Here is a 57671-nt window from a genome sequence, read left to right as displayed (position 1 = left end):
CCTGCGGCCGCGATCGGTGTCTCTGGAGGCCACGCTGCCGAGCGCCTCGACAATGCCTGCTGCTTCACCGATCGTCGCGGGCTCGGGAGTCCCGGGCAGTTCGGTGAGGAAGTGCGTCACAATGCGATCTGCGAGCAGAGTATCGATTTCGCTTGCCTCGGAAAGGCATTCGAGCGCCAGCACGCGATGTTTGAGGTCGTTCGATTCGAACAGCCGCTGGACCACGATGGTGCTGTTGTTGCCGTCTCCGCACCAGAAGCGGACGGTATCGCGCCAGAAGGCCGGATCGGACCAGTAGCCGGCGAGCAGGCGAGCGGCCCCCACCGGACCCTCGAGTGCTCGTGCCGTGAAGTACTCCTGAAAGCTCCTGTGCGGGAACCAGAATCGTTCCCCGGTGTCGGAGCCGACCAGCATCTGACTTCGATCGGTGAGATCGCGCACCAGCTCCCGCCCGTGCTCGGGGCGCAGGTCCAGTGCTGCGAGGGTGGTGGTGAGGACCTCCCGGAGCCTTTCCTGAGACAGAATGAGCCGGTCGCCCTGGTCGGCCGGAGTCTCGGTCATGAACACGGCGATTCGTTTCAATACCGCGAGTTTGTCGCGTGGCTGGTACGGAGAGGCGCGTTCGCCGCGATCCAGCAGTAGGTCGCGCATGACCATATGGTCGGTGACCCGTGCGTAGAAGTCGGCTCGGGAGGACGGCAACGAACGCCCCTTGTGCACCAGGCTTCCGGTGTACAGGTCGGCGAGCAGGCTCAGCAGCAGGGGGGTGCGGGCCAGTTGGAGCAGCTGCGGATTCTGCCGGATCTGCTCGAATATGCGGTCGGCTGTGCCTAATTCGGCAATATCGGCCGTGGTCAGCCCGCCAGCGGCGGAACGTTCCAGTACCAGCCAGCGGCCGAGGAATCGAAGGATCGAGGAGTCGTCGAAACCGGCGATCTTGATGACCTCGAAGGCGCTCAGGCTGCCGTTGTACGCCGAGCCACGGCCCGTGACCACGACGGAGTTCGCCTTGTCGCCGCTGGCATGGTCTCGCCGGAAGGATTCGATCGCCGCGACCACACCGGCCTGTTCGTCGGCACTCACCTCGTCGAGGCCGTCGAACAGCAGTCGCATAGAGCCTTCATTCAGGCGCTGAGCGACGAATTCCACTGCGCGACTGTCGTTCTTGTCGTTCGGTAGTCGGAAGTGCGCCGCGATCAGTCCGGGCAGATCCACCGATCCGTCACAGCGGTGCAACTCCACCAGTACCGGAATCTTCTGCCGCTGCTCGGCTTTGCGCGGTTGCGCTGCCCAATGCAGGAGAAAGTGCTTCGACAGTAGGGACTTTCCGGCGCCGGCCTCGCCGAGCAGCAGCACGGCCTTCTCCTGGAGCACCTGCCGCCGCAGGTCGTGCCGCCGCCCACCCCTCTCGTACTGGAGGTGCACGTAGACCGACTCGACAGCGATCTGCCGCTGCAGAGTCAGGACATGTCGTCCGTACTCATCGGGAATCTTGGCCCGGTAGTGGGTGATTCGCCGGTCTTCGCTGAAGCGGATCGCGATTCGCTCATAGCCCCGGCGGAGCAGCGTGGTGAGCGACCCGTACAGGCCCTCGCCGAGCTTGTCGCCGAATTTTTTCAGCGCGATAGCGAGTATCCCCACAATGATCGCCCCACCGGCGACCCCACCGAACACCGCGGTGAGACCCTCGGTGATCGAATCCTGCTCGGCCACGAACAGATGCTAGGCCGCATTCCAGGAGTCTGCCGGGTAATCGCCTGGCTATAGGGGAGATTGGGGGATCGGTCCGCGCTGCTCGTCCGGCCGGGGGGTCAGCGGCCGGCCCCGACGAGTTCGGGAACCGGGGGCGGCGACGGCGGCTCGTCGTCCAAGACCGGTTCACCCAGCCCGATGCGCTGCTGGATTCGCTTCATCCAGGCCGGCGCCCACCAGACCCGGTCGCCGAGGAGCTTCATGGTGGCGGGGACCAGGAGCATGCGGAGCAGGGTGGCGTCGATGAAGAGGGCGGCGATCATGCCGTAGGCGATGTACTGCATGAGTACCAGATCCGAGAAGGCGAAGGCGCCGGTGACCACCAGGAGGATGAGGGCCGCCGCGGTGATGATGCCGCCGGTCTGCGCGGTGCCGGTGCGGATCGCTTCGTCAGTGGTCGCGCCCTTTGTGCGTGCCTCGACCATGCGGGATACCAGGAACACCTCATAGTCGGTTGACAGGCCGTAGACGATGGCGATGATCAACACCAGCATGTTCGCCTGGCCGGGTTGCGGGGTGAAGTTCAGCAGGCCTGCCCCATGTCCGTCGACGAATATCCAGGTGAGAATGCCCAGGGTGGAACCGAGTCCGAGGCCGCTCATCAATGCGGCCTTGATCGGCAGCACGACCGAGCCGAAGGTGAGGAACATCAGCAGGCCGGTGAGCAGGAGAACCAACGCGATCATCCACGGGATCCGGGCCAGCAGGGCGTCGATGCTGTCTTTCTGCAGTGCGGGCACACCGCCGACGAGCACGGTCATATCGTCGGGCAGGTTCAGCTTTCGCAGATACTCGATGGTCGCGCCGGCATCGTTGATATCCGCCACCGGTGCCGTGGTCCGATAGATGTCGGGATTCGACCGCGAGCGCTCCGGAATATCGAACTTCCCGACCAGTCCGGGCGCTTGGTTGGCCTGATTCCAGACCGGTCCGACATCAGCCGAACTGCCTGTGACAAAAACGATTTCGAGCGGATCGGACTTGCGGAGCGGGAAGTACTTGTCGATCTGTTCCTGCGCCATTCGGGTCGGGTTATCCGGGGGCAGATACTTCTCGCTGAATCCGCCGAAGACGAGGTTCTGGATCGGCACGATCAACAGCGCAAGTCCGAGCAGCAGCGGGATAACCACCTTCCGTGGATGTTTCATCACCCAACCGGTGGTGCGACCCCAGAATCCGCTCTCCATCGGCGCGGCCGACTTGGTCCGCCGAAAGCGATCCAGTCCCAGCATATCCACCCGCGGGCCGAGAATCGCCAGCATGGCCGGCAGGACGGTGAGAGCGGCGAGCGCCGCGATGGTCACGGTCGCGATCGCGCCATACGCAATGGATTTCAAGAAGCCCTGCGGGAACAGCAGCAGGCCACCGAGACTCGCGACGATCATGGTCGCGGAGAACACCACGGTGCGCCCGGCCGTCATGACGGTGCGCCGTACCGCTGTGCGAGTGTCGTACCCCGCTGCCAGTTCTTCGCGGAACCGGCTGACGATAAACAGGCCGTAGTCGATCGCCAGCCCGAGCCCGATCATCGAAACCACCGGGGAGACGAAGGAATTCACCTCGGTGAAGTTCGTGACGAACCGCACGACGCCGGACGCGCCGAAGATGGTGAGCAGACCGATGATCAGCGGTAGCGCTGCGGCGACCACACCGCCGAAGATGAAGAACAGCAGTAGCCCCACCAGTGGGATCGCCATCAACTCCATGCGGTGGATATCGTCGGCGACCGTGTCACTGAGGGTGCCTGCCACCGGCTGCAACCCGCCGACCTGAACATCCACGCCCGGAATGGCGAAGTCGCCCTTGACCGCTCGATAGCTGTTGAGCAGATCGGTGTCGTTCTCACCACGCAGGGCGATCGCGGCGATCGCGCGGGTGTGGTCCTTGGACACGAAGGCAGAGGAGGTAGCGCCGGTCTCGGTCGGCCAGTAGGTGCCGTTGACGCCCGGGATCTGATCGGGATGGTCGCGCGGCAGGCTGTTGAGATGATCGACGACCGTGCTGCTGAAGTCTGGATCGTCGACGGTCTTGCCCTCGGGCGCGGTGTAGAGCACGACCACATCGACATTGTGATTGCGGCCGAAGGCGGAATCGGCCAGACTTCCCGCCTTCGACGATTCCGCGGAGGGATCGAACATCCCGCCGGAGCTCAGGTGGTCGTCCAGGCCGAGTCCATAACCACCCAGTGACAGCAGCGCCGCCACCATCACTCCGATGACCCCGAACCGCCATCGGCAGGCCAGATCACCCCATCGCGCGAACAGGTTCATATGTCACGGTAACAAGCAAGATCGCGATCGGCATTATCGTGTTTCGGGCTTCGATTGTGGCACAGTCGTTTACGTGCTGTTATGCGGAATACGAGTCTATTTGCAACCCCTGAGTCTGCGGATCGGTGCACCAGCGGTTCGCCGTACTTGCCGGTGCGGGCAGTGACGCTGCGCGTCGAACCAGTATGCGGATTACTCAGTAGTCTCTGTGGCTGTGAATGATTCGGGGCGGGCACAGGCCTTCAGTGATGGTGTGTTCGCGGTGGCGATCACGCTGTTGATCCTGGAGATCAAGGTTCCGCTGAACGCGGGTGATCAGCTGTGGCAGGAGCTGGGGCATCAGTGGCCCTCGTACGCGGCGTATGTGGTGACATTCCTGAATATCGGCATCATGTGGGTGAACCACCACACCGTGTTCGCCTTCGTCGAGCGGGTGGACCGCACGCTGCTGTTTCTGAACCTGTTGCTGCTCATGGGCGTTGTCGCGCTGCCCTGGCCTGCGGCGCTGGTCGCGGACTACCTGACCGAGGGCCACGAGGGCGGGTCGGTGAGCGCGTGGACCGGGAGCCATGCCGCGCGGATCACGGTCGCCATATACGGCAGTTTCATGGTCTACCACGGCATTTTGTTCCAAGCGGTGTGGTTGCACCTGACCCGCACCGGCAACCTCTTCTACCCGCGGGTCGACGTCGCGGCCGCCCGCGCCACCCGCTGGCGCTTCGGTCTGGGCATCGCCATCTACCCGACCACCGTCGGCTTGGCCTTCGTCTCCGCACCGCTGACCCTGGCACTGCACGGGGTATTGGCGGTCTACTACGCGCTCAATCAGATTCCGGTGCCGGTAGTCGACGAACCGCGAGCATCATCCGTCTGAACGAATCCCTAACGGGCGTAACAGGTTCCTCTGCCGCTCAACGCGCAAGTCCGATGAGGCGACTCCAATCGAGTTTGACCGCGATCGGCAGGTCGATCTCAGCCACACCGTCGGTGTGCTCGAGCGTTCGGTGCGGGCGATACTGGTTCAGAAGGTGGTCGAGTACGAAGGTTTCGATGACGGCTACCTCGTTGTCGGCAAGGTGCACGATCCAATACCAAGGGATCCCTGCCAACGCGTACTCCGCCATTTTGTCGGCGGTGTCGACTCGTTCGGTGCCGGGGGAGACGACTTCGACCACAAGTTTGACCATCGATGCGGGCAGCGGGCGGAGATCCGGCGGAGCGCACGCGAACAGTGCGGCATCCGGACGCCGGATCGTCGCGCGCGGCAGTTCCCAGAGCAACACATCGAAGTCGGTGTCGACATCGAGGCAGCCGTCGTTGTACCGGCTCATGTGCGCGTCGGCTGCCGTTTCGATGAAGTCGGCAATGCGGCGGGCCGCTTTTTGATGTGGGCGGAAGGGAGATTCGGCGCGAACCGCCTCACCGTTGACGACCTCGACAAGTCGGCAGAAGTCTTCTGGAAGGGTCTTCCAGATCTCCACGGTGATCGGGGCAGGCTGCAGGTTCTCCTTGCGAGCCCAATCCAGCAGTTCGGACACCATCCACTCCTCGTCCAGGCGACGGTACCGATCGATCCTATCGGGCGAGCCGAGCTGGGACGTCAAGCTCCGCCCGAGTCCGGCAGCAGGTCGTTCGCTGAGCGGGCATAGGTAGTCTCCGGGTCGACGGTGATGACATCGCACACCCGGGCCAGAAAATCGGGGACCTCGCCGCCGAAGTGCGCGAGGCTGGGGGTCACCACGGCGTCTACGCCCAGGCGGCTCACCACCGTGCGCAGGCGCAGGTCGGGGCGGTCGGTGTGGGGGCCGAAGACGACGGTTTTGCGCAGGTCGTAGCCGAGGCGGGCGGCGACGCTGCGGATCTGCGCCTCATCCCACACCTGCCTGGCCTTCGAGATGTCGTGCCGCAGATAGCCGATCGCCGATGGTGCGCTCATCATTGCCCTTGCTGTCGGTGGTTTCCGGATTACACGGTATGGATCACCGCGCCCCGGCGGCAGCGGATTGCTCGAGGTTGCTCGAATCTCCTGCTGGAAAGGTCCTGGCACCAGCGATAATGAGATGTGTTCGTAGTTGCCTCGAGCAAGGACACGGCATCATGGAGATACGGCTTCTGGGCGGACCCACCGGCGGCAACGGATCACCCAGATTGTGGGCAACCGACCGCGACAGCATCATTGTGCAGGGGTGGCGTACCGGCCATACCCCGGGCACTGTCGAGATACCCCATCAACTGCTCGGCTTTCTGGAACTCGAAACCTGTCTGGGTGCAGCGCTGCACAACACCGGAAACGGGACCTTCACCCTCTGCGGTGACGTGGTCGACGACCCCCATGTGCTGTCCGCCATGCAGATTCCCGACCACGAGACGGCCGTGGAAGTTCGTGCGTTGAAAGCGAGTTACCCGCATGCTCTATCGCTCCGAATTCGATGACCTGTACCGGTCGCATCGTCGCGCGTTCCACCTGGAGGTGCAGGACACCTACGGTGTGGCCGCCGAGAACGAGCAACTGGAACATTTCGTGGCGGGGGAGCCGACCAGTTATCCGGCCGACTGGCGGGAATGGGATGCGCTTGTGCGCGAGGTGACCGAGGAGGGCACCCTGATCCAGCGATTACGCATCGTGACCGAACCGCATACCGACTACACCCGCTTCCTGCTGCATCACACCGAGCGCAATGTCGAAGCCGGAGAACAGGTCCGGTACCTGCCCCGGCACCGCGTCGATCCGGCCGACTACACCGCCGACGACTGGTGGCTCTTCGACGACGGCCCGCTGGCCTTCTCGATCTTCTCGCCCGAGGGCGAATGGGCCGGCGGTGCGGTCACCGAGGATCCGGTGCTGCTCGCCCGCTGCGCCCAGGTCCGGGATCAGTTGTGGCCGTTGGCTGTTCCGTTCGACGTCTACCTCCGTGACCAGGGTTGACGAGGGGCGGCAGGCGCTCGGGGTTCGGTTGCGGGAACTCCGGGTGTCGGCCCGTATCTCCGGACGGGACCTGGCCGCGCGCGCGGGCTGGGGGCCGACGAAGATATCGAAGATAGAGCACGGCCGGCAGCTGCCGTCCGAGGAGGATCTCGCCGTGTGGTGCCGGATCACCAGGAACGAACTCGCCCTGCCGGATCTCATTGCGACCGTGCGCAATGTGAATGCCGCCCATCTGGAATGGCGGCGCATCGCGGCCACCGGTCATGCGCGCAGGCAGCGGCAGAGTATCGAGCGGGAAGCGGCCACCGGCCTGGTGCGCGGCTACGACTGTCTGCTGCTGCCCGGACTGCTGCAGACCCGCGATTACGCGGAAGCCGTGCTGCGGCGGTGTATTCGGTTCCTCGGCAGCCCCGACGATCTCGAACACGCGGTGGCCGCGCGGATGGAACGGCAGCGCGTGCTGCGCGAAGGTAAGCACCGCTTCCACTTCCTCATCGGCGAGGCCGCGCTGTACACGTCCGTGGGCGACGGCGCGGTCCGCAGGGCGCAGCTCGAGCATCTGCAGACCATGCTGTCCGCCGAGCGCGTGGTCGTCGGCGTTGTCCCCAGCACCGCTGAATTCATCTATGAGACAACAAATTTCACCTTCTTCGATACGCACCTGGTGCAGGTGGAGACGATCTCGGCCGAGCTGACCATCCGGCAGCCGCGCGAACTCGTGCTGTACGAGAGAGTGTTCCGGGCCCTGGCCGAGCAGGCCGCCTACGGCGACGCCGCCCAGACGCTGATCAAGAAGGCTTTATCGGAGGACGACCTGTGATGACCGATCCCGTCCGGCGGGAGATTCGGATGGTGGTAAGGCGCGGGATGATTCGAGGCCGGCGCAGGTCCCGCGCGAACCATTCTCCCAGGGTGATGCCGGCCGCGAGGGCGCATCCGACGGCGAGCGCGCTGAAGAGCTGATTGATGCCGATCAGCTGTTCGTCATTGAGCAGCGCGTAGAGACCGCGATAGACACGCAGACCCGGGAGCAGGGGAGTGATGCCCGCCAGGGCGACCACCAGCGGCGGCGTCAGCGCGCGGCGGGCGAGCAGACCACCGGCGAGGCCGACCACAATGGCCGCCACACCGGAGGAGACGATCGGGCCGAAACCGGCATTCTGCGCCACGAGATAGACGGCAATGGCCGCCGCACCACTGAACGCGGCCGTGGTCAGCGCCCGCCGCTCGGCATAGCAGGCCAGTGCGAAGGCCAGTGCGGTGACAGCGCCCGCCGCCACCCTGATCGGAAGATTGGTGAGGTCCCGGCCCGGGGCCATATCGACCGTCGGGGTGGTGAGGTTCAGCAGTTCGGACACCCGCAGCGTCAGCACGATGCCCGCGATGATGCCGCCGGTCATCATGACGACCTCGAGCATGCGCGCAGCCGCGGTGATGGGTGCACCGGTAATGGCGTCCTCGACCGCGCCGAACAGCTGTAAACCGGCCAGCAGCACGGAGATTCCGGCCGCGATGATGAGTGCCGGATCCCGATGCAGATGGCTGGCGAAGGTGGACACGAGCACCGCCGGCATCGCCGCGATCATGCCGCCGACCACATGCTGGAAGAAGAACGGCAGACCGCGCCGGTTGAGCCGGCGATTGGTGCGGTCGATGAGAGCGGTGGTGGCGAAACTCAGCGCGGCGATCATCAGGCCGCCATTGAGCAGTAGCGCCACCGCCGCGGCCATCAGCGACCAGCCGAACGTCGAGATCCAGCGGTGATAAGGATGCGGTGCCGAGGTGATCTCCTCGAGCGCCGCCAGGGCCTCCTCCGGCGGCATCAGTTCCCGCCGGATTCGCCGGGTCAGGCGGTCGACCGCGGCCAGTCGAGTGAAATCGAGCGACCGATATTTGACCACCCGCATCGTGCTGGCCGGCGGCATGAAGGTGCCACGGTCGACAGAAATGCGGATCGAGTTGTAGGTGACATCGATATCGCATTTGGACAGGCCGTAGGTGGAGGCAATGGCTTCGATCTGCGCGGTGGTGTCCATCACGGCCGTACCGGCGGAAAGCACCACTTCGCCTACCCGCTCGACCAGGTCCAAAACCTGGGTCACGGCGGCATCGTCGGTGAGGTCGATCGGCTGCAGCGGTGCGGGTGCCTCGGTGACAACATCGGCGACGGCATTGCGGTCGGCGACCGCTTTGCCGACAACACTGGTCAGCAGCCTGCGCGACCGCCCGACAATGCCCTCGGCGGCACCGCCGGTCTCGATTGCCAGATCATTGCTCACAGGAGAAAAGTACACGGGTGCGATAGATCACCGGGTTGAGCAGGGCGATAGCAGTAGTGTTTTGAAGCATGGCGAACGATGGCGATCCGATAGCGGAACATCTACGCGCGGCTCTCGACGGACCCTGGCGGGACGTGCGCGAACAGGCCCGGGTGCATCTCGACGATGCCCGGCTCTACGGCGATCCCTACCTCGATTACAAGGCCGCGAGAACGCGGGTACTGGAGCAAATGCATCTGGTGTCCTCCTTCGGATGGGCCGAACGCGGTTTCCGCGAGGTCGAAGGCGGAACCGGCGACCCGGGCGGGGCCGTCACCGCACTGGAAATGCTTGCCTACACCGATCTGTCGCTGTGGGTGAAGTGCGGTGTGCAGTGGGGCCTGTTCGGCGGTGCGGTCGAAAACCTCGGTACCGAGAGGCACCGCCGGTACATCGAAGCGCTGCTCCCGCTGGAGCTGCTCGGCTGCTTCGCGATGACCGAAACCGGTCACGGAAGCGATGTGGCCAACTTGGAGACCACAGCCACCTACGACCCTGCCACAGAAGAGTTCATCGTGCACAGCCCTACGCCTTCCGCGCGTAAGGATTACATCGGCGGTGCAGCCGAACATGCCCGCATGGCAGCGGTTTTCGCGCAGCTGGTGACCGGTGGCGAATCGCAGGGCGTGCACTGCTTCCTGGTGCCGATCCGGGATGCGGAGGGTAAGGATCTGCCCGGCGTCACCACCGCCGACGACGGGCTCAAGGGCGGCCTGCCGGGTGTCGACAATGGCCGAATCATGTTCGACCAGGTGCGAATTCCGCGCGAGAACCTGCTCAATCGCTATGCCGACGTGGAACCCGACGGCACCTACAAATCCGAGATCGCCAACCCGAGCCGGCGGTTCTTCACCACGCTCGGCACGCTGGTTCGCGGCCGGGTCAGTGTCGGCGGTGCGGCGGCCGCGGCGGCCCGGGTGGCCCTGAGCATTGCCGTCCGCTACGCCGAGCAGCGGCGCCAATTCGCTGATCCCGATACGGGTGTCGAGACCGTGCTGATGGATTACCGCAGCCATCAGCGCCGCCTGCTGCCGCTGGTGGCCCGCGCCTACGCACTGCAATTCGCGCAGAACGATCTGGTGCAGCGCATGCATCTGGTGCAGACCGGACAGGCGACCGAGGAGTCCGCACAGCGCGCCCTGGAGAAGCGCGCCGCCGGTTTCAAGGTCGCGCAGACCCGGCACGCCACCCAGGCCATTCAGGAATGTCGCGAAGCCTGCGGCGGCGCAGGGTATCTCACCGAGAACCGCCTGGTCACGCTGAAGGCCGACAGTGATGTCTTCACCACGTTCGAGGGCGACAATCTGGTGCTGACCCAGCTGGTCGCCAAGGACCTGCTGACCGCCTACTCCGATGAGGTGCGCGATCTCGACGCCATGGGCTGGGTTCGCTTCGCCGCCACCATGGCCCGCGACGCGGTGCGCGAAGCCTCGGGCGTGCGGCAGCTGATCCAGCGGCTGCGTGATCGCGGTGACGACGGCGTCGACGATCAGGACCTGTCGCGCCGGTCGGTCCAGCTGCAGCTCTTCGCCGACCGCGAGGACTATCTGGTCCGCACGGCCGGGCATCGGCTGCAGGCCCGCGCCAAGGACACCGGGCCCTTCGAGGCGTTCAACAATGCCCAGGACCACATTCTCGCCGCGGGCACGGCGCATATCGATCGCCTCGTCCTGGAGGCCTTCATCGAAGGCATTGCCGGAATCGAGGACGAGGCGGCTCGTGAACTGGCCGGCTCCGTCTGCGATCTGTACGTGTACAAGACCGTCGAGGAGAACCAGGCCTGGTTCATCATGCACCGCTTCATGTCCGTGGAACGGGCGAAAATGGTGCGGCGCGGCGTGAACGAACTCGTGGACCGGCTGCGGCCGCACGCGCTCACGCTCATCGAGGGCCTGGGCGTGCCGGAGAAGATGCTGCACGCGGCCATGTTGAACGGCGCCGGAGACGCACCTTCCCCGTCGTGATCGCGACTGCCGCATCGGATTGAACCCCGGTGCGGCAGTTCCTCGTTATCGAGGTGTCGGGCAATGCGACGAGGCATCGGCCGATCGGTGACGGGAGACGCGATGATCACGACGCTGATCGGACCGGCCGTGCGCGCGCCGAAGCTCGTCCTGGTTCTGGTGGGCGTGGCATTCCTGGTCTGCGGTGCGCTGGGTTCGCAGGCCGCCGCGCGGCTGTCCAATGGCGGATTCGTGGCCACCGACTCCGAATCCGCGCGCGTCGCGGACATTCTCGGGCGCGACTACTCCATGTCCGGCATGCAACTCGTGCTGACTGTGGAATCCGACGGCGGGGTGCGGAGCGCGGCCTCCGCCGCCCGCGGCCGCGACATCGCCGAACAGCTGCGGGGCGATGGCCGCGTCTCGAAAGTTGTTTCGCCGTGGACCGATCCGCAGCTGAGCGGTCTGCTTGTCAGCCGCGACAAGAGGATCGGGCTCATTGTCGCCAGCGTGCGCGGCGACGAGAACACCGCGCCTGCGGCCGCGCATGATCTGGCCGGCGCTTTTGCCGGCAGCCGGGACGGAGTCACCATCCATGCCGGTGGCCCGGCCATGGTGCTGGCCGAGACCGGGCAGCAGACGGAAAAGGACCTCGCCATCGCCGAGGCCATCGCGCTGCCGCTGACCGCGCTGCTGCTCATCTGGTTCCTGAGAAGTGCGGTGGCGGCGGCGATTCCGTTCATCACCGGGATCGCCGCCATCGCGGGCACCAGCGCGGTGCTGTACCTGCTGACCTTCGTGGTGGAGCTGTCGGTCTTCGCGCTGAACATCACGACCGCCATCGGATTGGCGCTGGCCATCGACTATTCGCTGCTGATCATCGGCCGCTATCGGGAAGAGATAGCGGGCGGGCGAGATCGTGACGCGGCGCTGGTGCTCGCCATGCAGCGCGGCGGGCGGGCGGTGGCCTTCTCCGGGACCACGGTCGGCATCGCGCTGATCGGAATGTCGTTCTTCCCCATGGCTTTTCTGCGCTCCCTCGCCTATGCGGGTCTGGCGGTGGTCGCGCTCTCGATCATGCTGACGCTCACCATGGTCCCCGCGCTGCTGACGCTGTTCGGCGAGCGGATCAATCGGAAACCGCTGCGGGAGGCCCAGCCGGTACAGGAAGGCTTGCTCTACCGGGCGGCGCGCACGGTGCAGCGGCGGCCCGTACTGTGCGCGCTGCCGGTGCTGGCGCTGCTGGTGCTGTTCGGATCGCCGATCTTCGGGCTGAAACTCGGCCTGCCCGATGATCGGGTGCTGCCCGCCTCGGCGGAATCGCGTCAGGTGGGTGATCTGCTGCGGGATCGGTTCGCCGACAATGCCACGGGCACAGTGCACATCGTGGTGAGCCCTGCCGACGGCGGCACCGATCTGGGCGCGTATTCGGCCGCCCTGTCGGCAGTCCCGGATGTGCAGGATGTCACCGGCCCGGCGGGCTCCTTCACAGGCGGCCAACCGGCCGGTCCCGCTGATCCGACCGCCAGACACGGCGACGGCGCGCATCTGACGGTCTCCTCGACGGTCGATCCGTATTCCGAACAGGGGCAGCGGCAACTCGGCGCGCTGCATGCCGTGACGGCACCGGCGGGCACGCACGTACTGTTCGGCGGGCTCGCCCAGCAGACCGCGGACTCCACCGCGGGCATCAAGGAGGGGTTTCCGAAGGCCGTCGTCTGGATCGCGGTGACCACCTTCATCCTGCTGCTCCTGCTCACCGGCAGTGTGGTGCTGCCTTTGAAGGCTCTGGTGCTCAATGTGCTGTCGCTGTCGGCGACCTTCGGCGCGCTGGTGTGGATCTTCCAGGACGGGCACCTGGGCGGCCTGGGCACACTGGCCACCGGATACACCATCGCCACGCTGCCGGTACTGCTGTTCTGCGTGGCGTTCGGGCTCTCGATGGATTACGAGGTCTTCCTGCTCGCGCGCTTCACCGAGGAGTGGAAGCGCTCCGGCCGGACCCGTGCCGACAATGACGATGCCGTCGCGCTGGGCATTGCCCGGTCGGGCCGCATCGTCACCGCGGCGGCGCTGCTCATGGCGGTGATCTTCGTGGGCATCGCCAGCAGCGAGGTGACCATGAACCGCATGCTCGGCGTCGGCCTGGCGCTGGCGGTGCTCATGGACGCCACCCTGGTGCGAATGGTGTTGGTACCGGCCTTCATGCGGCTGTTGGGCACCGCGAACTGGTGGGCCCCCGCCCGGTCCCGGCCGCTGCTGGAGCGGGCCGCACTGCGGGAGTGAACGCGGCGCTCGCGGTGACCGCCCTGCGCCCGCGGCTATCGTGGCCGGGTGATCCGATCGCCCGCGCCCGCCCCGAACCGGCCCGATACCCTGATGCGCCAGGCCGCGCTGCCCGCGCTCATCCTGGTGGCCATTGTCGTGACTGTGGTTGTGCCGCAGTTCTTTCCGGCCGACGGCGGTCCGACCGGGCTGGACAGCGCTCTGGAAGGGAATATCCACTCCGCGCTGGACGGGCATCGGTGGCTCTACAGCGTGCTGGTCGCGCCCAGCAACAACAGCATCATCATTCCGGTGCAGCTGCTCGCGGCCGCGTGGTTCGCCTACCGGCGGCAGTGGTGGTCCGCCGGGTTCATGATCCTCGGGCCGGAGTTCGCGATCCTGGTGAATTCGTTTGCGCTCAAACCGTTCTGGGACCGGCAGCTGCATCATTACCTGGCGTATCCGAGTGGGCACACCGTGCAGTTGATCGCCGTCGTCACGGCGATGGTGCTGGTCACCGAGTCGGTGCGGCCACGGGTGACCATCGTGGTGGTGACGGTGGTGCTGCTGCCGGGAGTACTGGTCGGCATGGTGGGGCTGGGATATCACCATCCCACCGATGTCCTCGGGGGTACGGCGGCCGCCGTCGCCCTGGTGACGGCGGCCTATCTACCGTTCCGCTATGTGGCGCTCACCCGTACGCGACAACCGCGGCAATGATGAACCACAGCACCCACAGCGCCACCACGATCATGCCCAGCGACAGCATGACGCGCATGAACCCGCGCCCGAAATCGATCTGACCGGTCCGGCGCGGATAGAGCTTCCACGGGCTGTACCAGGGCGAGGGCACCCGCAGCCGGTTGCCTGCCGACGCGGCCTCCAGCTCCAGGCGCGCCTGCTCCTCGGCATAGGCCTCGGCCTGCGCCTGCTGCGGCCCGCCGTGCCAGAGCGTGATGTCCACCGGGCCCAGGAAGCCCTCGTTCAGCAGGTCCTGCGGCGCCGGCAGATACGGCAGAATGCCCAGCCCCCGAAAGGCCCACGCCACATCATTGGCCGACCACTGCGGGCGGCCGCGTGAGGACAGGCCGATGAAGTAGTCGTGCAGCCGGCGCGGGTCATCGCCGACCAGCACCTCGAAACTGGGATCGCTCCAGAGCTGCTGCACCCGCAGATTCGAATCCGGCGGCGGCACCACCAGCACCGCGCCGTGCACCACCCGCTGCCCGAGACCGCGCTCGGCCAGCCAGTTCTGCAGTGCGAAGGTGTGATCGCGGGATTTGTCCAGCGGGGTGCGCTTATCGGTGCCGTCGAAGGTGATGATCTTCTCGGCCACCCGCCACGGGCCGTTGAGCGGCACCTCCAGCTCGCCCTGCAGATTCTCCGCCAGTGACTCGGCCTCGATCACCACGCAGCTGGTCGGCGTCCAGACGACCGCGTCGAAGGGGTAGAGCCGATCACCGTGGAAGAGGCTGCAATTGACGGTGGCGACGCCCTTGGGGTCGCCGCGGCCCTTCCAGGTGCGGAGCCAGTCGATCAGCAGCTTCTCGGCATGCGTACCAGCGGGGTTCTGTACTCGAACGAGCATCGGCGCTGCACCTCTCTCGTCGAATCGATACCGGCTGTGCTGCTAAGAAATGGTACGGATGTAGCGCGCCCATCGCCCAGATTTGCTGCCTGTCGTGTGTCGGTCGATCGGGCCGACACCAACTTACCGTCGAGCGCCGTGGCGCGCTCGACGGGTAGCGGGAAATCCGCAGTGGCTCACTGCGATTCCCGTCAGTTGGCCTCCACGGGGAAGATCGGCAGGCGCAGGGCGCCCGAGGCGAAGTCCGGGACCGTGGGCTGCTGCGGCCGCACGGGGCTGATGCGGCGGTAGGGGTTGCCCAGGCGCGGCCGGGGGTCGGGCTCATTTCTGTTGGGCCAGAAGGCCATTGCGCGCTCGGCCTGTGCGGTGATGGTCAGGGACGGGTTCACGCCGAGATTCGCGGTGACCGCCGAACCGTCGGCGATGTGCAGCCCGGGATGGCCGAACACGCGCTGATACGGATCGACCACACCCGATTCCGGGCCCTCGCCGATCACGCAGCCGCCGATGTAGTGGGCCGTCGCCGGAATATTGAACACGTCCATGATGAGGCTCTGCACATCGCCGTCGACCTTCTCCCCGAAGCGGCGGCCGACATCGTGCGCCATCGGAATCCAGGTCGGATTCGGCTTGCCGGTGCCCTGTTTGGTCTTGAGCTGCCCCCAGCGCCGATAGGAGGTCAGCGAATTGTCCAGAGACTGCATGACCAGCAGGATCACCGATTTGTCCGAGGCCCGCCGGGCATTGAGACTGCGCGCGAACACCAGCGGATGCAGCACCATCGCCAGCAGGAAGCGCAGGAACCGGAACGCGCCGCCGTCCACGATCGGCACCGACAGCGGGAACAATCCGTTCTGCCCGGCGCCGTAGTGGCACACCTCGATGTGCGTGTTCGGCTCCGGATGAATCGAGGAGGTGATGGCGATGCCCTGCGCGAAATCGTCGCGCTCGCGGCTCACCACATTCAGGATGGCCTCGGAATTGGAGCGGGTCAGCTCGCCCAGACGCGGTGACAGATGCGGCAGTACTGCCTCGTCGCGCATCTTGTGCAGCAGCTTCTGGGTGCCCAGCGCCGCGGCGGCGAAGACCACCTGTTCGGCGGTAAAGGTCTTGCGGTCCTTGCGAACCCAGCGATCCGAGCGCACCGTGTCCAGGGCGTAACCGCCGCCGGTCATGGGTCGCACCTTGGTCACGGTGGTCAGCGCGAACACCGTGGCGCCGGCCTGCTCGGCCAGGTACAGGTAGTTCTTCGGAGTGGTGTTCTTGGCATTGTGCGGGCATCCGGTGAAGCAGCGCGCACAGTGGATACAGCCGTTGCGGGCCGGTCCGGCGCCGCCGAAGTACGGGTCCGCCACCTCGTCGCCGGGGGCTTCCTCATTGAAGAACACACCCACATTGGTGGCATGGAAGGTGTCGGCGACGCCCAGGTCCTCGGCGACCGAGCGAATCACATCGTCGGCGGGCGTCATGCGCGGGTTGGGTGTGACACCGAGCATGCGCTGCGCCTGGTCGTAGTAGGGCGCGAGCTCGGATTTCCAGTCGGTGATGTGCGACCACTGCTTATCGGTGTAGAAGTCCGGCAGCGGCTCGTACAGGGTGTTGCCGTAGATCAGGGAGCCGCCGCCCACGCCCGAGGCGGAGAAGACGGCGCACTTGCCGAGCACGCTGATGCGCTGGGTGCCGGTCAGGCCCAGCCGCGGGGCCCAGATCGCCTTGCGCACATTCCAATTGGTATTCGGGATGTCCTCGGCATTCCAGCGCCGGCCGGACTCCAGCACGGCCACCCGGTAACCCTTTTCGGTCAGTCGCAGTGCGCTGACGCTTCCCCCGAAGCCGGAGCCGATCACCACGACGTCGTAGTCGAAGTCTGGCATGGTGTTTCCTCTCGCACGCCGGGATGGCAGATGAGAAGCTTCCCCACTCATTCTGTCATCCACCTGTATGGCGGAGACGATATCGTTTCCGCTCCGGACCGGCCAGCGGCGTGCCCGTATGGAGACTCGCCGGTGATTACGGTAAGACCGGGTTGTGACAACCGAGCGGAACGCCGAACCGGTGTACAGCGACCGCATCCTCACCGTGCCCAATGTGCTGAGCGTCATCCGGCTCATCGGCGTCCCGGTCTTCCTCTGGCTGCTGCTGGTCCCGAAGGCCGACGGCTGGGCCTTCGCGCTGCTGATCGCCAGCGCCTTTACCGACTTCCTGGACGGCAAGCTGGCCCGGCTGCTGGACCAGTCCTCCAAACTGGGCGCCATCCTGGATCCGCTGGTCGACCGGCTCTTTCTGCTGGCGACCCTGGCGGGCTTCCTGATTCGCGGCATCCTGCCGTGGTGGGTGGTGATCGTTCTTGTTGCGCGCGACGGCATCCTGACGCTGACGCTGGGCATCTACAAGCGCCGCGGGCTGCCGCCGCCCGAGGTCATCTACCTCGGCAAGGCCGCCACCTTCGCGCTCATGTCCGCTTTCCCGTGGACGCTCGCCGGTCAGATGGATTGGCCCGCAGCAGGTTTCAGCAAGGCCTTCGGCGGGGCATTCCTGATCTGGGGTGTGGCGACCTACGTCTGGACCGGCATTCTCTACGTGGGCAAGGCCGTTGCGGTCGCCCGAGCCATACCGGCCCCGTCGACGACAGATCACTAGCCATTAGGGTGTGTTGCACACGGATCGACGCCGATCCCGAGAGGACCACCCGCCCGAAAGGACATCGCCTGTGAGCGACCTACCCGACGACCTGCGCTACACCGAAGAACACGAATGGGTGCGCATCGCCGGCCCGGCCCGCGTGCGGGTCGGAATCACCGACTACGCCCAGTCGCAGCTCGGTGACGTCGTTTTCGTGCAGCTGCCCGAAGCGAATGCCGATGTGGCCAATGGCGACAGCATCGCCGAAGTGGAGTCCACCAAAAGTGTTTCGGACATCTACGCTCCGCTGGCGGGGAAAATCGTTGCGGTGAACGAGGTTCTGACGGCCGCGCCGGAGACCCTCAATACCGACCCTTACGGTGACGGCTGGATCTTCGAGCTCGAGCTCGAAGACGCCGAAACGCTCGACTCCGCGTACGGTGACCTGCTCGATGCCGCAGGTTATCAAGGAGTTATCGGAGGCTGAAGGAGCCTTCACAGTTCTACCTGCACGGGTACGCCCTGGCAGGGTACGGTCAATGCCAACAAGCACACGCTGAGGGCATCAACTGCTTGCATGGATTAATTCGGTTCGAGGAGGAGAGCAAGGGTGAGCGAGAACAAGGACCCGGGTTACCAGGAGACGGCAGCAGAGACCACTTCGGTGTTCCGCGCTGATTTCCTGAACGAGGTCGACACGTCGCGCACCGAGCAGACCGGCGAGCAGCCGGTGCAAGGGGTCGAGGGTCTGCCCGCGGGCGCAGCCCTGCTGGTGGTCAAGCGCGGCCCGAATGCCGGTTCGCGTTTCCTGCTCGATCAGCCCACCACCTCCGCGGGTCGCCACCCCGACAGTGACATCTTTCTCGACGATGTCACCGTCAGTCGTCGGCACGCGGAGTTCCGCCAGGATGACGACACCTTCCAGGTCGTCGATGTGGGCAGTTTGAACGGTACCTACGTGAACCGGGAGCCGGTGGATTCCTCGGAGCTGCAGAACGGCGACGAGGTGCAGATCGGCAAGTTCCGTCTCGTGTTCCTGACCGGCCCGCGGCCGCAGACCAGCGACGCGGGCGCGCTATAGGCCGACGGGAATGACTGGCGCAGCGCAGCAATGGACACGCGGAGGAATGTCGATCGGCTCCGTGTTGGATCTGCTGCGTCCGGACTTCCCGGACATCACGATCTCGAAGATTCGGTTTCTCGAATCGGAGGGATTGATCAGTCCGGAGCGCACGCCCTCGGGTTACCGCAGGTTCCACGTCGCCGACGTGGAACGCCTGCGGTTCGTGCTCACGGCACAGCGGGACCAGTACCTGCCCTTGAAGGTGATCAAGGAACAGCTGGAAGCGATCGACAGTGGCGCCGCGACGCTCGGGGTACGGGAAGCCCGTGCCCGAGCGGGCGGTGCCGGGGGAGACGGCGTGGGCCCCAATGGGGAGAGTCGCCTCCGGCGGCTCGGTGTTGTGCCCGGTGAGGTGTCGCCCGAGGAATTCCTGTTCGATCACGAGATCCGGGTTCCGCGGGCAGATCTGTTGCAGCAGGCGGGAATCGACGAGAAGTTCCTCACCGAACTGATTCGCGCGAATCTGATCACGCCCGGCGCCGCGGGTTACTTCGACGCCGATGCGGTGACGCTGGCGCGCACCGCCAAGGCGTTGAGCGAATTCGGTTTGGAGGCAAGGCATCTGCGCGCCTTCAAACTGGCGGCGGATCGGGAGGCGGCCATGGTCGCGCAAATCGCCGCGCCCATCGCCAAGAGCCGGGACGCGGATGCGCGCGCCCGTGCGGAGGAGACCGTGCGAGAGTTGGCGGCGTTGTCGCTGACACTGCACACATGCCTGGTGAAGACCTCGGTGCGTGCATCGCTCGGGGGCTGAATTCTTCGCCTAGACTCGGTGTTACGGCTCGCCCCGCTGCGTCGTGTGCTGGGGCGGCCGAGCGAGTATGGGAGGCAGTGCGATGAGCGAAATGCGTGTGATCGGCATACGTGTCGAACAGCCACAGAACCAGCCCGTGCTGTTACTCCGTGAGGTGTCGGGCGACAGGTATCTGCCGATCTGGATCGGGCAGGCCGAGGCGACCGCAATCGTGCTGGAGCAGGAGGGTGTCACGCCGATTCGGCCGCTGACCCACGATCTCATCAAGATCCTCATCAAGGATCTCGGCCACACCTTGAAAGAGGTGCGGATCGTGGATCTGCAGGAGGGCACCTTCTATGCCGATCTGGTGTTCGAGAACGATCTGCGCATCTCCGCGCGCCCGTCCGATTCGGTCGCCATCGCCTTGCGTGTGGGGTGTCCGATCTACGCGGAGGAGCCGGTGCTGGAGGAGGCCGGGCTGGTGATGCCCGATGAGCGCGAGGACGAGGTGGAGAAGTTCAAGGAGTTTCTCGAGTCGGTCTCGCCGGATGATTTCAAAGCCACCGACAGCTGACCTGGGCGTAGTCGAAACAATCCCTCGACCTGTACTTCAGGTATAGAAACACGCCGCTCGGCAGGCTTGGTTCGAGGCCGATGCTGCCTGGACAATCGGTGGAGTAGCCTCGACAGTTAGGCCACGCTCCAGCGTTGATGCAGTGTTCATGAAGGCAGTGTCGTGAAGTTGTCGTGAACGCCGTCTTGATGAGAGACACGAGCCCTGATAGGCCAGCAGTAGGGAGTAGTCAGTGGGAGATCAACCGCACACGCAGGATGTGGTGCAGCCAGGGCTGTTCCCGGATGACTCGGTGCCGAGCGACCTGGTCGGGTACCGCGTACCCAGCGCCTGTCAGGTAGCCGGTATCACCTATCGGCAATTGGACTACTGGGCTCGCACCGGGCTGGTCGTCCCGTCCATTCGCAGCGCGACCGGATCGGGTAGCCAGCGGCTGTACTCCTTCAAGGACATCCTGGTCCTCAAGATCGTCAAGCGGCTGCTCGACGCCGGTATCTCGCTGCAGAACATCCGCATAGCCGTGGATCATCTGCGCAGCAGAGGCGTCGAGGATCTGGCCGGTATCACGCTCTTCTCCGATGGAGCGACCGTGTACGAATGCTCCTCGGCCGAGGAGGTCGTCGATTTACTGCAGGGCGGGCAGGGCGTCTTCGGTATCGCGGTGAGCGGCGCCATGCGCGAACTCACCGGTGCGATCGCCAATTTCCCGGCCGAGCGGGCCGAGTCCGCGACCGCCACCGAGCGCCCGGAGGACGAACTGTCCTACCGCCGCAAGGCACGCATGAATGCCAAGACCGGTTAGTAGTTCCTGAACGCAACACCTTCCGCAGCCGAGCGCGCCGCCCATGGGCGGCGCGCTCGATTGTTGTGCGGCGGTGATCTCAAACAGGCCCAGGCAACATTCCCGTAACCTGCTGCCCCTTAGACTTGGCAGTGCGTCGCAGCCGTGCGGGAGAGTCCCGAGTCCGATGCCCTTCCCCGAGGGCTCGGACCGGGCGCCGAAGGAGCAGCACCTCCCCGTCAATCTCTCAGGCACAAGGGACCGCGCGGAGTTTCGACGCCTCTGGAAAGTGGTGGCCACCGAGCCACCCGCCCATGGTGAAAGGGGAACGGCCACAAGCTGGCCGGGACCCGAATCTCTCAGGCGCCAAGGACAGAGGGGGAGGGCAGACGACGCGTCGGCCGTATGGCCGGCCCCCCGCCCACCCTTGGAGCAGCCGTGACTTGGACTCGATCCTTCGCCGACCGTCATATCGGACCCGACAGCGGCGAACTCGAGCGCATTCTCGCGACCGTCGGTGTCCAGTCGCTGGACGAACTGGCCGCGAAAGCCGTGCCCGCGAGCATTCTCGACACCGCCGCCGCCAATGGTCTCGATACCCTGCCGCCGGCCGTCTCCGAGCACGAGGTGCTCGATGAGCTGGCCGCGCTGGCGAACTCGAATACGGTGGCCACCACCATGATCGGGCTCGGCTACTACGACACCCTCACCCCGCCGGTGCTGGTGCGCAATCTCATCGAGAACCCGGCCTGGTACACCGCGTATACGCCGTATCAGCCGGAGATCAGCCAGGGCCGGCTGGAGGCGCTGCTCAATTTCCAGACCATGGTCTCGGAGTTGACGGGTATGGATGTGGCCAATGCCTCCATGCTGGACGAGGCGACCGCGGCGGCCGAGGCCATGACGCTGCTGCAGCGGGCCAATCGGCGCAGTAAGTCACAGCGGCTGCTCATCGACGCGGATCTGTTCCCGCAGACGCGGACGGTGCTGTTCACCCGGGCCGAGCCGCTGGGCATCGAGATCGTCGAGGCGGATCTGTCCGGTGGCGAGCTGCCCGAGGGCGAGTTCTTCGGCGTGCTGCTGCAGCAGCCGGGCGCCTCGGGCCGGATCACCGATTGGGCTCCGCTGATCGAATCCGCCCATGCGCGTGGGGCATTGGTGGCGGTGGGCGCGGATCTGCTTGCGCTGACCCTGATTACGTCGCCGGGGGAGCAGGGCGCGGATTGCTGCTTCGGCACCACCCAGCGTTTCGGGGTGCCGCTCGGCTTCGGCGGGCCGCATGCCGGATACCTCGCGGTGCATACCGCCCATGCGCGGCAGCTGCCCGGCCGATTGGTCGGCGTCTCCGTGGACGCGGACGGCAATACCGCCTACCGGCTCGCGCTGCAGACTCGTGAGCAGCACATTCGCCGGGAGAAGGCGACTTCCAATATCTGTACCGCGCAGGTGCTGCTGGCCATTGTGGCCGCCATGTACGCCTCGTATCACGGCGCCGACGGGCTGAAGTCGATCGCGCGCCGGGTGCACGGGCATGCGCAGTGGCTGGCGGCCGGGCTCGGCGATGCGGTGGTGCACCAGTCGTTCTTCGACACCGTGCTGGTGAACGTGCCGGGCGGCGCGGAGACCATTGTGGCCAAGGCGAAGGGCGTGGGCATCAACCTGCGCCTCGTCGACGCCGATCACGTGGGCATCGCCTGTGATGAGGCGACCACCGACGCGCATGTAGTGGCGGTGCTGGACTGCTTCGGTGCGGAGATTCCGGTCGGCCCGGAGGGCGCGCTCTTCCACGGTAAGCAGCGCCCGCATATCGAGAACCGCACCTCGGAGTTCCTGACCGCGCCGGCGTTCACCCGGTACCGCACCGAGACCGCCATGCTGCGCTACCTGCGCGCGCTGTCGGACAAGGATATTGCGCTGGACCGCAGCATGATTCCGCTCGGGTCCTGCACCATGAAGCTCAATGCGGCGGCGGAGATGGAATCCATCACCTGGCCGGGCTTCAATCGGGTGCACCCGTACGCGCCCGTCGAGGATGCGCCCGGCCTGATCCGCCTGATCGAGGATCTCGAGGGCTGGCTGTCCGCGGTCACCGGATACGACCGGGTGTCCCTGCAGCCCAATGCCGGTAGCCAGGGTGAGTACGCCGGACTGCTGGCCATTCGCCGCTACCACCTGGATCGCGGTGATACGCACCGGGATACGTGCCTGATCCCCTCCAGCGCACACGGCACCAATGCCGCGTCGGCCGCCATGGTCGGTATGCGGGTAGAGGTGGTGAAAACTCGCGAGAACGGCGATGTGGATCTGGACGATCTGCGCGCCAAGATCGCCGATCACGCCGATCGACTGGCCTGCATCATGATCACCTACCCGTCCACGCACGGCGTGTACGAGCACGAGGTGGCCGAGCTGTGCGCCATGGTGCACGATGCCGGCGGTCAGGTGTACGTGGACGGCGCGAACCTGAATGCCCTTGTCGGACTGGCTCGTCCGGGCCGGTTCGGTGGTGATGTCAGTCACCTGAATCTGCACAAGACCTTCTGCATTCCGCACGGTGGCGGCGGTCCGGGCGTCGGCCCGGTGGCGGTGCGCGAGCACCTCGCCCAGTACCTGCCGGGTGATCCACTGGAGGCGGGCTCGCATGCGGTGTCGGCGGCCAAGTACGGTTCGGCCTCCATTCTGCCGATCACCTGGTCCTACATTCGCATGATGGGAGCTGACGGCCTGCGCGCCGCGACGCTCACGGCCATCGCGTCGGCGAATTACATTGCGCGACGGCTGGATCCGCACTTCCCCGTGCTGTTCACCGGTGAGAACGGCATGGTCGCGCACGAGTGCATCCTGGATCTGCGGGAGATCACCAAGCGCACCGGCGTCACCGTCGACGATGTGGCCAAGCGCCTGGCGGACTACGGCTTCCACGCGCCGACCATGAGCTTCCCGGTCGCGGGCACGCTCATGGTGGAGCCCACCGAGAGCGAGAACCTCGAGGAGATCGACGCGTTCATCGAGGCCATGATCGCCATCAAGGGTGAGATCGATCAGGTCGAGGCCGGTGTCTGGCCGGTCGAGGACAACCCGCTGCGCGGCGCTCCGCACACCGCCCAGTGCCTGGTCGGGGAGTGGGAGCACCCGTACAGCCGCGAAACCGCCGTCTACCCGCAGGGATTGCGTAACCCCCGGCCCAAGGTGTGGCCGTCGGTCCGCCGCATCGACGGCGCCTACGGCGACCGCAACCTGGTCTGCTCCTGCCCGCCGATGGATTCCTACACCGACTGATATCGGATAACCGAACACCGCAGAGCTTCAACGAGTTCCGAGGTCGACACGGTCATCGCAGCACTCTCGATGTGAGAGGTTGTGGCGACCGTGCCGTTTTCCGAGGAGGGTGCGCGGCTCCGGCTCCCCAGCCGGGCGGACTAGTCCATGCCGCGCTTGCCCGGTGTCCAGAAGGGCTTGGTGAGGATGGCGCGGCGGGGCCACTGGCGTTCGCGGATCAGGTGTTTCATGATCTGCTGGATGGTGCGGGCCTCACCGGCGAGGTAGGCCACGCCCGGGGTGGGCGGTAGGTCGAGGCCGCGGATCGCGTCGAGCAGGATTTCGGAGCGGGCGGCGGAGGCGTCGCCGCGCAGGGGATGGGCCAGTTCGGCTGCGCGCGGCAGCGGGAGGCGATCCTCGGCCGTGGCCGTTTCGATCGCGCCGTGGACCGGGACATCGTCCGGAACCGCGCGCAGCATGGCGCCGAGCGCGACCGATGCGGTCTCCTCACCGGCGAACAGGTGGTACGGCGCGCCCTCGCCCGATGCCGGGTCGGCGCGCAGGGTGAACGAGCCCTCGGGGCCGCGGAATCGAACCTGCTGCCCGACAACGGCATTGCGCCCCCACCGCGCGCCCGGGCCGTCGCCGTGGTCGAGTACGCACAGGTGGAGTTCGCTGTGCTCGCGGTCGAAATGCCATACCGAGTACGTGCGCAGATCGCCGACTCGGGCGAGCACATTGCCGGACGCGCTGTCGCCGGTGGCGACCCGTACGTGCTGGCCGGGCAACCAGTCCAGGTTCCGCAGTGCCGGTCCGCCGATGCGGATGCGGGTCATGCGGGCGGCGATGCGTTCGGTTTCCAGGATGCGGCCGTTGGTGAAGAACTGGTCCAGGAGCAGATCGCCCAGTCCGCGCGATTGCGAGGCGGCGACGGCTTGGGCGGGATTGTCGGTGTGCGCCATGGGAATACCTTCGATTCGAAGAGTCGTTCAGTCGGTCTGCCGGCCGCGCCGCCGGCGGTGCTCTCGCTTGCTGTCGATCTTCAATTGCTGCAGTTCGCGTGTGGTATCGGCGAGGATGCCGCGGACCTGATCGATCACCGCGGGATCACCGTGCGAATGCACCACGGCCGAGACCGCGGTTTTGAACAAACGCAGTGCGGGCCCGATGATTTCGGCTGCGTCGGGATCGCGGAACAAACCCCACTGTCCGCGTTCGTCAGCGCGCGCCCAGATCCGATCGATCTCGCCGAGGTGCTGGTCCACCTCGGCGCGCCCAGTCGCGCTGATATGGAAAACCTTACGGCCACTGTCGATTTCGAGAGTGGTAAGTCCCTCATCCTCCAATTGCTGGAGCGTCGGGTACACCGCACCGGCGCTGGGGCGATACGCGCCGCCGCACCGTTTTTCGAGCCGGGACATCAGTTCGTACCCATGTCCCGGCTGTTCGGCGATGAGGGCCAAGAGCGCCCATCGCAATTCGCCGGCGCCGAAGAAGCGCCCGCTGCTCGGCTCGAAGCCGCCGAAACGTCGTGGTCCCACGTACTGAAGCTATATCGTAAGATATAGCTGAAGCAAGGGCCACTTTCGCGGATCGACCCGCATTTGCCTTTACCTGCAAGGTAATTGCCGCTCGACCGGTCGCGGCCGAGGATCATCTGCATGACGCACATCGGGGTATTGCTACCGAGCCGCGAAACCGCGATGGCCGGCAGCCACGACGCCGCGGGGCTGGTGAGATTCGCCGCGGCCGCCGAAGATGCGGGGTTCGACTCCGTATGGATCGGTGACTCGCCACTGGCGCGCACCAGGGTCGATCCACTGTTGTTGCTCGCCGCGGTCGCCGCGACCACGTCCCGGGTCCGGATGGGTACGGCCGCATTGACCGCCACCCTGCGCCATCCGCTGCTCGGTGCGCACACCGCGGCAACCGTGGATCAGCTCAGCGCGGGCAGGCTGGTGCTGGGTGTCGGCGCCGGATTCCCGCTGCCGGAGAGCCGGGACGAATTCGCGGCCATCGGGGTCCCGTTCGACGAGCGGGTGGGCCGCTTGGATGAGACCGTCGCGATCTGGCGCGAGAGTTGGTCCGGCGGTGGCCGTTTCGAGGGTCGCTACTGGAAGTTCGAGGATCTCTCGGGTGCATTGCCCGCGGCGAGCGCTGCGGGGCCGCCACTGTGGCTGGCCGGTAGCGATACTCCGCGGGTGCTACGGCGAGTGGCGCGGCACTACGACGGCTGGTTGCCGTTCCTGCCCGATGCGGGCGCGTATGCCCGCGGATGGTCCGTCATCCGCGATCTCACGGACCGCCCGGTGACAGCCGCCATGTACGCGACGATCAATCTCGATCCTGATCCCGCGAAAGCGCATTCCGAGCTCGATGGCTATGTCCGCCAGTACTATCGGCGGTCGCTCGACGTAATGTCCACGGTCCAAGCGTATTTCGGTGGCTCACCCGGACAGTGCGTCGACTGGCTGGGCCGCTACCTCGATGCGGGCGCCGAACATCTGATCCTGCGCGTAGGTTCCCTCGATGCCCGACGCCAACTCGATGCCCTCGCCGACGTACTCCCCGTACTGCGAGCGGCGCGATAGGCCGGGCTCGGCCGGGAACCGGTGCCGGGCTCGGCCGGGGAAGCGGTGGCGGCCGTTCCCGGCGTCTGCCGCCACCGGTTCCTGATCGATGATCGGGTCGAGACCCGGATTAGACCGGCGCGGGGGTGAAGACGCCGAAGTGGTTGCCCGAGGTGTCGAGGAGTTCGGCGAAGATCAGGCCTGCGGGTGTGGTGGTGACGGGGACCTGGACCTTGGCGCCGAGGCGTTCGGCGGCGGCCACGGTGGCCGCTACGTCGGCGACGATCACGCTGAAGATGGCATGGTTCGCCGACGGGTCGGGGGTGCGGGCCACACCACCCTGCGGGCGGTCGCCGCCGGAGTAGGTGACCAGGTCGTAGTTTCCGCCGAACTGCGGATCCGAGGTGAAGGTCCAGCCGAACAGGTCGCCGTAGAACTGCTGAACCTGCTGCGGTTCATTGCTGCCGATCTGGAACCAAGCGACGGTGTTGTGCGCGGGCGCGGTCATTCGTCCTCCGAGGATGTTGTGGTGCGGTGTGCACCAACGATCTCGCTCCCCGGCGACAACCCCCTGTCGGTCTTTCCGAACTCATCCGAAGGCGACAATGCGGAGTTTGTGCTCCGGGATGTCGAGATCGCAGCCCTCCAGCGCACGCACCGGCATCGGCTCGTCGGTGAGAATGATGTCGACCATCCGGTCCAGACGGAAGCAGCGCGGCGCCTCCCGCAGCCGGCACCAGCTCACCAGGCACCACCCACTCTTGCCGTGCAACAGCAACATCGGTTCGACCCGCCGCCGGGTACCCGCCCCGAACCGATCCCGATACCCGAACTCGAGCACCCGGCGGCTCAGCACCGCCTCCTCGACCAGCGTGGGAATCCCCTGCGCGACAACCGGATCATGCCGCTCGATCAGCCCGACCCGGCCCACCAGCTCCCGCGCCGACGCCGCATCACTGTCGGACATGGCCGCCAGAATCTTCCGCAGCGCGCTCCGCCCCGCATGCGCGAACGGCGTATCCACACTGCGCTCCAACGCGACCGCCAGCGCCACCGACTCCGCCGCGGTGAAATTCAACGGCGGCAACGACATCCGCTTATCCAGTGCATACCCACCCCGCCGCCCCACATCAGCGTAAATCGGCACTCCCGACTGCTGCAGCGCACTGATATCCCGCTCGATGGTCCGAACGCTCACCTCATACCGCCCGGCCAGCTCCCGCGCCGTCCGCACCCGAGGCGCCACCGCCCGCAGATCCTCCACCAGCGCATAGAGCCGATCAGTGCGATTCACCGCCCCACCGTAGTTGCACCCACCGACAAGTCGGGGTGACAGCAGCGAAGCGCCCCACCGGTTTCCGGTGGGGCGCTTCGGGGGTGGGGGTCAGACGGTGACGGGCTTCCAGGTGGCGACTGCCCAGATGACGAAGATGTCGAGGGCGATGATCAGGAGGGACCAGGCCGGGTAGTAGGGGAGCCAGAGGAAGTTTTCGACGATGGAGATGGCGGCGATGATGATGGCCGCGGCTCGGGCCCAGGTGGCGCCGGTCATCAGGCCGAGGGCGGTGAGGACCACGACGATGCCGATGACGATGTGGATCCAGCCCCAGGCCGAGGTGTTGAATTTGTAGATGTAGTCGTTGGTGCCGACGACCAGCAGATCGTCCGAGCGGGCGGCGGAAATGCCCTGCAGGATCGACAGCACGCCGATGACCAGGAGCATGACCGCCGCTGCGAATGACGTGCCTGCCGCGAAGCCCTGCTTGACCGTATGTTCGGTGTCCGTGGTGTGAGCCATGATGAACCCCTTTGATGGTCGGTGAAGCATCACGAAACTTGAAACTCGTGGTCACGGCCGTTTCCGGTCGGAACCACGTCTGTTTCGAATGTCCCACGGGGTTCGGGCAATACGGTGACGACATGCCGGAGCAGGGTCGCCACCGAGGGGTATCGGTACTGGTCAGGGTGTGGTCAGCGCATGCGAGACCGCGGTGCCGAAGGCGAGGCTGCTGCCGGTGTCGACCTTGGTGTATGCCCCGCCGGTGCGCTGCGCCAGGGTTTGCAGCGTCTGGGTGCCGGCGCCACCGAGGACGATGACGTCCACCCGCACCGGATGCGCCGGATCGGTGACCGCGGCGATATCGGCGAGCAGTTGATCACCGGTCACGGTGGAATCGTCCTCGGGCCCGTCGGTGATCAGCAGGATCGAGTTGGTGCGTGCCGCAGCGTAGTTGCTCAGCACAGTGCGGTAGGCCGCCTCGACGGTCGGATAGGTGCGATCGGTTTTCGAGGTGCTCGCGGTGACATTGCCCAGGTTCTGCCCGATCTTGTCGCGCTGGGCGTCGGTGAGCGGCGCGGTCGCGGCGACGACGCGATACGGGTTGGCGCCGTCGGGATCCTTCGAATACGCCCAGACGCCCATCCCGAACTCCGGCGGCATCACACCCATGGTGGATTGCAGCGCCGCAATGGAATTGGCGAGGCGGGTGGTGTTGCCGTCCGCCGTGGTCATGGACGAGGAGACATCGAGCAGCACGGTCGCGCTCACGCCGAGCACCGGGTGGGTAAGAACCTGGTTCACCTGCTCGAGCACCGCGCGGGCGGCGACGGGCACGGTGGCCGGGGGAGCGGCGCCGAAACCATTGTCGGTGAACAGCTTCGCCTGATCGGGCGCGCGCAGGAAGTCGGCGAAGAGCCCGGCCACCGAATTCTGTGTCTGATCCACCCAGGAGCCGGTGATCTGGGCCGCCGGGAAATCATCGACGGGCCCGTTCTCGCTGGGCCGGAACGCGGTCAGACCGGGATAGGCCTTGAGCTGCTGCTCATTGGCCGGCACCGCGTGCACAGTTGCCTTCGCCGCATCGGTCGCCGCCGCCAGATCGGTGAGCGCGCTCTGCTGATCCTTGGCGGCGGGCGCATTGGCCGCGAGCAGTGAGATCGCCGAGGTCACCTGCCCCGAATGCGCCGCTTTGTCATCGAGCGGATCGGTGCCCGAGACGCCCGAGCCGACCGCGGTCGCCACGGCGAGCGAGGCATCACCGGAGGGCATGGCCAGCCGCAGATTGCCCCAGGACGCGAGCCCGGCATCACCCAGCGAACCCTGTTGCAGCTTGGCCAGATCCGCCCAGTGCACCTGCGCGGTCTCGAGCGCGCGCCGCAATTCGTCCGGTACGGCGAGCACGATCGGACTCTGTGCGACGGACGCGGGGGTGCCGCCGATGAGCCCGGGCACCCGCATCAGCTCGATCGAGCGGGAGGAGTCCGGAATCCACAGCGCGGGCTGCGGCCCGAGCGCCGGATTCCACGCCGCGTTCGAGGTGAAGGCAGCCACCATGGCCGCGGACGCCTGCGGATCGACCGCGACCTGAGCGCAGTGATCACGCACCCGCGGCTTGGTCTGGTTGAACTTGTCGGCGGCTGCCTTGACCGGTGCCGCGATATCCGGATCGACCGTCACATTGAGCGTGACGGACCCGCCCGCGCAGGACGAGGCGGCCGCACTGTCGCGATCCTTGGATCGCTGTTGTAACCAGACCCAGCCGACGACGGCCAGAGCCAGCACGATCACCGCTACCACTGCGAGAACCGGTCCCCTGCTGACACCTCGTGACCCGCCATCGGCGCGATGAGTACCCACGCCGCACAGTGTATGTTCACGCGGCTTTAACTACTTTCACCAGGCGGTTGAGCCAAAGCCGATCGGCACCGGATATATACGGGGACGGCCACTCGCCCCACTGGGAACGAGTGGCCGTCACTCGGATTCGCTAGTCGCGGATCAGGTTGCCGCGGTCGTACTCGTGCCCGCCCCACACACCGGACTGACCGGTACGGGTGGCGAAGTCACCGCACTCGCGGCGAATCGGGCACCCCGCGCAGATCTGCCGCGCGTAGTCGAAGTCCTGCGACGGGAACGGGAACCACGCCTCGTGGTTCGGGTCGCCCTTGCAGGCGGCGTGCTGCCAGTAGTCCTTGGAATCGGAGACGGGGAGCAGATCCGCCAGGGTCGGCTCCAGCAGTGCTGTTTTCGTCATCGGATCTTGCTCCTTTCATTCCCGATCACGCGTGGTGGTGCTCTTTACGAGGCGGCGAGGTCCTTCCAGAGCTGCCGCTGTCGCTTCTGTAGTTCGTTGGGTGCTTTCGGCTCCCACAGCAGGCGCATGCCCGCTTCCTCGGGAGTCCGGTCCGCCTTGGAGGTATTGCACGGTCCGCACGCGGCAACCAGATTGGCCCAGGTGTTCGGGCCGCCCCGGGAACGCGGGCGAATGTGGTCGACGGTGCGGGCCCACCCGGCGCAGTAACCGCACTTGTACCGGTCGCGGCGCAGGATGGCGGGGAGGGTGGCACGGCTGTTGTCGTCGTGCACCAGCAACTTGTGCTCGAGGTAGACGTAGCGATGCAGCCGGATGGTCTCCGGCAGCACGATCTCGACATGCTTCGAGCGGATCGGAAAGTGCGGCTGCCGATCGATGACGGCCTCGGCGGCGCCGCTGAGCAGCAGCACCACCGCGCGGTCGGCGCGGATCTCGGTCAGCGCCTCGTAGGAGGCGTTGAGCAGCAGTACACCGGTGTGTATCCAGTTGTCGGTGGTTATCTCCGGGTCTTCGGAATGACGCAACAGCATGGGGGTCACCATGTTTCGTGAAAAGGGCACAGCGTGAAAAGGGCACAGCGTGAATAGGGCACAGCGTGAGAAGAGCAGAACAGGAAGGTGAGAAGGGGTGCTTACGCGAGCACCGGGAGGCGGTCGATCTGCATAGCTCGCCGTCCTGCCAGATTCGAAATCTGCTCGGGGAACACCGGATTCATTACCGCCTCCTCCTTCCTGCGTGCCGCGACCGGTCGGGTCGGTTGATCATCGTCGAAACCTATGGTGGCACAACGTGCATACCGTTGTCGGCTGATTTTTTCGCCCTTGCGCCCTTGGTGTGGTAACGACCGGGACCGCAGGATTGTTCCTGCGAGACACGAATCACAGGGATGAGCCGCCGCGCGTTCTCGAATTACCCTGTGGCCAGCGGTTTCGCCTACCACGCCGACTCGTTCGGCACAGGAGATTCACAGGCTGGCAACCGAGTTGGTTACGGCTGTGTGGTTGGGATTCATCGCGGGTTATATGCCGTGGCTAACGTGATGAGTACCCAGAAGGAGCGGCGTCATGGAGTTCCGGCATTTGCTTTCGTTCATCGCCATAGCCGAAGAGTTGCACTTCGGCCGCGCAGCGCAGCGCCTTCACCTCACGCAGCCAAGTCTCAGTGCCCAGCTGCAGAAGCTGGAGAAGTCTCTGGGTGTTCAGCTGGTTGCCCGGAATTCACACGAAGTACGTCTCACCCCCGCGGGCCGGGAGTACGAACTACAGGCACGCCAGATCGTGGCCCAGCTGGAGCGCGCGGCGCTCTCGGCGCGGGCCACCGCCGAAGGGCGTTCGGGCACCCTCAATATCGGCTACAACCTGCCCGCCAGCCGTCATGTCCTGCCGGACGCGCTGGCGCGCATGACCGACCGGCACCCCGACATCGTGGTGTCACTCTGGGAGAAGCGGACCGGCCCCCAGCTGTCCGCGCTGTCGGACGGATCGCTGGATCTCGCACTCGTCTACGGTCATCCGAGTACCGCCGAGTTCCGATACCGGCGACTGCTCCATAGGGTGCCGCTGGTCGCGGTTGTGGGCAGACAGCACCGCTGGGCCGACCGCCCGGGGGTGCCGTTCGCGGAATTGCAGGATCAGGAGTGTGTGCTGTTCTCCCGCGAGCAGTGTCCGTCCATGTACGACACCATTTTCCGGGCGGCCGCACAGACGCGGATCTCGCTGTCCGTCGCCCAGCATGCCGATGATCCGGGCGCTACCGCGCATATGGTTTCGGTACGCCCGCTGGTCGGGTTCGCCTCCCTGCCCAGGGCCATATCCATGGGCATGTGCACGCCGGGCAGTAAATCGGTCGCGGTGAAGTTGTCGGATCCGGTTCCCACTCTGGATTTGTATGCGGTGTGGCGGTCGTCGGAAACGAATCCGGCGGTGTCCGCATTTCTCGATTGCATCGATTTGGAGGAACCTGCGCAACTCGATGATGCCCGTCCGGTTTCGGTTCCGGTGTTTCGATAGGCGTTGACTTTCGCGCGGTAGAAACAGCGATACAGGCCGCGACGAGAACCATTGTTGCGTACCAGAATTCATATTGTGAACACAGTGTCGATCACTGGGAACGGATTCGATCCGCCCGCGAACGCGAGTTTGTATTCGATCATCTCCGATGCGGCCCGCAGCCATCCACAGCGGGATTCGCTGGGTGGTGCCGAGGGTGCGCCCCTGACCTGTCTGGAATTCGACACCCGGGTGCGGGCGGTGGCTTCGGCCCTGCTCGGGCACGGTGTGGCCGCCGGTGACCGAGTGGTGGTGCTCGGGCGGACCGGTCTCGAGTGGGCGCTGCTCGATTGCGCCGTGCTCGCGGTCGGCGCCGTGGTGGTGCCGGTATATCCCACGTCGTCCGCCGTGCAGATCGAGCACATGCTGCGCGATAGTGGCAGCACGTATTTCGCCGCCGAGACGGCCGAGGACGCGACCCGTTTGAAAGAGGCGGGCGCGGACGCGGTCTGGCGTTTCGACGATATCGCCGTGTGGTCGCAGGGTGCGGTTTCGCCGGCGCTGTACGAGCGCACCGCGCAGGTCTGCGCCGATGACCTGGCGATGATCGTCTACACCAGCGGCACCACGGGTGTGTCCAAGGGCTGCATGATCACCCACCGCAATATGTATGTGTCCTCGGCGAATACGGTCCGCCAGACCGGTGCGCTGTTCGAGGGTGTGACCGCGCTGGCATTGCCGCTGTCGCACGTTTTCGGCCAGACCATGCTGTTCGCCTGCCTGGCGGGCGGTGCGAGCACCGTGCTGCTGCCGGGCATTCCGGAGTTGGTGCCGGCGCTGGCGCGGGTGCGCCCGACATTCCTGGCGCTGATTCCCTATGCGCTGGAGAAGATTCGCAAGCACTGCCGTTCGATGCTGACCGAGGAGGGCGAACGACAGGCCGTGGTCAACGGCCTGCGTGCGCTCGCGGCCGGTGAGACGCTCGCCGCCGATCATCCCGTCGGCGCCGCGCTGGGCGGCAATCTGCGCTACGTGATCTCCGGCGGCGCCTCGCTGGACGAGTCGACGGCCGGGTTCTATGCCGGATTCGGTGTGACCATCCTCAATTGCTACGGCCTGACCGAGGCCGCGACCGCGGTGACGGTCAGCGCGCCGGAGACCAACCGGGTCGGCACCGTCGGCCGGCCCATTCCGGGAACGGCGGTGGCCATTGCCGACGCGGACGGTGAAGTGCTGGTCCGTGGTCCGCACGTCTCGCCCGGCTACTGGGGTGCGGCCGCGGACAACCGTCCGGTGGACGCGGACGGCTGGCTGCACACCGGCGATATCGGTGAGCTCGACGACGGCCACCTGCGAATCACCGGTCGCAAGAAGGAGATTCTGGTGACCTCGGGCGGTAAGAACGTCGCGCCGACGCCGCTGGAGGATCGGGTGCGGCTGCATCCGCTGGTCAGCAATTGCATGGTGGTGGGCGAGGGCAGATCCTTCGTGACCGCGCTGGTGACCCTGGATCCCGCACAGGCCGAGCAGTGGCGCAGCGCGCATCCCGGTGAAGATCCGGCGACCGCGATCCAGTCGGCCGTGGACGAGGCGAATTCGCTGGTTTCGCGGGCCGAATCGATTCGTGAGTTTGCCATTGTCGCAGGAGATTTCACGTCCGCCAATGGATTGTTGACTTCGTCACTGAAATTGCGGCGTGCCGCCATTGCGGAAACATATTCCGCCGATATCGATCAGCTCTACATGTCGCGCGGGTAAACACTCGCGAAATAGCTTGCCGCCGTACGGCGATAGCCGCCGCCGATCGGCCGATGAATTGCGTTGACTCACTGCCGTTCTCGTGCCCTCGCGGCGACAGACTCGAATCGGAATTCGACCACCGAAAGTGATCACATCATGTATGACGTCATCGTTGTAGGTACTCGCGTGGCCGGTGCGCCGCTGGCCATGCTGTTGGCTCGCAGGGGATATCGGGTGCTCGCGGTGGACCGCGCCACATTCCCGAGTGATACCCCCTCCACCCACTACATCCACCAGGCCGGGCTGGGCTTCCTGAAGTCCTGGGGTCTGCTCGACGAGGTGATCGCCACCGGTTGCCCGCCGGTCCGGCAGTTGAACTTCACCTACACCGACATCGTCATCACGGGCATGGCCGATCCGGCCGAGGACGGCATCGACGCCGTGTACTGCCCGCGCCGCACCATCCTGGACAAGATTCTGGTCGACGCGGCGGGCAATTCCGGCGCGGAGGTCATCGAGGGATTCACCGTCACCGAGCTGGTGCGCGACGGTGACCGGGTGGCGGGCATTCGCGGCCGGGTCGGCGAGGGCCCCGAGCAGGAGTTCCGGGCGCAGCTGGTCATCGGCGCGGACGGCGCCAATTCCACGGTCGCCAAGTCGGTCGGCGCGCAGACCTACGAGGGTTCGCCCGCCGCGTGCTTCGTCTACTACTCGTACTACGAGGGCGTGGACTGGGGCATGCAGCACCGTACCGGTTTCGGCGAGCAGCAGTTCGCCTCCTGGCCCACCAATGACGGCCTGGCCCTGGTGGCAGTGATGCGCAAGCGAGATCGCTTCCGTGACTTCCGCACCGATCCGGATGCGGGCGTGCAGGAGATCGTGTCGCAGATCGATCCGGAAATCGGTGCGCGCCTTGCGGATACGGGCCGTCGCGTGGAGCCCTTCCGCCCGATGCTGTACCCGGACAACTACCGCCGCCAGTCCTTCGGCCCGGGCTGGGCGCTGGTGGGCGATGCCGGTTACCACAAGGATCCCTTCACCGGCTGGGGCATCACCGACTCGTTCAAGTACTCGCAGCTGTTGTCGGATCTGGTGGACGAAAGCCTTTCCGGCGTGCGGCCTTTCGAGGAGACCCTGCCGGAGTACCAGCGTGAGCGCGATGCGCAGAGCGCCAGCACCTACGAGCTGACGCAGGCCATTTCCGAGCTGTCGCTGACGCCGTACTACGACTCGGTCTTCCGCGCCACGAGCCTGGACCCGCAGTACACCAAGCACTTCTTCGGTCTGATCGCCGGCCTGTACTCGCCCGATAAGTACTTCGGGGAGCAGGAACTGGCCGATCTGTACGAGCTGGTCGACTTCCCCGTGGCGGACCGGCACGTCAGCAAGAGTGATGCCGGAGCCGTGCGGTGATCGGCCTAGGCCTGACGGCCCTCGGCGACAGCTTCGTCGAAGGTCGCGGCGACCCGGCCGCATCCGGCGGTTACCGCGGCTGGGTGTCGCGGCTGGGCGGCCAGCTGGGGCTGCGGCCCGCCGCCATTCGCAACTACGGCACGCACGGGGCCACCACCTCCGATGTGGTGCGCGTACAGCTGCCTTCGGCGGCGCGCGCCGAGGTCTACGGCGTCGTGGTCGGGGTCAATGACCTGGTCAGCGCCTTCGCCCCGGAGGTCTTCGAGGCCAATATGAACACCATCTTCGGCACCCTGTGTGCCGGTGGCGCCACGGTGATCACCGCCGATTACCCGGATATCCCTGCGCGGCTTCCGGTTCCGGAGAACTTCCGCGGCCTGCTGCGTGAACGCTTCGACTTCGCCAATACGGTCCTGGCTCGCGTCACCGCGAATCATGGCGCGCTGCTGCTGGATCTGGCCACCCGTCCCGAATGGGAGCGGCCGGAGATGTGGACCGAGGACGGTCTGCACCCGAGCCCGCTGGGCCATCGCCTGTTCGCCGTCGCCGCGGCCGAACTCATTTCGTCGACCACCGCCACCACCGTTGCCGCCTGATCGGCGCAACGACGGTTCGAGAGGAATTTCCGTGACGGACGACAGACGCCTGGCACACGACCCGATCGCCATTGTCGGGATGTCGGGCCTGCTGCCCAAGGCACGCAATCATCGCGAGTACTGGCAGAACATCGTCGACGGTGTGGACTGCACCGAGGAGGTGCCGGCCTCGCGCTGGAGCCTGGACGACTACTACGACCAGGACCGGGCGACACCCGACAAGACCTATTCGCGCCGTGGGGCTTTCCTGCCCGACGTCGACTTCGATCCGCTCGAGTTCGGGCTGCCGCCCAATCAGCTCGAGGTCACCAGCACCATGCAGACGCTGAGTCTCGGCGTGGCGCGCGATCTGCTCATCGATGCGGGCGCCACCGATTCGCAGTGGTACGACCCCTCGCGTACCGGCGTGGTGCTGGGCACCACCGGTCCGGTACCGCTCATGCACCCGCTCGCCGCCCGGCTGTCGACGCCGGTGCTCAAGGAGGCGGCGCGTTCGGTAGGTCTCACCGAGGGTGACGCCGATGCGATCGCCGAGCGCTTCGTCGCGGCTTTCGCACCGTGGGAAGAGAATTCGTTCCCGGGTCTGCTCGCCAACGTGGTCGCCGGGCGGGTGGCCAACCGCCTGGGCCTCGGCGGGATGAACTGCACCGTCGACGCCGCGTGCGCCGCCTCGCTGGCGGCCATTCGCACGGCCATCGCGGAACTTCGGGACGGCCGCGCCGATATGATGATCACCGGCGGTGTCGATACCGAGAACACCATCTTCATCTACATGTGCTTCAGCAAGGTCGGTGCGCTCTCGCCGACCGATCGCATCAGCCCGTTCGCCTCCGACGCCGACGGAACCATGCTGGGCGAAGGCATTTCGATGCTGGCGCTGCGCCGGCTCGAGGATGCGCGCCGCGACGGAAACCGCATCTACGCGGTGATCAGCGGTATCGGATCCTCCAGTGACGGTCGCGCCAACAGCATTTACGCCCCGCGTGCGGAGGGCCAGCGGGTCGCGCTGGACCGCGCCTATGCCGACGCCGACTGCTCGCCCGCCGATGTCGAGCTGATCGAGGCACATGCCACCGGCACCGCCGTCGGTGACAAGACCGAGCTGACCGCGCTCAAAGGGCTGCTCTCGGACGCGACTTCGGAGACCCGCTTCGCCGCGCTGGGCAGCGTGAAATCGCAGATCGGGCACACCAAGGGCGCGGCCGGTACCGCCAGCGTCATGAAGCTGGCGCTCGCACTGCACCAGAAGGTGCTGCCAGGCACGATCAATGTCGATGCGCCCAATGTCGCCATCACCTCGGGCGCAGTGCCTTTCTATGTGAACACCCGCACCCGGCCGTGGATTCTGGACCCCAACCGTCCGGTGCGCCGGGCGGCGGCCTCGGCAATGGGCTTCGGCGGCACCAACTTCCACGTGGTGCTCGAAGAGGCGACCACCGGTCGTGACGAGCTCGAGATCCTGCACCGCACCCCGCAGGCGCATATCTGGCATGCCCCGGATGTGTCCGGTCTGATCGACGCGGTGCGCAGTACCGAGGGCACCGACGGCGGCGACATTCCGGAGAACCACGCGCGTGTCGGCTTCGTCTCGCTCGATGACGACACCGCTGCGGACCTGCGCACGCTCGCGGTGGACGAGCTGGTGCGCAATGCCGATGCGGCGCACTGGGATCACCCGGAGGGCGTGTACTTCCGCGCCGCGGCGCTGCCCGACCGCAAGGTGGGCGCGCTGTTCGCCGGCCAGGGCAGCCAGTACGTCGATATGGGACTGGATGCGGCACTGAACAATCCGCCGGTCGGCGCCGCGTTCGACGCCGCCAATGCGGCCTTCGCCCAGGCCCCGGTGCGGCTGGGAAGTGTGGTCTTCCCGCCGCCGGCCTTCGATGACGAGACCCGCGCCGAGCAGGAAATCGGTTTGCGCCGTACCGAATTCGCGCAGCCCGCGATCGGTGCGCTGGCGGCCGGTCAGTTCGGTGTGCTGCGCGAGTGCGGCTTCCAGCCCGCCGGGTACCTGGGCCACAGCTTCGGTGAACTCACCGCGCTGTGGGCCGCCGGCGCCGTGACCACGGCCGACTTCTTCGCCCTCGCCCGCGCCCGTGGCGCCGCGATGACCGTGCCCGAGGGCACCGATGCCGGGACCATGGTCGCGGTCGGCGCCTCGCGCGCGGATATCGAGGAGATCATCGCGGGTGTCGAGGACGTGTGGATCTGCAATCACAATGCCGTCGATCAGGTGGTCGTCGGCGGTGGCGCCGAGGGTATCGCCGCGGTGAACGATCGCTGTGTCGAAAAGGGCTGGGTCACCCGGTATCTGCCGGTGTCCGGCGCTTTCCACACGCCGTACGTGGCACATGCGGTGACGGCTTTCGGGGAGGCGGTGGCGGCGATCGAGATCGGCGCTCCGGATGCTCCCGTGTACGCCGACACCCGGGGTGCGTCCTACGGCGACGATGTCGAGGGGAATCGCGCCACGCTGACCGCTCAGCTGAGCAATCCGGTCGAGTTCTACGACGCGCTCACCGCCATGCGGGCCGACGGCTGCACGGTCTTCGTCGAATTCGGCCCGAAGCAGGTGCTGACCTCGCTGGTGCGGCGCACCTTCGGCACCGAGGTCATTGCCATCGCCACCGATCCCGGACCCATCGGCAATGGCGACCTCGCGCTCAAGCGCGCGGCGGTGCGGCTGGCGGTGCTCGGCTTCGAGGTGCGCGGCATCAACCGCTACACCGCGCCCGGAGCCCCGGTGCGAACCGGCAAACCCGCTATGGCGGTGACTCTTTCGGCGCCGGAGTACGTGCCCGAGACCCGCCGCGCCGCCCACGCCGCACTGCTCGCGGACGGCTATCGCGTCGTCACCGACACACCCGCACCGCAGCTCGCCCCGGCGGCCTCGGCACCGCAGTTCGCGGCAGCCCAGGCAGCACCCGCACCGCAGTTCGCGGCAGCAGCCCAGGCAGCACCCGTGTCGCAGTTCGCCGCGGCAGCCCGGGTGACGTCCGCGCCGCAGCACGTCCCCACGGCCCCGCTGGTGGCCGCACCCGTTCCGGCACCTCAGCCCGTGCCCATCCTGTCCAACGGACACTCGGAGAACCCGGAGAAACACGTGTCAGCCGACCCGCAGTACCGACTTCCCGCACCGGGCGCTCTCGACAGCGCGCTGGTGCAGCATCTGGACACCCACCGCCACTACCTGGACGGTCAGCTGGAGCTGGCTCGCGATCTGGCGGGCGCCCTGCGCCACGGCGGGCTCGACGAGCTGACCGTGCGCGCCATCGAAGCCGTGAAGGACCACGGCGTCGCGATCAGTGAAAGCCACTCCCGCGCAGGCGATGTGGTGGCGCAGCTGGCCGAACTGGAGACCGGTGCGGAGGTGACCCGCCCGCGTTCGGTGCCCTCGTACGTCGATCGGGCAGCCACCGATCCGGCGCTCGGCCGCAATGGCGCTCCCGCGAACAGCATTGCCGCCCCGGCGAACGGCACCGCCGCTCCCGTGAACAGCTCTGCGGCGCCCGCGAACGGTGCGGCCGCGCTCGCTCCCGCCGCGACGGCCGGCCACGCCGCGCCGACCGCGTACGCGGCGCAGTCCGCTTCCCCCGCAGCGGTATTCGAACAGGCTTCCGCACCGTCCGCGGTGGTTGCCGCGCAGGCGGCAGCGGTTCCCGCCGCGAGCGCGCTTTCGGGCGATTCGCTGCGGCAGGCGCTGCGTGAGGTGGTTGCCGACAAGACCGGTTATCCGGTGGAGATGGTCGATCCGACCATGGATCTGGAAGCGGATCTGGGTGTGGATTCGATCAAGCGGGTGCAGGTCATCGGCGCTCTGCAGGAACGCTTCCCGGAGCTCCCCGTCCTGGGGCCGGAGAAGCTCGGCACGCTGCGCACCCTGGATCAGATCGTGACGGAGCTGGCCGGGGCCGAGGTCCAGCCGACGGCTGCGGTTGCCGAGGCTCCCGAGAACACGGTGGCCCCCGCGAACGCTGAGGTCGCCGCGAACACTGTGGTGTCTTCGAACACTGTGGCCCCTTCGAACGGTGTAGCCGCCGGTGCGGTCCACGCGAACGGTTCGGCCGAAGGGCCTTCCGGCGATACCCTGCGCCAGGCGCTGCGCGAGGTGGTCGCGGACAAGACCGGTTATCCGGTGGAGATGGTCGATCCGACCATGGATCTGGAAGCGGATCTGGGTGTGGATTCGATCAAGCGGGTGCAGGTCATCGGCGCACTGCAGGAACGCTTCCCGCACCTGCCGGTGCTGGGACCGGAGAAACTCGGCACGCTACGCACACTCGATCAAATCGTGGGCGAGCTGGCCGGGGGTGATGTCCACCCAAAAGCTGAGGCCGCGGCCGAAACGCCGCGGCATGTAGTCGAACTCGTCGAGCTGCCCGCAGTGGATCTCGCCGTGGACCCCTACCGTCCGGCGGGCACCGCCCTGCTGGTCTGCCTGGACGACTCCGCCGAAACCGATTGTGAGGCAATCGAAGAGGAGCTCCGGGCGCGTAGCTGGACCGTGATCCGGGCCGAGGGGCTCGGCGCGGTGACCGGGACCGGAACGGTCGACGCCTGTGTGGTCGTCGCCGGTGTGGCCGCCGAATGGGCACAGGCGCAACGCATTCTGTCCGATGCCATCCTGGTGGCCGGACAGGTACTGCCCCGCCTGCAGGGCGCGACCGGGCGGGCCGGTTTCACGACCGTCACCCGGCTGGACGGACACCTCGGTCTGCGCGGTGATGCGGAACCCGTGGCCGCACTGCTGGGCGGACTCGGCGGTGTCGTCAAGAGCCTTGCGGCGGAACAGCCTTCGCTGTTCTGCCGGGCGCTGGACATCGATCCGGCGGTCCTGCCGCAGCGGCTCGCCGAACATGTGCTCGAAGAGCTGTGTGATGCGGCATGGGACACCCCGGAGATCGGCATCGACAACACCGGTGTGCGCCGCACCCCGGTACCCGGACGGCACGCTCCGGCTCGGGTCACCGAGATAGTGCGTGCCGGAACCGAATTCGGACCGGTGCTGCTGACCGAATCCGATGTACTGCTGGTCACCGGCGGCGCACGCGGCGTCACCGCGACCTGCGTGCTGGAGCTGGCACGACTGTCCGACTGCCGCTTCCTGCTGCTGGGCCGGACCGTCCTGGTTCCGGAACCGGAGTGGGCGCAGGGAACCGCCGACACCGGGCTGAAGCCCGCGGCGGTCCGGGCGCTGGCCGGAACCGGTGTCACACCGAGGGATGTCGACCGGGCCTGTGCGGAGGTGCGCGCGGTGCGCGAAATCCGTGCGACCCTGGCCGAACTGGGCGATCGGGCACAGTATCTCGCTGTCGACGCCACCGATGCGGCGGCGCTCACCGAGGTACTGGCGCCATGGCGCGACACCATCACCGGTGTGGTGCACGGCGCGGGCGTACTGGCCGATTCGCTCATCCCCGACAAGACCGCAGCCTCCATCGACCGGGTGCTGCGTCCCAAGCTCGCCGGGCTCGGCGCGGTGCTGGCCGCGGCCGGTGAGCTGAACCACCTGGTGCTGTTCACCTCCGTGGCCGGATTGTTCGGCAATGCCGGGCAGGCCGACTACGCGGCGGCCAATGAGGCGCTGTGCCGGTTCGCGGTGAGCTGGGGCCACCGCAATCCCGACCGCTACGTCACCGCGCTGGACTGGGGCGCCTGGGACGGCGGCATGGTGACTCCCGCACTGCGCGAGCACTTCAGCGCCAAGGGCATCCCGCTGCTGGCGCCGGCCGCCGGTGCGGCCGCCTTCACGGCGCAGTTCACTAAATCGCGCCGGGACGAGCCGGTACTGCTGGTCGGCGCGGCGACCGCGCTCTCGACCGGTGAGGCGGTGACCGCACCGCTGCGGGCCCGCCGCGGCATTCTCGGGCTCACCGACGAGCCCGTGATCGCGGCACACCGCGTCGGGGAGCACATCGTGCTGCCCGCCACCTTCGGACTGGGCGCCATGATCCACCTCGCCGAGCGCACCCGGCCCGGTCGAATCGTGGTGGGTGCGCGGGACTTCCAGGTGCTGCGCGGGGTGGTCTTCGACCATCCGGTGGCGACCCTGGATATCGAGCTCACTCCGATCGAGCCGGTGGACGGCCGGACGGCGGTCCGCGCGACCGTCTTCGGTGATGGCGCGGCCCGCTTCCGGGCGACGCTGCTGCTCGCCGATAGACCGGATTCCGCTCCGCATCAACAGGTTCCGGCAGGTCCCGGCGTCAGTGCCGAACGGATCTACCACGAGGCGATCCAATTCCACGGTCCCGCATTGCAGGGACTGCGGTCGGTGCGTGCGGAGAGCGACGAGGCTCTTGTACTGGAATGCGCACTGCCGGCCGATCCGGTGGCGAACGGCGCGTACGCGGGCCGTCTGCACAATCCGGTGCTCGCCGACCTGATCCTGCAGGTACCCCCGGTGCTGGGGCACCGCCTGCTCGGCACGGCATGCCTGCCGCTCGGTGTGGGGAGGATCGATTACTTCGCCCCGCTGCCCGCAGGTGATCCCTTCCTGGTGGTAGTGGACAACGCTCGTGCGGCACGCATGGAAGCGGTCATCGATGCGACGGCGCTGTCGCTCGACGGCACGGTGCTGCAACGGTTCTCGGATGTCACCGTGCTCACGACACCCGATCTGACGGACAAGTTCCGAATCTCCGTGAAGGGGTGGCAGGCATGACAGTGCTCGAATTCGACGGCATTCCCTTCGACCCCCTGGGCGCAGCGCAGGCCCGGCAAACAGTGGATTCCGCTGCTACGGCGGCGAGTTCACCTGATGCGAACCCCGCTCCAGTGTCGGGCACCGCCTCGGCAGCGGCTCCGATCTCACCGGTAGGTACCGATTCGCCTCAGCAGTCGTCCTCGGTCGCGGGTGTTGCTCCTGCGTCCGATCCGGCCGCAGTGAGCGGCGCGGACCCTACGGGCGCTGTTGCTCCGGTGAACCGCGCTTCTCTGTCGGCAGGCGCGGTTCCCGAGGTGCCCGCAGTCCCTCGAATCGATCCCATCGCGGAGATTCGGGCGGGTGTGGTTGCCGCGCATCGTTCCGCGCTGTCCGCGCAGATCGCACTGCAGCGGGGGATTTGGCGACAGGCCCTGCTGCGGCAGGGCGCGGGCGATCCTGTTGCGGCGGATGCCTCGCCGGTGGCGGTGGTCCCTGCGGCCGCTGTCGCGCCGGAGGGTGCGTTCAAGGCGCTGGCCCGCACCGATCGGGTGTGGCTGGATCGGGCGGCGCTCGAGCAGCTGACCCATGGTGAGATCGGCGCGGTGTTCGGCGCCGGGCATCAGCGGGCAGGCATCGAGTCGGTCGCCCGGCTCGCGGCCACCACCACACTGGTGCTGACCGAGGTCAGCCGTATCGATTTGTACGGCGGCAGCGGAACGGGTTTTGTCACAGCGCAGTTCGAGGGTGACCCGCGTGCGGCCGCTCTCCAGGCGGCCGAGGTGTTCGCGCTCTACACCGGGATGCCGCTGTGCATTTCGGGTAGTGCTCTCACCGGCGGTGTTTCGGAATCCGCCGCCGGAAGTGCCACCGGCACGGTCGAACTCGTCATCGAGAGCCTCGATCTGGTGCCGCGACCGCATCTGGTGGCGACTGCCTCGTTCGGGCCGGGCATCGCGCCGGTCGGTGTGACGGTCACGGTCGTCGAACCGCAGGGTGCCGACGTCGGCCCCGGTGGTGCGGCGGGCGCACTGCTGCTCAACGAGTTCCATATGGCGCATCTGGCACGCGGCGATCAGAGCATTGCCATGGGCCCGGAATTCGCCGAATACACCGGCATTCGGGCGACCCGCCTTCCCACCGGCGGGCTGCTGCTGGTGGACCGGGTACGCGAGTTCGACGGTGCGCGCGGCAATCTCGACGGCGCCACGTACGTCACCGAATACGATTCGCCCGCTGATTCCTGGTACTACGCCGATACGGCGAACGACTCCATGCCGCACTTCGTCTACATGGAGACCTCGCTACAGGCCGCGCTGCTCATGGGCTACTACGCCGGTCCTACGCTCACGCAACCCGGTGTGACCCTGAGCCTGCGCAATCTGGGCGGTACCGCGACAGTGCTGCGCCAGGTGGACCTGCGTGACGCCACCATCGAGCAGACCTCGCGACTGCTCTCGACGACGATCCTGCCCGGATCCTCGCTGCAGACCTTCGATTACACGCTGAGCGTGGACGGTGAGCCCTTCTACCGGGGCGAGACCATGTTCGGCTACTTCAGCGACGAGGCCCTGGGCAACCAGACCGGCCTGGACGCCGGGCGTTTCGTGCCGACCTGGCTGGCCGGTCAGCCGGGCGTGCAGCCGCGCGTCATCGATGTGGCTGCCCGGCGGGCGGATCCGGCCGCCGTGGCGTGCTCGCACGACAAGCTGGCGCTGATCGACCGCGTCGAGGTCGTCGACGGCGGCGGCAATTACGGTGCGGGCTACCTGCGTTCGCTGCGCGCCATCGACGATTCCGACTGGTTCTTCACCCGGCACTTCTACCTGGACCCGGTGATTCCGGGCTCGCTCGGCGTCGAATCGGTCATCCACGCCGTCCAGGAGTGGATGCTGGACGCCGGATTCGCCGAGGGCATGGCCGATCCGGTGTTCCGGATCCCGCAGGACCTCGCGTTCAGCTGGCGCTATCGCGGTCAGTTCCTGCCCAGCGACGGCAGCGTGGAACTCGAGGCGCACATCAAATCGGTGCGGCGCGGACCGCACGGGGTGACCGTCGTTGTGGACGGCTCGCTGTGGAAGCCCGGACTGCGCATCTACGAACTCGTGGATCTGGCAGTCGAACTCGCCGATCGAAAGGCGCGCCCATGACCACCTTCCGCAGTCCGGCCCTGGCCGAGACGCCCGCGGATATCACCGCGCGGCTGCTCGAACTGGACCGCCCGTGCTGGATCGTCCGGACCGACAGCGGCACGGTCGCCGCCACCACCGACGACTGGGCCGCCGGCGCGCGCGGGCAGGTGCTCGCAGCGGTGCCGCCGCTGCCCGCACAGCGGCTGGGGGACAGCGCCTTCCGGGCCGCACACGGTGTGCGTGCGGCCTATGCGGCGGGCGCGATGGCCAATGGCATCGCCTCGCCCACGCTGGTGATCGCCATGGCCGAGGCCGGATACCTGGCCAGTTATGGCGCGGCGGGTGTGCCCCCGCTGGCGGTCGACGCCGCACTGGCCGAGATCTCCGGGCGCCTGGGCGATAAGCCCTTCGCCTGCAACCTGATTCACAGTCCCTCCGAGCCCGCGCTGGAGCGGGCGATCGTGGATGCCTGCCTGCGATACGGCGTGCGCTGCCTGGAAGCCTCGGCCTTCATGGACCTCACGGCCGAGGTGGTGCGTTATCGGGCTTCCGGGCTCGTGGTGAACCAGCAGGGCGGCATCGAATGCCGGAATCGGCTGATCGCCAAGGTGTCCCGGGTCGAGGTGGCGGAACTGTTCCTGCGCCCCGCGCCGGTGCGATTGTTGCGCCAGCTGGTCGAGAGCGGGCAGATCACCGCCGAGCAGGCCGAACTGGCCGAGCGGGTGCCGATGGCCGATGATATTACGGCGGAGGCGGATTCGGGCGGCCACACCGATCGCAGGCCGCTGCTGGTGCTGCTGCCCGAGTTGATCGCGGCCCGCGACCGGATCGCGGCCACCGTTCCCGGTGCGGCCGCGGTCCGCATCGGTGCGGCGGGCGGCATCGGCACCCCCGATGCGGCAGCCTCGGCTTTCGCTCTGGGCGCGGCCTATATCGTCACCGGTTCGGTCAATCAGGCCGCGCGCGAGGCGAATCAGTCCGCGGCCACCAAAAAGCTGCTCGCCACCGCGCAGTTCGCGGACTGCACCATGGCGCCCTCCTCGGACATGTTCGAACTCGGCGTGCAGGTGCAGGTGCTGCGGCGCGGTACCATGTTCGCCGCCCGGGCGCACCGGCTCTACGACCTGTACCGGGCCTACGACGGCATCGAAGCGCTGCCGGAACAGGTGCGAAAGGAGCTGGAGGACAAGCTCTTCCGGCGGCCGCTCGCGGACATCTGGCAGGAGTGCGTCAGCTACTTCACCGAACGCGATCCGGCGCAGCTGGTCGCGGCCGAAGGTGATCCCAAGGCGCGCATGGCGCTGGTGTTCCGCTGGTACCTGGGCCTGTCCTCGGGCTGGAGCATTCGCGGTGCGGCCGATCGCCTTGCCGACTACCAGATCTGGTGCGGACCGGCCATGGGCGGCTTCAACAGCTGGGTGGCGGGCACGTACCTCGCCGCGCCGGAGCACCGGGCCGTGGCCGATATCGCGGACCAGCTCATGACGGGCGCGGCCTATCTCACGCGGGTCGCGCAATTGCGCGCCGCCGGAGTGCGGCTGCCGGCCGAATGCGCCCGGTACGCGCCCCGCCCGACGGAGGAATGATGACCATTCTCGAAACCGCCACGGCCGCGGGCACATCCTGGATGCTGTGCCCGGGGTGTGCGGCGATGATCTACGTCAAACGCTATGAGCGCGCCGACCGGGTCTGCCCGGAGTGCGACAACCACGGCATGCTGACCGCCGATCAGCGCATCGAACTGCTGCTGGATCCGGGCTCGGCGGAGCCGGTCGACTATGCCGAAACCCTCTCGGATCCACTGGGGTTCACCGATTCCCGGCCCTATCCGGAGCGACTCGAACAGGCGCGCGACCGGACCGGGATGACCGATGCGGTGCACTGTGTGCGCGGCACTCTGGGTGGGACTCCGGTGGTACTGGCGGTCATGGACTTCCGCTTTCTCGGCGGCAGTTTGGGCAGTGCCGTCGGTGAAGCCATTACGGCGGCCGCCGAAGCCGCACTGGCGGAACGTCGTCCGCTGATTCTGGTGACCGCGTCCGGCGGCGCGCGCATGCAGGAGGGCATTCTCGCGCTCATGCAGATGGCCAAGACCAGTCGCGCGCTACAGCGCCTGGACGAGGCGGGCGTGCTCACCGTCTCGGTGATCTCCGACCCCACCTACGGCGGCGTCGCGGCTTCGTTCGCCACCTCCACCGATGTGATCGTCGCCGAACCCGGTGCGCGCCTCGGATTCGCGGGTCCGCGGGTGATTCGCCAGACCATCGGGCAGACGCTGCCGCCCGGCTTCCAGACTGCCGAATTCCTGGTCGAGCACGGCATCGTGGATATGATCTGCCACCGATCCGCCCTGCGCGACAGGCTGATTCGGCTGGCGGCTATGACGGTGCGCTCGGCTCGGCCGTACTCGAACGATGCCGATGCGGTCATCACCGATCCGGCGGCGCTGCCCGTGGTCGATTCCTGGGAGCGGGTCCGCGCGGCCCGGCGGCTGGGCCGCCCCACCACTCTCGACCATGTGGCCGGCGCCTTCGAGGAATTCGTCGAGTTGCACGGCGACCGTATGAGCGCGGACTGCCCGGCCATGGTGACCGGACTCGCTCGCCTCGACGGTGTGCCGGTCGTGGTGCTCGGCACCCAGAAGGGACATACGGCCGCCGAATTACTGCATCGCAACTACGGCATGCCGATACCCGCGGGATATCGCAAGGCCGCACGGGTGCTGCGGCTCGCGGCCAAACTCGGACTGCCGGTGGTCACGCTGGTGGACACCGCCGGCGCGTATCCGGGCATTGCCGCCGAGGAACAGGGCCAGGCGGTGGCCATTGCCGAGAATCTGAAACTGCTTGCCGGACTGCCGGTTCCGGTCGTCGCGGTGATTACCGGCGAGGGCGGCAGCGGGGGAGCGCTGGCGCTCGCTGTGGCCGATCGGGTGCTGGTGTGCGAGAACGCCGTGTACTCGGTGATCAGTGCCGAGGGCTGCGCGTCCATCCTCTGGCAGGACGGCGCCGAGGCGCCCCGGGCGGCACGTGCGCTGCGCGTGGACTCGGCGGCACTGCTGGAGTTGGGCATTGCCGATGCGGTGATCCCCGAGCCCGAGGGCGGCGCCGATCAGCATCCCGCCGCCGCCACCGAACTGCTGCGCCGGGCCCTGCGTCAGGCCGTCCACGAACTGCGCGCCTGGTCCGCCACCGATCTCATAGCGCACCGGCACGCCAGATTCCGAGCCTTCGGCGTGGCCCGAAACGATCTCCAGGAGAACTGATGACCGACTCCGTCACCACCGAATCCTTTCCCGACACCGCGACCGGTCGTGGTGTGAGCGCCGCCGAGGCCGATCACAGCCTCACGGTGCTGACCCGGCACGCGCTCACCGTGCGGGCGGACGCCGCCCCGACCTCGGTGACCGTGGCCAACGGTCCCGTTGTACTGCGCGTGAGCTGGGACGGCGGCGCCAACGGCCTCGTGCTTGCTCCGGCAGTGGAATCGCACCGGGCCGCAGCGCCCGCCGCCGAGAACGGTTCGTCGCACGGCAATGGCTCCACCGGTGAAAGCAAGTCGCAGACGGCGACTTTCGCATTGACCGCGGAGACCGTCGGCGTGTTCTATCGCTCGCCCGAACCGGGTGCCGCGCCCTTCATCACCGAGGGTGATCCGGTGCGCGCCGGTCAGCAGGTCGCGATTGTCGAGGCCATGAAGTTGATGATTCCGATCACCGCGTCCCGCGAGGGTGTGGTGGCGGAGTTCCTGGTCGAGGACGGCGCGGCCGTCGAGCACGGCCAGCCGCTCATCGAGTTCGAGGCGCTGCGGTGACGCGGCCCATTCGCAAGGTCCTGGTGGCCAATCGCGGCGAGATCGCCGTCCGGGTGCTGCGCACCTGTGCGGAGCTCGGAATCGCTACTGTCGCTGTGCATTCGGCGGCAGATCGCGATTCTCTGGCGGTGCGCATGGCCGATGAATCGGTGCAGATCGGACCGGGTCCGGCCAAGCGGAGCTACCTCTATATTCCGGCGATCATCGAGGCGGCGCGGGCCACCGGCGCGGATGCGATTCATCCCGGATACGGATTTCTTTCGGAGAACCCGGATTTCGCGGAGGTGTGCGAGGCCGAGGGGTTCATCTTTGTAGGCGCTCCGGCGGACGTCATGGCCCGGCTCGGCGATAAGTCGACCGCGCGAGCCCTGATGTACGATGCGGGTCTGCCACTGCTGCCCGGCAGCCGCGATCCCATCGAGAGTGTGGACGAGGCGCGAGAACTGGCGGCCGACATCGGTTATCCGGTGATCATGAAGGCCGTCGCGGGCGGCGGCGGGCGCGGTATGCGGGTGGTGCGCGAGCCTGGCGATTTCGCCGCGGCGTGGCAGCAGACGCGCGCCAATGCCACCGCGATCTTCGGTGACGGGCGACTGTACGTCGAACGGTATCTGGAGCCGGCCCGGCACGTCGAGGTGCAGATTCTGGCCGATACCCACGGCAATGTCGTGCATTTGGGCCTGCGGGACTGCTCGCTGCAGCGACGGCACCAGAAGCTCGTGGAGGAGGCGCCCGCGCCCGGATTGTCCCCGGAGCTCGTCGAGCAGATCGGGGCGGCTGCGGTGCGCGGGGCCGCGGCTGCGGGCTATGTGGGTGCGGGCACGGTGGAATTCCTGCTCGATGCCGATGGCCGCTTCTACTTCATGGAGGTGAATTGCCGTCTGCAGGTGGAGCATCCGGTCACCGAGATGGTCACCGGCATCGACCTGGTGGCCGAGCAATTGCGGATCGCCTCGGGTCTGCCGCTGTCGAGTGAACTGAGCGCCCGGCCGCAGGGTGTGTCCATCGAATGCCGGATCAATGCCGAGGATCCGGAACGCGAATTCGCCCCGGCGCCGGGAACACTCACCGAATGTGTGCTGCCCGGCGGGCAGTTCGTGCGGGTCGACACCCACATCCACACCGGCTATGCCATTCCACCGCACTATGATTCGCTGCTGGCCAAGATCGTGGTCTGGGCTCCGGACCGCCCCGCCGCGATCGCCCGCATGCGCCGTGCCCTCGCGGAGACCAGTATTCGCGGCGCGGGCGTGGCCACCACCGTGGAGTTCCTGCACGATGTGCTGGACCACCCGCGCTTCCGGGCCGTTACCCACGACACCGCCCTGATCGGCTCGCTCACCGAAGCCGCCACCGCGTCGGTATAACGGAAGGGCGGTGGGCTGAGGGCCGTGATGGTCGGTCCTCAGCCCACCGTTTCACGCGTTGCCGGATCAGCCGACCGAGTCGTCGAGTTCGGGAAGTGACATGGCCTCGTACAGACCCTAGGGAAAGGCCTGCCGCTGCATTCCGTCGGTGGCAGGCCCTAGAGTGCCCACCGTGACAGAACATGAGCAGGGATCACACTCGCCGGACTTGCGGGTCGAGCATCGAATGATCGGCGACGTCGCCGTGGTGGCGATCTGGGGAGAGGTCGACGCCACTACGGCTCCTCAGCTGGCGGCCGCGGTGCAGGCCGGTCTCGACCGCACCCGCGCCCGCTACTGCATCCTCGATCTGACCGATGTGGAATTCCTCGGCGGCGCCGGATTGAAGACCCTCGCCGCAACCAACCTGGAAGCCGAAATTCGCCGGGAACCGTTGCGGATCGTTGTCGATGCCAACCGTCCGGTCATCCGTCCCCTCGAGATCTCCGGTCTCGAGGAGGTCCTCGCGCTCTATCACACCGTCGAGGAAGCTCTCGCCGGCTGATCTGCCGTGAGCAGCCGCCTACGAATCGCCGGAGGTGCCGGGCTGGGCCGGTGCCATCAGGGGAGAGTGCGGCCGATCGAGGGGCAGCTCGGCCCACACCGTCTTGAACCCCGAGTAGTGGATGACTCCCCACGCGGTGGCGAGACGGTCGATCACGATCATCCCCCGCCCGCCCGCCAGATCTGGCGTACGTATGTGCGGATCACCGGCTCCGCTGTCCTCGACCTCGACCCGGAGCCGGGTCTCGCCCGCCTGCAGCGAGAGTCGACAACGACGAGGCGGGCTGCCGTGCTCGTGGGCGTTGGCGACCATCTCGTCGACGACCAGCACGGCGTCCTCGACGATGACACCGGTATCGGGCGCCAGCAGCTCCCGCACCGCCTCGCGTATCCGCCAGCCCGGAGTGAGGTCGAGATCGAACTGTGCCGCCTGCCCCTCGTCCCCGCAAGGCGCCGACAGCGGTGTCGTCATCGTGTCCACCCTCCGCTCGCCACAGGCCAAGTCAACGCCTGGCTACCCCGTTACTCGGCGAGGAAACCCACCGGCCCCCAAACTCTAGAACGAACAGGCCGACGCAAACAGAACTGTTCGATCACAGCGGACCTTGTCCCATTCCCGGGTACCGAGTTCGGTCCTGCACAGCCTGGGGTCCGCTACCGGTCGAAGGACGTCATGTCACGCCGCATATGGCGCTGACCGAACCGGCGGGCGCCGCTTCCATTCCCGTCACACGGCGGGCGACAAGCAAAGGCAAAAGGGATGGCCGGCCGGGTCGAACAGAACTCTGCACTTGGCGGGCGCTGCCTGATGGTCGGCGATCCGCGCTCCGAGTCGTACGGCCTCTGCCTGCGCCACGTCGAGATCCGCTACCGCCAGATCGAGATGGATCTGCTTGGGAGTGCTCTCATCCGGCCAGGATGGAGGCTGATAGTTCGGCACCCGAATGGCCGTAAGCACCAGGTGCTGCAGCTTCACACTCACGAACTTCTCAGTGCCCGTTGCGATCACACCGCCCAGCAGGTCGGCCCAGAAAGTCGCGAGAGCGGTCGGATCCTCGCAGTCGACAGTGATAGATCCCAGGTGCGCTACAGCCACCGCCCGATACTAGAACGCGTTGCAAGTAGGCCGAATCTGCAACGCATTGAACGCACCGATTTCCGTGTGGTGTGTTTCGGTGTCACCGGTCGCGGATCAGAGATGACAGGCCCCAGAGTTCGGTGATCCGGCCGTCGTGGACTGTGAACATTTCCAGCATCGTCGGTGGCTGCGGGTCGGGGATGCCGTGCACGCTGGCATGACGATGCTTGATGGACGGCCTTAGTAGGCTGATTCGATGAGGGAGATCGGTTCTCGTGCGCGGACTTTGCCCGCACCTCTTCATGTTGTCTGGAGGTCACTGGTCGAGCCTCGGCAAGCGAAGGCGCGCCCTTGGCTGCATCTGTTGCCGGACGAGGTGGAACCGACGCTATTGGCTGCCGATGAACCCGGCGTTGTCGTGTGGTCCTCGTTGTGGCCCAGCAGGCCCGATGATCAGGTTCGCTTCGATTTGCGGGCCACCGAGCGTGGCGAGACCTTGCTGCGGTTCACGCTGCTTGCCCACGGGGAACCGCCCGACCAGAGCAAGGTCGGGCATCTGCGCTATCGGATGAACAAACTGTTGTTCACTGATCTGCGCTATGCGTACGGGCAGTAGTGGCACTGCCCGCGCTGCACGAGCTAATTCCGCACGAATTACAATAATGCAGTTCCGCAGCTTGGAATTCGGTTTCCCGATGGGGTGAACCCTCCGATCGCATCCCCTGAAATATCGGCCTACGATGGATTTAGTCGTTTGTACTGCCATCGAGATGCAACCGTGCATCACGGCGAAAGGTACGGAAATGCGATTCCAGCGTAGTGCGGCAGTTTTTCTTGGTGCGGTTTTTGCTTTCCCCGTGCTGACGGGTTCGGTTGCTACTGCTGATCCGGTCATCGGCGGTTGTTACGGCGGCCAGCTCACTACCACCAACGTTCCAGGTAGCGGCAGTGCCGGGATGAACACGAACGTGACCGGAGGGCTCACTGACTGTGGCAGTGCCCAACTGCCTGATATCACCGGCGGCATGCTGAATATCAGTTATCCGTTCAATGTCGTGACCGGCAGTTCCTCCGGCACGGGCGCGGGTGGCAATCCGGCCGGCGGGACCATAGCGTGGTCCGATGGATCGGTGAGCGTGGTATCGGGCAATTGGGTTACCTCGCCTATCGGCCAGAATGCCATCAGCACGCTCGGTGTCATGAGCGGGCCCGGCGCGGGTCAGCAAATAGTGTTCGGTACTCGCCAGACCGCCAATGCCGGATCAGTGGGCGGCGGCAGTGGTGGAGCCGGTTCGGTGATGGTCATCGACGCCCTGTTCCGGTGACAGCCTCACCGGCGTCGATCCGCTCGACCGCGCGATGACCGTCTGAGCCCGCACCGCGACTACGGTTGTGACTGCTGCGCGCTCACGGTCAAGCGCGACACCGGCCATCGACCGAGTCCAGTGGCTCGCGATCCGGCGGAGGACCGAGCACAGGGGGGCTGATGATGGCCGAGGACATGGTCGTGACTCGGACGCTGGTGATACCCGCGTCCGAGTTGCGCGAGCGGTTCTCACGTTCGTCCGGTCCGGGAGGGCAGCACGTCAACACCACCGACAGCCGAGTCGAGCTGTCGTTCGACCTCGCCAACTCACCCTCCGTGCCCGAGTCGCTGCGCACCCGGATGCTCGACCGCCTGGCCACCCGGCTGGTCGACGGGGTGCTCACCATCGCCGCATCCGAGCAACGCGCCCAGCTGCAGAACCGCGCTGCCGCCCGCGAACGCCTGGCCTCGCTGTTGCGTGACGCGGCCGCCGCACCACCACCGGTGCGCCGCGCGACCAAGCCCTCGCGCGGAGCCAAGGAACGGCGCATCGCCGCGAAGAAGCGTCGCGGTGTCACCAAACGCAACCGGCGCGCTTCCCCCGACGATTAGCGGCGGCAAACGTACTGCTCGCTGCTTACCCTGCGATCACCGCTGCGTCAGCCCACGGTTGTGAACTGATCACGGTGGGACTCGACGAACTCCCCGAACGCCATCGGCGGGTGCCCGATGGCCTCGGTCAGCGCAGCCGGGTTCGGAGCGGATCCGGCCGTGGAGCCGAGTTGGGCAATGGTCTCGCCGATCGTCGAAATGTGCTGGGCCATAGGGATATTGATCGCTGTCGAGGTGTCCGATCGGGCGAGGTCTTCCAAGACGGTCTGCCACTGCTGCTGGGGAATGTGCTCATACCGGATCGGCCTGCCGATCTCCGTGGCGATCACTTCGGCGATCTCATTGTGGCTCAGCGCAACTGGAGCCTGCGGATACGAGGTTGAACCCCTCGGGTATCGGGCTGTATCGGTCAATGCGGCGGCAGCCAGGTCGGCGGCGTCGCGGCCGCTGATCCAGGGCACCTTGCCGTTCCCGAAGCTGTTGGCAAACCCGCCGGTCCGGCGAATCTCCGCGGCATGCAGCAGGAGGATGTTCTCATAGAACAACGCCGCGATCCGCAACACCGTCGGCTCGAGTCCCGCCCAGGTGAACACCTCCTCGGCTGCCCACTGCGCACGACCGAGGCCGCTGGGGCTCTCGGCCGCCGATGCCGCCATGGACATCACCACCAAATGCGGCCTTCGATCCGACTTGCGCAGCGCCGCCGCCAGATTGGCAGCGGCGGACACCACGCCGGGGCCGACCGGGTAGGCGAAGTACACCGCATCGACACCCTCGACGGCGGCGTCGAGAGTCCGCCGATCCTGCAGATCGCCGATGACGACGCCGATGCCGTCTTGCCGAAGCCGTTGCGCGCGATCGTCATCGGCGCGCAGCAGGACGCGAACCCGGCGGCCGCATTCGCGGAGCTGTTCCACCACCCGGGAGCCGGTGCGGCCGTGGCGCCCACCGGCGCCGATCACCAGAACTGTCGACTTGAAATCGCCTGTCGCAGTGGTCAAGTTGCGTCCTTCCGGGTTGAGTCGCGGTCTCTCCGGAGATGAACCGCCTATCGGTTCCCGAACCTAAACCTGTTACTACTATAATGCAAGTAACTCAACTGTAAGGAGCGGCGATGCGGCGGACGAGTTTCGAACCGATGGGCTGCCCGGTGGCCGGAACGCTGGAGCTCGTCGGCGAATGGTGGTCATTGCTGATCATGCGAGACGCCCTCGACGGGTTCTCCCGCTTCGACGAGTTCGAACGCAACCTCGGCATCGCCCCGACCATGCTGACCCGGCGCTTGCGCACCCTCGTCGAGGCGGGCCTGCTCGAACGCAGGCAGTACTCGGCCGCGCCGCCGAGATACGAATATGTCGCGACCGCGAAGGGCCGTGATCTCGGGCCGGTCATCGTGGCGTTATATGCCTGGGGCAGAAAGCATGTCGATGCGGGTGAGCCGAGTGTGGTCATGATCGATCAGGACACCGATGAGGAGATCCTCCCGGTCATGGTCGACCGGAACAGTGGCCGACCCCTGGCGGATTTGAACACCGCGTTCCTCGCCGGAGCGGGTGCCGACGAGGACATGCGCGAGCGACTGGACCCCGACCTGCGCGCGGCTCGCCGACAGCGCTCGCGCATCACCTAATCGCCCGGCTGCCTTCCGGCGGGGCGTGCACTCGCGCTCCCGGCCCGCAGACCTGCGGTTCGTGCCGAAAGTTGGGATCGGTAGGTGGCGTGCGCGACATCTACTTACGCCATGACTTCTTCACAGCACCCCACGAATCAACCGCAGTCCGCCGGCCTGGACAAGAAGACCAGCGCGATCCTGTCCTACGCGCTGGGCTGGCTCACCGGAATCATCTTCCTATTCGTGGGAAAGAACGATCCCGACGTGAAATTCCATGCCTCGCAATCGATCGTCTTCTTCGGGGCGGTCTCGGTGGTCAATATTGTCCTGAGCATCGTCGGCTCGCTCCTCGGGGCACTGGGGATCATTTTCAGCCTCGTCGGACTCGCGGTCGGGGTCCTCGCGGTTGTCGTCTGGATCACGGCCATGGTCCAGGCGAACAACACCGGCGGCGTCCGCGCGCCGCTTCCCATCGTCGGAAAGTTCACCGCCCCCTATGCCGATCAGTTGGCCAACTCGATCAAGTAGCGGCGGTCGGCTGCGAGTGTCCGGAGATCAACGGCCCGAGATATCTCGGGCCGTTGGCGTTCGCGCGGAAGGCCTCAGCGGCTCGCCCGCAGTATGCGAACCGGGCGCAGCGACGGGGTTGGGTCACCTTCGAATTCCGCCGATCCCTCGAGGTATCCAGCGATGAGGTCCGCAGCGGAGTGATCTTCGATGTCCGTGAAGCCGAGCCCGCGCAACTGTGCGGCGATGTCGTCCGGAGTGAAGTAGCTGAACCAGGGTTCGCCGACCGCTGCACCTCGATTCGCGCGCGCCTGCATTCGCGCGCGGTCCTCATCGGTGTCACCCGGCTGCAGGTAGTCGAAGATCACCTCGACCGGCTCGGATTGCCGCGCAATGTATTCGAGGGTGGTGCGGGCGGCGTCCGGGGTCAGGTAGAAGACGACACCGAGCCATACGAACACCGCCGGATCGGTCCGGCTGAATCCGGCGGTTTCCAATTGCTTTGCCAGTGTGTCGGTTTCGAAGTCGACCGGCACAAAAGTCAACCGCTCGGGCAGGTCGATACCGGATGCGGCCAGGCGCTGGTGCTTCCACGCTTGGGTAGCGGGATGGTCGACCTCGAAGACATGCAGCCCAGGATGTGGGTTTCGATAGGCGAAGGTATCCAGACCCGCACCGAGGATCACAACCTGTTGTACTCCGGCAGCGACGGCTTCGGCCACGCGATCCTCGGCGAAACGGGCACGGGCGGCGAAGAACAGCCGGCGCGGCCGATCGCTGACACCCATCCGCAGTATTCCGAGGTCGACCCCGTCACCGCGACTTTCCTCTGCGGGCCGGCCGAAGGCGCTCAGCTCATCCGCGGTGACACCCAGCAGTTGCGCCGCCAGCGGATCGGTGAGAATCCTTGGGCGGTCCGCAATCTGATGATAGGCACGAGCGTAAGCAGTCACGAGCGCTGTCCGGCTGGGTCCCGCATTGTCCATACGCAAGAAGCTACTCAGAAAGGCGCAGGATGGTCGCTACTTCGAGGCCGCCCTGCTGATCACGGACGAGCCCATCGCGTTCACCGGCACGGTGCGACTTGATTAGAGGTCGATGATGACCTTGCCGTGCACACGCCGGCTGGCCTGGAGCTCGGTCGCGCCGCGGATCTGCTCGATCGGGAAGCTCGCGGCGATCGGCACTCGAAGCTGGCCCGTCGCGGTCAGGCGGGCGATCTCCTCCAGGGCGCCGAGTGGGGCGCTCGCGCCATTGGCCGCCGGCACGTCATCGATTTTCGTGGCGATGGTGCAGATGCGGTTGTCCGGGACGCCGAGTTCTCGTGCGGCGTGCACTGTTTCAGTTCCGTGCAGGTCGATGGCGGCAGTGATGCCGCCGGGAGCGAGGGCGCGGACCCGGTCGGTCAGGCCGTCGCCATAGGCGACCGGCTCGGCGCCGAGATCGCGCAGGAAATCGGCTGAGGTCGCCGATCCCGTCGCGATCACGCGCGCTCCCGTGA

51 protein-coding genes and 1 riboswitch (2 of these 52 cut by a window edge) are annotated in these 57671 nt (G+C 66.6%); of the genes, 31 read left to right on the top strand and 20 right to left on the bottom strand.

What is annotated here, in order from left to right; genetic code table 11:
• Positions 1–1713, bottom strand: the 5' portion of a protein-coding gene (locus ABZX86_RS11045) for an NACHT domain-containing protein (RefSeq protein ID WP_355122305.1). It extends 1320 nt beyond the left edge of the window; only the first 1713 of its 3033 coding nucleotides appear in the window; its start codon is at positions 1711–1713; the stop codon falls past the left edge of the window.
• 98 nt (positions 1714–1811) lie between these two features.
• Complete coding sequence (locus ABZX86_RS11040) at positions 1812–4016, bottom strand: MMPL family transporter (protein ID WP_355122625.1); 2205 nt, start codon at positions 4014–4016, stop codon at positions 1812–1814.
• A gap of 220 nt (positions 4017–4236) precedes the next feature.
• Between ABZX86_RS11040 and ABZX86_RS11035 the strand changes: the two genes are divergently transcribed.
• The gene (locus ABZX86_RS11035; RefSeq protein ID WP_355122303.1) at positions 4237–4896 is read left to right on the top strand and encodes a TMEM175 family protein; all 660 of its coding nucleotides are present in this window, start codon (positions 4237–4239) and stop codon (positions 4894–4896) included.
• A gap of 37 nt (positions 4897–4933) precedes the next feature.
• On the opposite strand, the gene ABZX86_RS11030 is transcribed toward ABZX86_RS11035, so the two are convergent.
• Both ABZX86_RS11030 and ABZX86_RS11025 read right to left on the bottom strand, forming a co-directional pair.
• Entirely contained in the window at positions 4934–5563 is a 630-nt protein-coding gene (locus ABZX86_RS11030) for a Uma2 family endonuclease (protein WP_355122301.1), read from the bottom strand.
• 59 nt (positions 5564–5622) lie between these two features.
• Positions 5623–5958: a hypothetical protein gene (locus tag ABZX86_RS11025; RefSeq protein ID WP_355122299.1), complete on the bottom strand. Its 336-nt coding sequence runs from the start codon at positions 5956–5958 to the stop codon at positions 5623–5625.
• A 161-nt stretch (positions 5959–6119) separates the two neighbouring features.
• Between ABZX86_RS11025 and ABZX86_RS11020 the strand changes: the two genes are divergently transcribed.
• From ABZX86_RS11020 to ABZX86_RS11010, 3 genes are read left to right on the top strand one after another with little or no spacing between them, the layout of a single operon-like run.
• Positions 6120–6455: a hypothetical protein gene (locus ABZX86_RS11020; protein WP_355122297.1), complete on the top strand. Its 336-nt coding sequence runs from the start codon at positions 6120–6122 to the stop codon at positions 6453–6455.
• Positions 6430–6948: a DUF6879 family protein gene (locus ABZX86_RS11015; RefSeq protein WP_355122295.1), complete on the top strand. Its 519-nt coding sequence runs from the start codon at positions 6430–6432 to the stop codon at positions 6946–6948. The genes ABZX86_RS11020 and ABZX86_RS11015 overlap by 26 nt, the downstream gene beginning before the upstream one ends.
• On the top strand, positions 6935–7768 hold the full coding sequence (locus ABZX86_RS11010; RefSeq protein ID WP_355122293.1) for a helix-turn-helix transcriptional regulator: 834 nt from the start codon (positions 6935–6937) through the stop codon (positions 7766–7768). The genes ABZX86_RS11015 and ABZX86_RS11010 overlap by 14 nt, the downstream gene beginning before the upstream one ends.
• Here the strand turns inward: ABZX86_RS11010 and ABZX86_RS11005 are convergent.
• Positions 7737–9182, bottom strand: a complete 1446-nt coding sequence (locus tag ABZX86_RS11005; protein ID WP_355122623.1) for a threonine/serine exporter family protein — start codon at positions 9180–9182, stop codon at positions 7737–7739. The genes ABZX86_RS11010 and ABZX86_RS11005 overlap by 32 nt on opposite strands.
• Positions 9183–9295: 113 nt before the next feature.
• Between ABZX86_RS11005 and ABZX86_RS11000 the strand changes: the two genes are divergently transcribed.
• The 3 genes from ABZX86_RS11000 to ABZX86_RS10990 all read left to right on the top strand — a co-directional run bounded on the left by ABZX86_RS11000 (position 9296) and on the right by ABZX86_RS10990 (position 14194).
• On the top strand, positions 9296–11230 hold the full coding sequence (locus tag ABZX86_RS11000; RefSeq protein ID WP_355122292.1) for an acyl-CoA dehydrogenase: 1935 nt from the start codon (positions 9296–9298) through the stop codon (positions 11228–11230).
• A 102-nt stretch (positions 11231–11332) separates the two neighbouring features.
• Positions 11333–13495, top strand: a complete 2163-nt coding sequence (locus tag ABZX86_RS10995) for an MMPL family transporter (protein WP_355122290.1) — start codon at positions 11333–11335, stop codon at positions 13493–13495.
• A 48-nt stretch (positions 13496–13543) separates the two neighbouring features.
• The gene (locus tag ABZX86_RS10990; RefSeq protein ID WP_355122288.1) at positions 13544–14194 is read left to right on the top strand and encodes a phosphatase PAP2 family protein; all 651 of its coding nucleotides are present in this window, start codon (positions 13544–13546) and stop codon (positions 14192–14194) included.
• Here the strand turns inward: ABZX86_RS10990 and ABZX86_RS10985 are convergent.
• Complete coding sequence (locus ABZX86_RS10985) at positions 14166–15062, bottom strand: nuclease-related domain-containing protein (RefSeq protein ID WP_355122286.1); 897 nt, start codon at positions 15060–15062, stop codon at positions 14166–14168. The two genes, ABZX86_RS10990 and ABZX86_RS10985, sit on opposite strands and share 29 nt — an antisense overlap.
• A 191-nt stretch (positions 15063–15253) precedes the next feature.
• Positions 15254–16936: a GMC family oxidoreductase gene (locus tag ABZX86_RS10980; RefSeq protein ID WP_355122284.1), complete on the bottom strand. Its 1683-nt coding sequence runs from the start codon at positions 16934–16936 to the stop codon at positions 15254–15256.
• A 154-nt stretch (positions 16937–17090) separates the two neighbouring features.
• Between ABZX86_RS10980 and ABZX86_RS10975 the strand changes: the two genes are divergently transcribed.
• The 7 genes from ABZX86_RS10975 to gcvP all read left to right on the top strand — a co-directional run bounded on the left by ABZX86_RS10975 (position 17091) and on the right by gcvP (position 24177).
• On the top strand, positions 17091–17702 hold the full coding sequence (locus ABZX86_RS10975; RefSeq protein ID WP_327140102.1) for a CDP-alcohol phosphatidyltransferase family protein: 612 nt from the start codon (positions 17091–17093) through the stop codon (positions 17700–17702).
• 70 nt (positions 17703–17772) lie between these two features.
• Positions 17773–18171 (top strand): glycine cleavage system protein GcvH, encoded by a 399-nt coding sequence (gene gcvH / locus ABZX86_RS10970; RefSeq protein WP_297621411.1) that lies wholly within the window; start codon positions 17773–17775, stop codon positions 18169–18171.
• Between the two features lie 123 nt (positions 18172–18294).
• Positions 18295–18765 carry a glycogen accumulation regulator GarA gene (gene garA / locus ABZX86_RS10965; protein ID WP_355122281.1) on the top strand — a complete coding sequence of 157 codons (471 nt, stop codon included), beginning with the start codon at positions 18295–18297 and terminating at the stop codon, positions 18763–18765.
• Positions 18766–18811: 46 nt separating this feature from the next.
• On the top strand, positions 18812–19561 hold the full coding sequence (locus tag ABZX86_RS10960; protein ID WP_355122279.1) for a MerR family transcriptional regulator: 750 nt from the start codon (positions 18812–18814) through the stop codon (positions 19559–19561).
• Positions 19562–19643: 82 nt separating this feature from the next.
• Positions 19644–20117, top strand: coding sequence for a bifunctional nuclease family protein (locus ABZX86_RS10955; RefSeq protein ID WP_067689422.1), 474 nt, complete (start codon positions 19644–19646; stop codon positions 20115–20117).
• Positions 20118–20349: 232 nt separating this feature from the next.
• Entirely contained in the window at positions 20350–20919 is a 570-nt protein-coding gene (locus ABZX86_RS10950) for a MerR family transcriptional regulator (protein WP_355122277.1), read from the top strand.
• A gap of 137 nt (positions 20920–21056) precedes the next feature.
• Positions 21057–21172: riboswitch (glycine riboswitch) on the top strand.
• Between the two features lie 131 nt (positions 21173–21303).
• A complete protein-coding gene (gcvP, locus tag ABZX86_RS10945) occupies positions 21304–24177 on the top strand; it encodes an aminomethyl-transferring glycine dehydrogenase (protein ID WP_355122275.1) in 2874 nt (957 codons plus the stop codon).
• Between the two features lie 140 nt (positions 24178–24317).
• Here the strand turns inward: gcvP and ABZX86_RS10940 are convergent, their stop codons facing one another.
• Both ABZX86_RS10940 and ABZX86_RS10935 read right to left on the bottom strand, forming a co-directional pair.
• Positions 24318–25118, bottom strand: coding sequence for a siderophore-interacting protein (locus ABZX86_RS10940; protein ID WP_355122273.1), 801 nt, complete (start codon positions 25116–25118; stop codon positions 24318–24320).
• A 27-nt stretch (positions 25119–25145) separates the two neighbouring features.
• On the bottom strand, positions 25146–25697 hold the full coding sequence (locus ABZX86_RS10935; protein WP_355122271.1) for a PadR family transcriptional regulator: 552 nt from the start codon (positions 25695–25697) through the stop codon (positions 25146–25148).
• A gap of 120 nt (positions 25698–25817) precedes the next feature.
• Between ABZX86_RS10935 and ABZX86_RS10930 the strand changes: the two genes are divergently transcribed.
• Positions 25818–26747, top strand: coding sequence for an LLM class flavin-dependent oxidoreductase (locus ABZX86_RS10930; RefSeq protein ID WP_355122269.1), 930 nt, complete (start codon positions 25818–25820; stop codon positions 26745–26747).
• A gap of 109 nt (positions 26748–26856) precedes the next feature.
• On the opposite strand, the gene ABZX86_RS10925 is transcribed toward ABZX86_RS10930, so the two are convergent.
• From ABZX86_RS10925 to ABZX86_RS10900, 6 genes are all read right to left on the bottom strand, one after another.
• The gene (locus tag ABZX86_RS10925; protein ID WP_355122267.1) at positions 26857–27234 is read right to left on the bottom strand and encodes a VOC family protein; all 378 of its coding nucleotides are present in this window, start codon (positions 27232–27234) and stop codon (positions 26857–26859) included.
• An 81-nt stretch (positions 27235–27315) separates the two neighbouring features.
• A complete protein-coding gene (locus tag ABZX86_RS10920; protein WP_355122265.1) occupies positions 27316–28020 on the bottom strand; it encodes a WYL domain-containing protein in 705 nt (234 codons plus the stop codon).
• Positions 28021–28110: 90 nt separating this feature from the next.
• On the bottom strand, positions 28111–28524 hold the full coding sequence (locus tag ABZX86_RS10915; protein WP_355122263.1) for a hypothetical protein: 414 nt from the start codon (positions 28522–28524) through the stop codon (positions 28111–28113).
• Between the two features lie 162 nt (positions 28525–28686).
• Entirely contained in the window at positions 28687–30363 is a 1677-nt protein-coding gene (locus ABZX86_RS10910) for a substrate-binding domain-containing protein (RefSeq protein ID WP_355122261.1), read from the bottom strand.
• A gap of 130 nt (positions 30364–30493) precedes the next feature.
• On the bottom strand, positions 30494–30760 hold the full coding sequence (locus ABZX86_RS10905) for a WhiB family transcriptional regulator (protein ID WP_355122259.1): 267 nt from the start codon (positions 30758–30760) through the stop codon (positions 30494–30496).
• A 44-nt stretch (positions 30761–30804) separates the two neighbouring features.
• Positions 30805–31350, bottom strand: a complete 546-nt coding sequence (locus tag ABZX86_RS10900; RefSeq protein ID WP_355122257.1) for an HNH endonuclease — start codon at positions 31348–31350, stop codon at positions 30805–30807.
• A 534-nt stretch (positions 31351–31884) separates the two neighbouring features.
• Between ABZX86_RS10900 and ABZX86_RS10895 the strand changes: the two genes are divergently transcribed.
• The 11 genes from ABZX86_RS10895 (at position 31885) to ABZX86_RS10845 (ending at position 51056) form a co-directional block, all read left to right on the top strand.
• Complete coding sequence (locus ABZX86_RS10895) at positions 31885–32829, top strand: LysR substrate-binding domain-containing protein (RefSeq protein WP_297621386.1); 945 nt, start codon at positions 31885–31887, stop codon at positions 32827–32829.
• An 84-nt stretch (positions 32830–32913) separates the two neighbouring features.
• Positions 32914–34566 carry an AMP-dependent synthetase/ligase gene (locus ABZX86_RS10890; protein ID WP_355122255.1) on the top strand — a complete coding sequence of 551 codons (1653 nt, stop codon included), beginning with the start codon at positions 32914–32916 and terminating at the stop codon, positions 34564–34566.
• Between the two features lie 138 nt (positions 34567–34704).
• On the top strand, positions 34705–35961 hold the full coding sequence (locus tag ABZX86_RS10885; RefSeq protein WP_355122253.1) for an NAD(P)/FAD-dependent oxidoreductase: 1257 nt from the start codon (positions 34705–34707) through the stop codon (positions 35959–35961).
• Positions 35958–36557 carry an SGNH/GDSL hydrolase family protein gene (locus ABZX86_RS10880; RefSeq protein ID WP_355122251.1) on the top strand — a complete coding sequence of 200 codons (600 nt, stop codon included), beginning with the start codon at positions 35958–35960 and terminating at the stop codon, positions 36555–36557. The genes ABZX86_RS10885 and ABZX86_RS10880 overlap by 4 nt, the downstream gene beginning before the upstream one ends.
• Before the next feature lie 31 nt (positions 36558–36588).
• Positions 36589–43221, top strand: a complete 6633-nt coding sequence (locus ABZX86_RS10875) for a beta-ketoacyl synthase N-terminal-like domain-containing protein (protein WP_355122249.1) — start codon at positions 36589–36591, stop codon at positions 43219–43221.
• Positions 43218–45350, top strand: coding sequence for a beta-ketoacyl synthase (locus tag ABZX86_RS10870; RefSeq protein ID WP_355122247.1), 2133 nt, complete (start codon positions 43218–43220; stop codon positions 45348–45350). Before ABZX86_RS10875 ends, ABZX86_RS10870 begins: the two co-directional genes overlap by 4 nt.
• A complete protein-coding gene (locus ABZX86_RS10865) occupies positions 45347–46918 on the top strand; it encodes a PfaD family polyunsaturated fatty acid/polyketide biosynthesis protein (RefSeq protein ID WP_355122245.1) in 1572 nt (523 codons plus the stop codon). The genes ABZX86_RS10870 and ABZX86_RS10865 overlap by 4 nt, the downstream gene beginning before the upstream one ends.
• Positions 46918–48597, top strand: coding sequence for an acetyl-CoA carboxylase, carboxyltransferase subunit beta (accD, locus tag ABZX86_RS10860; protein ID WP_355122243.1), 1680 nt, complete (start codon positions 46918–46920; stop codon positions 48595–48597). The genes ABZX86_RS10865 and accD overlap by 1 nt, the downstream gene beginning before the upstream one ends.
• Positions 48597–49145, top strand: a complete 549-nt coding sequence (locus tag ABZX86_RS10855; protein ID WP_355122241.1) for a biotin/lipoyl-containing protein — start codon at positions 48597–48599, stop codon at positions 49143–49145. The genes accD and ABZX86_RS10855 overlap by 1 nt, the downstream gene beginning before the upstream one ends.
• Positions 49142–50512, top strand: a complete 1371-nt coding sequence (accC, locus tag ABZX86_RS10850; RefSeq protein WP_355122239.1) for an acetyl-CoA carboxylase biotin carboxylase subunit — start codon at positions 49142–49144, stop codon at positions 50510–50512. Before ABZX86_RS10855 ends, accC begins: the two co-directional genes overlap by 4 nt.
• A 172-nt stretch (positions 50513–50684) precedes the next feature.
• Positions 50685–51056, top strand: coding sequence for an anti-sigma factor antagonist (locus ABZX86_RS10845; RefSeq protein WP_355122237.1), 372 nt, complete (start codon positions 50685–50687; stop codon positions 51054–51056).
• Between the two features lie 18 nt (positions 51057–51074).
• On the opposite strand, the gene ABZX86_RS10840 is transcribed toward ABZX86_RS10845, so the two are convergent.
• Together ABZX86_RS10840 and ABZX86_RS10835 are read right to left on the bottom strand one after the other, a co-directional pair.
• Positions 51075–51527: an ATP-binding protein gene (locus ABZX86_RS10840; protein ID WP_355122236.1), complete on the bottom strand. Its 453-nt coding sequence runs from the start codon at positions 51525–51527 to the stop codon at positions 51075–51077.
• A gap of 255 nt (positions 51528–51782) precedes the next feature.
• Entirely contained in the window at positions 51783–52151 is a 369-nt protein-coding gene (locus ABZX86_RS10835) for a VOC family protein (protein WP_355122234.1), read from the bottom strand.
• A gap of 238 nt (positions 52152–52389) precedes the next feature.
• Between ABZX86_RS10835 and ABZX86_RS10830 the strand changes: the two genes are divergently transcribed.
• The 3 genes from ABZX86_RS10830 to arfB all read left to right on the top strand — a co-directional run bounded on the left by ABZX86_RS10830 (position 52390) and on the right by arfB (position 54051).
• The gene (locus tag ABZX86_RS10830; protein ID WP_355122233.1) at positions 52390–52749 is read left to right on the top strand and encodes a hypothetical protein; all 360 of its coding nucleotides are present in this window, start codon (positions 52390–52392) and stop codon (positions 52747–52749) included.
• Between the two features lie 124 nt (positions 52750–52873).
• The gene (locus ABZX86_RS10825) at positions 52874–53458 is read left to right on the top strand and encodes a hypothetical protein (protein WP_355122231.1); all 585 of its coding nucleotides are present in this window, start codon (positions 52874–52876) and stop codon (positions 53456–53458) included.
• 164 nt (positions 53459–53622) lie between these two features.
• Entirely contained in the window at positions 53623–54051 is a 429-nt protein-coding gene (gene arfB, locus ABZX86_RS10820; protein ID WP_355122621.1) for an alternative ribosome rescue aminoacyl-tRNA hydrolase ArfB, read from the top strand.
• 47 nt (positions 54052–54098) lie between these two features.
• On the opposite strand, the gene ABZX86_RS10815 is transcribed toward arfB, so the two are convergent.
• Positions 54099–55052, bottom strand: a complete 954-nt coding sequence (locus tag ABZX86_RS10815; protein WP_355122229.1) for an NAD(P)H-binding protein — start codon at positions 55050–55052, stop codon at positions 54099–54101.
• 113 nt (positions 55053–55165) lie between these two features.
• Between ABZX86_RS10815 and ABZX86_RS10810 the strand changes: the two genes are divergently transcribed.
• Both ABZX86_RS10810 and ABZX86_RS10805 read left to right on the top strand, forming a co-directional pair.
• Positions 55166–55681 (top strand): helix-turn-helix domain-containing protein, encoded by a 516-nt coding sequence (locus ABZX86_RS10810; RefSeq protein ID WP_355122227.1) that lies wholly within the window; start codon positions 55166–55168, stop codon positions 55679–55681.
• A gap of 111 nt (positions 55682–55792) precedes the next feature.
• Positions 55793–56191: a DUF4870 domain-containing protein gene (locus ABZX86_RS10805; RefSeq protein WP_355122225.1), complete on the top strand. Its 399-nt coding sequence runs from the start codon at positions 55793–55795 to the stop codon at positions 56189–56191.
• A 74-nt stretch (positions 56192–56265) separates the two neighbouring features.
• On the opposite strand, the gene ABZX86_RS10800 is transcribed toward ABZX86_RS10805, so the two are convergent.
• Together ABZX86_RS10800 and ABZX86_RS10795 are read right to left on the bottom strand one after the other, a co-directional pair.
• Positions 56266–57156 (bottom strand): class I SAM-dependent methyltransferase, encoded by an 891-nt coding sequence (locus tag ABZX86_RS10800; protein WP_355122224.1) that lies wholly within the window; start codon positions 57154–57156, stop codon positions 56266–56268.
• A gap of 102 nt (positions 57157–57258) precedes the next feature.
• Positions 57259–57671, bottom strand: the 3' end of a protein-coding gene (locus ABZX86_RS10795; RefSeq protein WP_355122222.1) for an NADP-dependent oxidoreductase. It continues 559 nt past the right edge of the window; only the last 413 of its 972 coding nucleotides appear in the window; its start codon lies off the right edge, out of view; the stop codon is at positions 57259–57261.

Origin of the sequence: Nocardia sp. NPDC006630 (assembly GCF_040611495.1) — a bacterium.
GTDB lineage: Bacteria > Actinomycetota > Actinomycetes > Mycobacteriales > Mycobacteriaceae > Nocardia.
The sequence above is the reverse complement of the archived record's forward strand: the minus strand, read 5'-3'. Positions and strand labels throughout refer to the sequence as shown.

Excerpts from the sequence above, each read along its gene's own strand:
- ABZX86_RS10900 (WP_355122257.1), bottom strand. The coding sequence starts at position 31,350 with ATGCTGTTGCGTCATTCCGAAGACCCGGAGATAACCACCGACAACTGG.
- ABZX86_RS10930 (WP_355122269.1), top strand. The coding sequence starts at position 25,818 with ATGACGCACATCGGGGTATTGCTACCGAGCCGCGAAACCGCGATGGCC.
- gcvP (WP_355122275.1), top strand. The coding sequence starts at position 21,304 with ATGGCCGGCCCCCCGCCCACCCTTGGAGCAGCCGTGACTTGGACTCGA.
- ABZX86_RS10995 (WP_355122290.1), top strand. The coding sequence starts at position 11,333 with ATGATCACGACGCTGATCGGACCGGCCGTGCGCGCGCCGAAGCTCGTC.
- ABZX86_RS10840 (WP_355122236.1), bottom strand. The coding sequence starts at position 51,527 with ATGACGACACCGCTGTCGGCGCCTTGCGGGGACGAGGGGCAGGCGGCA.
- ABZX86_RS10855 (WP_355122241.1), top strand. The coding sequence starts at position 48,597 with ATGACCGACTCCGTCACCACCGAATCCTTTCCCGACACCGCGACCGGT.
- ABZX86_RS10940 (WP_355122273.1), bottom strand. The coding sequence starts at position 25,118 with ATGGCGCACACCGACAATCCCGCCCAAGCCGTCGCCGCCTCGCAATCG.
- ABZX86_RS10985 (WP_355122286.1), bottom strand. The coding sequence starts at position 15,062 with ATGCTCGTTCGAGTACAGAACCCCGCTGGTACGCATGCCGAGAAGCTG.
- ABZX86_RS10825 (WP_355122231.1), top strand. The coding sequence starts at position 52,874 with ATGGATTTAGTCGTTTGTACTGCCATCGAGATGCAACCGTGCATCACG.
- ABZX86_RS10805 (WP_355122225.1), top strand. The coding sequence starts at position 55,793 with ATGACTTCTTCACAGCACCCCACGAATCAACCGCAGTCCGCCGGCCTG.
- ABZX86_RS11015 (WP_355122295.1), top strand. The coding sequence starts at position 6,430 with ATGCTCTATCGCTCCGAATTCGATGACCTGTACCGGTCGCATCGTCGC.
- ABZX86_RS10980 (WP_355122284.1), bottom strand. The coding sequence starts at position 16,936 with ATGCCAGACTTCGACTACGACGTCGTGGTGATCGGCTCCGGCTTCGGG.
- ABZX86_RS10915 (WP_355122263.1), bottom strand. The coding sequence starts at position 28,524 with ATGGCTCACACCACGGACACCGAACATACGGTCAAGCAGGGCTTCGCG.
- ABZX86_RS10960 (WP_355122279.1), top strand. The coding sequence starts at position 18,812 with ATGTCGATCGGCTCCGTGTTGGATCTGCTGCGTCCGGACTTCCCGGAC.
- ABZX86_RS11025 (WP_355122299.1), bottom strand. The coding sequence starts at position 5,958 with ATGAGCGCACCATCGGCGATCGGCTATCTGCGGCACGACATCTCGAAG.
- ABZX86_RS10885 (WP_355122253.1), top strand. The coding sequence starts at position 34,705 with ATGTATGACGTCATCGTTGTAGGTACTCGCGTGGCCGGTGCGCCGCTG.
- arfB (WP_355122621.1), top strand. The coding sequence starts at position 53,623 with ATGGCCGAGGACATGGTCGTGACTCGGACGCTGGTGATACCCGCGTCC.
- ABZX86_RS10925 (WP_355122267.1), bottom strand. The coding sequence starts at position 27,234 with ATGACCGCGCCCGCGCACAACACCGTCGCTTGGTTCCAGATCGGCAGC.
- ABZX86_RS11020 (WP_355122297.1), top strand. The coding sequence starts at position 6,120 with ATGGAGATACGGCTTCTGGGCGGACCCACCGGCGGCAACGGATCACCC.
- ABZX86_RS10810 (WP_355122227.1), top strand. The coding sequence starts at position 55,166 with ATGCGGCGGACGAGTTTCGAACCGATGGGCTGCCCGGTGGCCGGAACG.
- ABZX86_RS10905 (WP_355122259.1), bottom strand. The coding sequence starts at position 30,760 with ATGACGAAAACAGCACTGCTGGAGCCGACCCTGGCGGATCTGCTCCCC.
- accD (WP_355122243.1), top strand. The coding sequence starts at position 46,918 with ATGACCATTCTCGAAACCGCCACGGCCGCGGGCACATCCTGGATGCTG.
- ABZX86_RS10870 (WP_355122247.1), top strand. The coding sequence starts at position 43,218 with ATGACAGTGCTCGAATTCGACGGCATTCCCTTCGACCCCCTGGGCGCA.
- ABZX86_RS10955 (WP_067689422.1), top strand. The coding sequence starts at position 19,644 with ATGAGCGAAATGCGTGTGATCGGCATACGTGTCGAACAGCCACAGAAC.
- ABZX86_RS10895 (WP_297621386.1), top strand. The coding sequence starts at position 31,885 with ATGGAGTTCCGGCATTTGCTTTCGTTCATCGCCATAGCCGAAGAGTTG.
- ABZX86_RS11030 (WP_355122301.1), bottom strand. The coding sequence starts at position 5,563 with ATGGTGTCCGAACTGCTGGATTGGGCTCGCAAGGAGAACCTGCAGCCT.
- ABZX86_RS10865 (WP_355122245.1), top strand. The coding sequence starts at position 45,347 with ATGACCACCTTCCGCAGTCCGGCCCTGGCCGAGACGCCCGCGGATATC.
- ABZX86_RS10830 (WP_355122233.1), top strand. The coding sequence starts at position 52,390 with ATGAGGGAGATCGGTTCTCGTGCGCGGACTTTGCCCGCACCTCTTCAT.
- ABZX86_RS11000 (WP_355122292.1), top strand. The coding sequence starts at position 9,296 with ATGGCGAACGATGGCGATCCGATAGCGGAACATCTACGCGCGGCTCTC.
- ABZX86_RS10800 (WP_355122224.1), bottom strand. The coding sequence starts at position 57,156 with ATGGACAATGCGGGACCCAGCCGGACAGCGCTCGTGACTGCTTACGCT.